Genomic DNA, 56,983 nt, shown 5'->3' with positions numbered 1-56,983 from the left:
GTTGAGGCCGCGTTCGACCTTTACATGTGCGGCGAGCAGGCGGGCGGCTGCGGCTGCGCCGGCATCCCCTTCGGGGGTGGCGATCGCGGCGCCGTCACCAAGCGTGAACGCACCGGTGCCATGGGTGACCGAGGCGGGCATGGGCGTCAGCGGCAGCGTGCCCTGCGCCAGCGCGGCGGGCGCCGATAGCAATGCCGCCCATCCGAGGTGCCGCACCCGTCCCGCCAATGCCCTGCCCATGGTATCGCTCCCGCTCCCTGCCGCTGTGCGGCTTGGCCCCGGTGTAACCAATATAAGTCCTGAGGCACAATAGCATCGTTCACCCGCTGGCGTGGCAACGACAGATCGTTACATTTTCCGCAGGCGACTTGCAGGATCGATGGGATACCAATGTGTATCCACGCATATCCCCGTTGTCGGGCGGACGCCGTTGCGATAGCCTCGCCAAAGAAGAACCGCGCAAGGGGCGGCGCAGGGGGAGTGTTGATGACGTTTTCGGATCAGGTCGGGCGGTTTCGCGAAGATAATCCATCCCCGCTTTACCTTCAGCTACAGCAACTCATTCGTGAGGGGATCGATTCCAAGGTACTGAACCAGGGCGACGCGATCCCGCCGGAGCGTGACCTGGCCATCGAATATGACGTGTCGCGCATCACCGTGCGCAAGGCGATTGGCGGGCTGGTCGAGGAAGGGTTGCTGACGCGCCGGCGAGGGGCGGGTACCTTTGTGGCAGGACGTGTCGAGAAGAGCTTTTCCAAACTTTCCTCCTTTACCGAAGACATGGCGGCGCGCGGCCGCAAGGCGAGCAGCAGCTGGATCTCGCGCGCGCCGGGGCAGGTAAACCCGGAAGAAGCGATGATGCTGGGCCTGTCGCCCGGCGCGCCGGTGCTGCGCTTCGCCCGCATCCGCTATGCCGATGAAGAGCCCATGGCGCTCGAATTCACCACCATCCCAAGCTACTGCCTGCCATCGGTCGATGCGGTCGAGGACTCGCTGTATGGCGCGCTGGAACAGGTGGGCAATCGCCCGGTGCGGGCGCTCCAGCGGCTGCGCGCGGTGCCGTTTGGGGGCGAGCATGCCCGCATGCTGGGTGTCGATCCGGGCCATGCCGGGCTGTTGATCGAGCGCCGCGCCTTTCTGCGCGATGGCCGGCCGGCCGAGGTCACCCGCTCTTATTATCGCGGCGATGCCTATGATTTCGTGGCGGAACTGAGCGACATCTAACCGCTCCATACCCTCTGTATCTCGTACCAGGCCGCGCATGTACGCGCGGCTATAGCCGGAGTTTTCGCCATGGATCGTCGTCAAGTCCTTCGCAGTAGCGCGGGCGTTGGGGCGTTGCTGGCGGTGCCGGTGGGCGAGGCCGCCGCTGCGCCGCGCGACGGCGACGGCTTTCCGATGCCCGCCCCGCTGCGGGAACTGGCGCCGCGCCTGCCCGATCTCGATCCGTCGCGGACGCTGCTGGAACTGGGCTGGCGCTTTCACGAAGGCGAAGTGCCGACGCCCGCGCCGCAGGGGCATCACGAGACCTATCTGAGCGTCAAGGCCGGCAATGCGCTGGGCGCGGCGGCGATGGGGTATGACGACAGCGACTGGGCGCAGGTGCGGCTGCCGCATGACTGGGCGGCGGCGCAGCCTTTCGTGGAGACGGCCAATGTGTCGCAGGGATACCGCCCGCGCGGGATCGGCTGGTACCGGCGCGCGCTGCGGCTTGATCCGGCGGATCGCGGCAAGACGCTGGAGCTGCACTTCGATGGCATCGCCACCAACGCGACGATCTGGGTCAACGGCAGCACCGTCGCGCATAACTGGTCGGGCTATAACAGCGTCCATGTCGACCTGACGCCGTTTGCGCGCTTTGGCGAGGAAGTGAACGAAATCGCCATCCGCGTCGACGCCGATGCCAAGGAGGGCTGGTGGTACGAAGGCGCGGGACTGTACCGTCATGTCTGGCTGGTGCGCCGGGCGCCGGTGGCGATCGTCAGCGACGGGGTGCATTGCGACCCGCGGCTGCGCGAGGGGCGCTGGCACGTGCCGGTGACCGCGACACTGGGCAATGTCTCGCGTGCTGCGGCGACGGTGACGGTGGAAGCGACGCTGCTGGATCCCGATGGCCGCGAAGTGGCGAGCGGGCGGGCCGATGTCGCGGTGCCGGTGCTTGGGCGGGCCGACGCGGTGCTCGACCTCGACGGCGGCACACCGCAGCTGTGGTCGGTGGAGCGGCCGACGCTCTATACCGTGCAGACGCGGGTGCTGGTGGACGGAAGGAGCGTCGACGAGCGCCGGGTCGCAATCGGCTTCCGCACCATCCGCTTCGATGCCGACCAGGGGCTGTTCGTCAATGACCGGCACGTCAAGCTCAAGGGCGTTTGCCTGCACCAGGACCATGCCGGCGTCGGCGTGGCGCTGCCCGACGCGCTGATCCGCTGGCGGCTGGAGCGGCTGAAGGCGATGGGCTGCAACGCGATCCGCATGTCGCACAATGCGCCCACTGCCGAGCTGCTCGACTGGTGTGACCGCATGGGCTTTCTCGTGATGAACGAGAACCGGCTGTTCAATCCGGCGCCCGACTATATGGCGCAGCTGGAATGGCTGGTGCGGCGCGATCGCAATCGGCCGAGCGTGATCCTGTGGTCGGTGTTCAACGAAGAACCGATGCAGGGCACGCAAGCGGGCGTTGAAATGGTGCGCCGCATGGCCGCCACCGTGCACCGGCTGGACGGCAGCCGCCCGGTTACCGGCGCGATGAATGGATCGTTCTACAACCCCATCAATGTGTCGAGCGAACTCGATGTGATGGGGTTCAACTATTATCAGGCCGATTACGACAAGTTCCACAAGCTGAACCCGACCAAGCCGATCACCAGTTCGGAAGACACCAGCGCCTATCAGACGCGCGGCGCGTTCGAGACCAACGCGGCGGGGCATGTCATCACGTCTTACGATACCGAGGCGACGAGCTGGGGCGCGACGCATCGCGACACCTGGAAGAACATCGTGGAGCGACCGTTCGTCGCCGGCGGATTCGTGTGGACCGGGTTCGACTATCATGGCGAACCGACGCCGCACGCCTGGCCGACGATCGCCAGCTTCTTCGGCGTCCTCGACCTGTGCGGCTTCCCCAAGACCGCGTTCGACATTCACCGCGCGCATTGGGTGGACGACGCGCCCGTCGTGGCGATCGCACCGCACTGGACCTGGCCGGGGCGTGAAGGCCAGCCGATCAAGGTCTTCGTCAGCAGCAATGCCGAAATCGTCGCGCTGCGGCTGAACGGGCGCGAACTGGGTGTGCAGAAGGTTGAGCGCATCATGGGCAACGAGTGGAGCGTGCCCTATGCCCCCGGCCGGATCGAAGCGGTGGCGATGCGCGGCGGCAAGGTGGTCGGGCGGGCGGTGCATGAAACCGCGGGCAAGCCGGTGGCGCTGCGGCTGACTGCGGCGCGCACCGCGATGGCGGGCGACGATGAAGACGCGCAGCCGATCACGATCAGCGCCGTCGACGCGCAGGGGCGGCACGTGCCGACGGCCAATCTGATGACGCGCTTCACCGTGAGCGGGGCGACGATCCTGGGCGTCGGCAATGGCGATCCCAACAGCCATGAGCCCGAGCAGGTCGAGCCCGGCGCGGGCTCGCGCTCGTTGTTCAACGGTCTGGCGCAGCTGATCGTGCGCGCAGGCACGGGTCGCGGCAGCATCACCGTGCGGGCTACGGCGCAGGGCCTGAAGTCGGCGGCGCTGACGATCGCCCGGGCGGACATCGCGCCGCGTACGCAGGTGGCGGTGGTGCCGCAATTGCAGGCGGTGACCGATTGGCGGCGCTCGGCGCGCTTTGCCGAGCAGCCCGCGGCGTCGCTTGCGCCTGCTGATGGCGACAATAACAGCTGGGACTTCGTGAAAAGCGGCACCGCGACGCCCGCCGATGCGCAGCCGGGCTGGCGGGTCTATCGCACCCGCGTCAGGCCGTGGAAGCGGGTGGCCGCGCAGGGCGGTACGATCGCGTTCGAGGTGGTTGGCGGGCGCGCGGAGCTTTGGGTCGACGGGCGCAAGCTGGCGACCAAGCGCGACGCGGCGCCGGGGCCATTGAAGGCGGCGCTGGCGGCGGGGCAGGGGGTGCGCACGGTCGTGCTGCTGGTGGATGCGTCGGTGGGGGCGCGCTCGGGGTTACTAGGGGCAGTTTCGATCGAGCCGTAGAGCTTGGGGGTTGAAGTGGTTCCCCGGCGAAGGCCGGGGCCCAGCTGCAAGCCGCTCGAGGAAGCGTCGAACGCCACCGAAGGGACGCCGAAGCTGAGCCCCGGCCTTCGCCGGGGAACTGGTGATTACCTGGGTCCTGCCGTTAGCGCGCCAGCAGCGTTTCGGCTGCGCCTGGGGCGAGCAGCAAGTGGACCAGTCCTTCGCCTGGGCGCGCGACCGAGCGTACGCCGAGCGCTGCGAGTGCGCTGTCCTGGGCGTTGCCGACCTCATTCAGCTCCACCCGCACCCGCGAACCGTGGACGGTTACGCCGCAGACATTGTCCGCCCCGCCCAGTGCCGCCAGCGCGGCAGGGGTGAGCACTGCGCCCGATGGCGAAGGCGGGGCCGGTGCCGCTGCCAGCTGCCCGCCACCCAGCGCCAGCGCGTCGCGGATCTCGACCGCCACGGAGTCGGCGATGGGGCCGAGCACCACTTGCAGCGCGTGGGCCGAGGGCTTGATGATCCCGCGCGCGCCAAGTGCCTTCAACGCGGCTTCATCGACCTGTGCCTGATCGGCGACCATCAGCCGCAACCGGGTGGTGCAGGCGTTGACGCTCGTCAGGTTCGCCGCGCCGCCCAGCGCACGGGCAAAGGCCGCGCCGCGCTCGCCGGCAGTGGCCGCCGTGGCGACCGGTGCGGCCTCGGGCTCACGGCCGGGCGTTTGCAGATTGAAGCGGCGGATCACGAAGCTGAAGATGCCGTAGTAGAGCGCGAAATACACCGCGCCGACGGGGAGCAGCAGCAGCGGACGCGTCGCCTTGCCGAAGTTCAGCACATAGTCGAACAGGCCGGCCGAGAAGCCGAAGCCGAGCTTCACGCCCAGCAGGTCCATCAGCACCAACGCCGCGCCGGTCAGCACCGCATGCACGGCATAGAGCGCGGGCGCGAGGAACATGAAGCTGAACTCAATCGGCTCAGTGACGCCAGTGAGCATCGAGGTGAGCGCCAGGCTGAACAGCAGGCCGCCGACCGCCTTGCGCCGATCGGGCAGTGCCGCGCGGTACATCGCCAGGCACGCAGCGGGCAGGCCGAACATCATCACGGGAAAGAAGCCGGCCATGAACGCGCCTGCTTCGGGGTCGCCCGCGAAGAAGCGGCGCAGATCGCCGTTCGCGCCGTTGAAGTCGCCCTGCACGAACCAGAACACGTTGTTGAGGATGTGGTGGAGACCGGTGACGAGCAGCAGCCGGTTGAGCAGTCCGAACAGGAACAGTCCGAAGCCGCCCGCGCGCGCAATGCCATGGCCCATGCCATCGATGCCCGCGCTCAGATGCGAGAAGCCGAGGCCGACCAGGAGCGCAAGCGCAAGGCCCGCCACGCCGCTCACGATCGGGACGAAGCGCCGTCCGCCGAAAAAGGCGAGATATTCCGGGAGCTTGATGGTCGAGAAGCGATTGTAGAAGGTGCCGCCGACAAGCCCGGAGAGGATGCCGATCGGCACGTCCAGACGGGAGATGGCCTTGGCCTTCCAGGCGGCGACGGTCACGTCGAGGGCGGGGCCAGTGAGACCCCCGCCGATATCGGCGGGCACGCTCATCAGCACCTTGGCGGACTCGGTCGCGACCAGGAAGCATACGATGCCGGCGAGCGGCGCCGCGCCATTGCCGTCTTTGGCATAGCCGGTGGCGACGCCGATCGCGAACAACAGGCCCAGATGCGAGAAAAGCGCGTCGCCCGCGGCGCTCAAGAAAGCGATGTCGAGCAGGTCGGGCTGGCCCAGGCGCAGCAACAGGCCGGCGACAGGCAGCACCGCGATCGGCAGCATCAGCGCACGGCCGAGCGGCTGAAGCAGTTCCAGGATCGACTTCATGCAGTGAACTCCCGGGCGAGCTTACGGACATCGGCGGCGGTGGCGCAGGCAAGCGCGGCAACGGCAAGCGCGCGTGTGTCCTCGAAGGTCAGGCTGGACACCAGTGCCTTGATCTCCGGCACGATGGCCGGGGTGGCGGAAAGCTCGGTTACGCCCAGCCCGATCAGGATCGGTACGGCCAGCGGATCGGAAGCAAGCCCGCCGCACACGCCGGTCCAGCGGCCATGACGGTTGGCGCCGCGCGCGGTTTCACCGATCATCCGCAGAACGGCGGGATGCAGCCCGTCTATGGCGCCGGCCACCGCCGCGTTGCCGCGATCCATGGCCAGGGCATATTGGGTGAGGTCGTTGGTGCCGATCGACAGGAAATCGGCCTCTGCTGCCAGCAAGTCGGCGGTCACCGCCGCTGCGGGCGTCTCCACCATGACGCCTAGTTCCACGATGTCGGTGATGCCCATTTCGGCACGGAGGCGGTCGAGCACTGTGCGCACCCGACGCAGTTCGTCCACGCACGCGACCATCGGCACCATGATGCGGCATTGCCCGATCGGCTGGACCTTCAGGATCGCGCGGATCTGGTCTTCGAGCAGTTGCGGATGGGCGAAGCCGACGCGGATGCCGCGAAGGCCCAGCGCCGGGTTTTCCTCGGTCGGGATCGGCAGATAGGGCGCAGGCTTGTCGCCGCCGATGTCGAGCAGCCGGACGATCAGCGGCCGCCCTGCGAGCACATCGGCAATCGCCTGGTAATCGGCCGCCTGTTCGTCGACGCTGGGCGCGGTGTCGCGATCGAGGAACAGGAACTCGGTGCGCAGCAGGCCCGAACCTTCGGCGCCGTTGGCGACCGCGAGCTCGGCATCGGCGCGCGAACCGAGATTGGCGAAGACTTCGATCCGCGTGCCATCGGCCATGTGGCAGGTCTTGTCGGCTGCGGCTTGGGCCGCCGCGCGGCGCGCCGCACGCTCGGCCACGGTTTGCTGCGCCGCGTCCAGCGCCTTGGCATCGGGCGCGACATGCAGCTGGGCAGCGCCGGCATCGAGAATGAGCGCGGTGCCTTCCTCGATCTGGCCGAGCACTGGGCCGAGCGCCACCAGCGTGGGTAGGCCCATGCTCGCGGCGAGGATTGCGACGTGCGAGGTCGGGCCGCCGCGCTCGACGCAGATGCCGACGACATTGGCTGGATCCAGCGCCATCAACTGCGAGGGAAGCAGGTCTTGGGCAAGGAGGATCGTCTGCGGTGGCAGGGCAAGCGGCGCCTCTTCGCGGCCTGCCAGGATCAACAGAATGCGACGCTCCAGGTCGAGCAGATCGTCAGCGCGCTCGGCCAGGCGTGCGTCACCCGAGGCTCGCAATGCCTCTGCCTGCGGGCGGATCGCTTCGCGCCAGCCATGGCCGGCACTCGCCCCGCCCCGGATCGCCGCTGCCGCCGCGCCGAGCAGGCCCGCATCGTCGAGCATCGCGCGGTGCGCCTCCACGATCGCGCGCTGCGGACCATGGGCGTGCTGCACTTCACGCTCCAGGCGCGCCGCGAGGGTGGAGCGTGCAGCGTCGAGGCGCGCCTGTTCCTCCTCCACGCTGGTGGCGGCGGGATCGACCTCGATCTCGGCGAGCTTGAAGCGGCGGGCATGGCCGACCGACAGGCCAGGCGCGGCGGTGACGCCGGGCAGCTTGCCGTCGGTGGGAAGCGCGGTGAGCGCCTGCTTTGCGGTGAGCGTCGTGACGGGGGCGGGCGCATGCCCCTTTTCGCCCATGCCGCTTTCGATCAGCGCGGCCAGCGTGGCGACCGCGTCCTCGGCCTGTTCTCCCTGCGCCGAGAGCGTGATCTCATCGCCGAAGCGGATGCCGAGCGCCAGCAACCCTACCGGGCTGCGCACGCTGGCGGTCTGGCTAGCCTTGGCGATGCTGACTTCCGCGCGGTAGCAGGTGACTGCGTCGCGGATGCGGGCGGCGGGGCGGGCGTGGATGCCGTGGACCAGCGGCACGACCACGCTGCGCTCCACGGTCTCGCCGGTACTCGGCTCGCGTGCCGTTTCCGCGACGGCGCGCGGTTCAAGGGTGAAGATCGCCTCGCCCGGCACGACCAGGCCGTCGTCACGGGTGCGCGCCAGCGTGTAGCCGGGCGTTTCGAGCAGCACGACCGGCGTCACGGCGGAAGGCGCGCCGCACACCACCGCGTCCAGGTCGAAGCGGATCAGCGGGTCGCCCTTGCGCACGCGGTCGCCCACCTGGACGCAGGGACCAAAGCCCTGGCCATTCATCGCCACGGTATCCAGCCCGATATGCATCAGGATCTCGGCGCCTTCGCCCGCGAGGATCGTGATCGCGTGGCCGCTCGGTTGGAGCACGGTCACTTCGCCGTCGCACGGCGCGTACAGGCAATCGCCGGTGGGGTCGATCGCCACGCCGTCGCCCAGCATGCGCTGCGCAAAGACGGGGTCGGACACTTCCTCCAGCCCCGAAAGCCAGCCGGCAAGCGGGGCGCCGATGGCGATGCTCGCCCCGGCAACGTCGTCGGAATGGGTCGGCGATGTCGTGCTCAGGGCGGGTCTCCCGGCGGGTGTCAGGCGGTACGGGTGCCGGCGATCCAGGTGCCGGCGGGCTGAAGGTCACGCGTTAACTGGACCCAGTCGGCGACAAGGCCAGGCGCAAGCGCACCGCGCTCGTTGCTCAGGCCCAGAAAGGCGGCGGGGCTGGCGGCGGCCATCGTCGCGGCGTCGGCGTGCGACAGACCGATGCGGGTCACCGCGTTGCGGAATGCACCCGCCATATCGAGCGAGGACCCGGCAAGCGTGCCGTCCTCGCCCACGCAGCGTCCGCCTTCGACACGGATCCGCCGGCCATGCAGGTCGAACTCTGTCATCTCGGCCCCGACACAGGGCATCGCGTCCGTCACCAGCAGGAAACGGTCGAGCGGCCGTGCGCGCACCGCGATCCGCACCGCCGCGTCATGGACATGGAAGCCGTCCAGGATCAGTCCGCAATAGACTTCCTGGTTTTCGATGGCCGCGCCCACCACGCCGGGCGCGCGGTGCAGCAGCGGCGACATGGCGTTGAACAGATGGGTGACCCCGGTCATGCCTGCGTCGATTGCGGCAGTGACGGTGTCGTACGCCGCGTCGCTGTGCCCGATGCTCAGGATCACGCCTGTCGCATGCAGGCGGCGAATGTCATCGACTGAAACCCGCTCAGGTGCCAGGGTCAGCATCACCTTGCCACGGCGGGGCTTGGTGAGCAGCGCCATCAGCGCGTCATCCAGGCCGCGGAACTTGGCGGGGTCGTGAATACCCTTGCGGCTGGTGTTGATGACCGGCCCCTCGATGTGCACGCCGATGCAACCGGGCACGCCGGCTTCGATCGCCGCGTCGGTCGCATCGAGCGCGCGTTCGATGGCCTCGGGAGTATCGCTGATCAGCGTGGGCAGGAAGCCGGTGGTGCCGAACGGCGCGTGCGCGCGGCCGATCGCGGCGATCCCCTCGACGCTCAGCGCATCGTTGAACAGCACGCCGCCGCCGCCATTGACTTGCGTGTCGATGAAGCCGGGGACCAGCCAGCCGCCGTCGAGGTCGATGGTCTCGGACGCGTGCGCATCGGCGACCAGCGCGACGATCAGCCCGCCCTCGACGTCGAGGGTCGCGCTGTCGAGGACACCGGCGGGCGTGACGATATGCCCGTTCAGGAAGCGGATCGCGCTCATCGCGTCTCGGTCACTTTCTTCAGGTACAGCGGCCGGTCGGGATCATGCCCGCGTGCGAGCGAAAGCGCATTGGCCATGTGGTAGAAGCTCTGGACCATCAGGATCGGCTCGATCGCGGGATGGGCGGCAAGGGCGGGCAGGGTACCGGCGCCTCGGGCATCCGCCAGGCACACCCGCGCATTGCGGTCCGTGAACTCGGCCGCAGCCTCGCGCACGCTGTCGCCGGCCGCGTCGGAGGTCGCGAAGCCCAGCACCGGAAAGCCGGAGCCGACGATCGCCATCGGCCCGTGACGCACTTCGGCCGCGCTGAATGCCTCGGCGTGGAGCCCGCAGGTCTCCTTGAACTTGAGCGCCGCTTCCTGGGCGATGCCGAAGCTGTAGCCGCGCCCGATCACGAACAGGTTGGTGGCGTCGCGCAGTGTCTCCACCGCCGGGGTCCAATCCAATTCGCAGGCGCGCTCCAATTGGTCGGGCAGGGTGGCGAGCGCGCTCGCCAGGCCATCGTCCTCCGCCCATTCGGCGACCAGGGCCACGAACGCGACCAGCGAAGCGATGTAGGACTTGGTGGCCGCGACCGAGCGTTCGGGACCAGCCTTGAGCCCGATGCAGGTGTCGGCCAGGGCGGCAAGGGGCGATTCCTCGTCGTTGACGAAAGCCACCACATGCGCGCCGGCGGCCTGATGCGCCTTTACCGTGGCCAGCAGGTCCGGGCTGCGGCCGCTCTGCGAAATGGCGATGCAGAGCGCGCTGCCGGGCGCCACGGGAGCTGCGAACACCGAGGCGGTGGAGGGCGCCGCGGACGCGACCGGGATGCCGATCAAGGTCTCGATCAGGTACTTGCCATAGCTGGCGGCGTGATCCGACGAGCCGCGCGCGCAGGTGACGATGCGTGCCGGCGGTTCGGCGCGCAGCCTGGCGCCAAGCGCCTTCAGCGCGGCGCCATTTGCCTGCACCAGCGCTCGCGTCACCCCTGCCGCTTGCGCCGCTTCGCTTTTCATCAGCGTCGCACCTTGTGCGATCACCTGCTGCTCAGCCCCCATTGCCCCGTTCTTTCGTTACGTCGAGTGCAGGGGTTAAGTTATATATTGGTACTGTTCAAGGTCCTACGCGCGCCTAACCATCGCCTTCAGCGCAGACACCTTTGCCGGGTCGGTCTGCAAGGCCGCGCCGTTTTGGAAGCCAAAGCGCTGTTCCGCCTCGCTCGCTTCGCCCAAGGGGCTGCGGCACGAGGCGTGCACTTCCTGGGCCCCGGTGCGCAGGATCGCCGCGACATTGGACGTGTCGATCCCGCTGCCCGGCAGGATGATGATGCGCCCGTCCGCCCGCGCCACCAGCGCGGCAAGCGTGTCGAGCGCATCGGCGGCGCGGGGCTGTCCGCCCGAGGTGAGAATCCGGTCGAAGCCAAGGTGCACCGCGGTTTCCAGCGCCTCGAACAGGTCGGGGCACAGGTCGAACGCGCGGTGCAGGGTCAGCGAAAGCGGCCGCCCGCGCGCCTGGCCCGCCGCACGTGCATGCGCCACCCAGCCGGCGAGCATGTCGGCATCCAGTCGTCCGGAGGCATCGCTGGCGCCGATCACCACTCCGGCAAGCCCGGCCTCGGCGGCAGTGGTGATGTCCTGCGCCACCAGCGCCGCGTCGCCGGCCCCGTAGCGGAAGTTCCCATCGCGCGGCCGCGCCAGCAGGTGCGTGGCGATCGGCGCGCTCGCCGCCTGCCGGATCAAGGAAAGGGGCGGGGTCAGCCCGCCCACCGCGAGCGCCGCGCACAATTCGATGCGGTCCGCACCCCCGGCCACCGCCGCGCCGATCCCGGCGACGCTTTCAACGCACACTTCGAGCATCCGCATTCCCGAACCAGCCCCGCGCCCAATCCGGCGCGCCGGCTATGTGCCATCCGCTGCCGCAAAAGGCGACTCGCGTGGCAGGGTCAGCCTCGCGCGGATCACGCCGCCAGCGCGTCGATCCGCTGGTCGATGATGCTGGAGATGCAGCGGTACAGCGGCTCGACCTTCATGTCGGGATCCACCCCGCGGCGCATCTTGATGCCCATGCCCATGGTCAGGATCAGGTCGATCAGCGACTCGCGATCCTCCGACCGGTCGGAGGATTGGGACGCGATGGCACGCAGGGCGGCAGACAGGTTTTTGCGGATGCGAAGGTTGATGGAAAGATTGAGCTCGGCGATGCGCGGGCTGCGGCCGGCTTCGGCGATGATCTCGCCCATCAGCCGGCATTCCCCGGCGGACTTGTCGCTCTGGAGAAAGCGCTCCATCCAGGTCCGCACCGCGGGAAGGTCGCCCGCGGCGACGGCGTCGGCCAGCATGTCCTCGTCCAGCCATTCGGCCACGTCACGCTCGCAGATCGCGGCGATGATGTCGTCCTTGCTGGCGAAATCGCGATAGATCTGGCCGACCTTGATGCCCGACGCACCGGCGATCTGGGCCATGCCGGTCTGGTGAAAACCGTGCTCGATGAACAATGCGCGTGCGGTTTCCAGAAGATGCGCGCGACGCAGTTCCGCTCGGTTAGGTTTCACCAATTCTATGTTCATGTTCGATCCAGACGCGGTTGCCAACACGGCAGCCTCTCAATATATGCCGCGCCTAATATGTGTGTGAACGCTCACACACAACTTCTATCTCTCGGTGATTGCATGAAAAAACTGACGGCGGCACTCGGCGTGGCACTGATTCTCGGCGGTTGCGGTGGCGGTGGCGATGCTGCGGAGCAGCAAAAAGCCGCCGCAGCGGCGGCAGGCCCGCCCCAGGTAGGCTTCGTCGCCGTGCGCGAGGAGCCGGTGACGCTCAGCACCGAACTGCCGGGCCGCACCGCCGCGTACGAGACCTCCGAGGTCCGTCCGCAGGTGAACGGCATCATCCTCGCCCGCCTGTTCGAGGAAGGCGACATGGTCCGCGCCGGCCAGCCGCTCTACCGCATCGATCCCGCCCCCTATCAGGCCCAGGTCGCCAGCGCCCAGGCGGCGCTTGCCCGCTCGCGTGCAGCGATCGCCTCCACTGCCGCGCTGTCGCGCCGCTATAATGAGCTGGTTCGCATCAACGCGATCTCGCGCCAGGAAGCCGAAAACGCCGTCACCGGGGCGCAGCAGGCCCGCGCCGATGTAGCCGCCCAGCAGGCGGCGCTCCGCACCGCGCAGATCGACCTAGCGCGCACCACCATCCGCGCACCCATTTCGGGGCGGATTGGACGCTCGACCTTCACCACCGGCGCGCTGGTCTCCGCTTCGCAGACCGAGCCGCTGACCACCATTCAGCGCCTCGACCCGATCTTTGTCGACATCCAGCAGTCCAGCGCCGAGGTGCTCAACCTGCGCCAGCAGCTGATGCAGGGCGAACTGAGCCGTGGCAGCGGCGCCGCCCGCGTGCGGCTGAAGCTGGAAAACGGCTCGGTATATCCGAGCGAAGGCACGCTGAAGTTCACCGACGTGACGGTTGACCCGACCACGGGCAGCCAGGTCATCCGCGCGGTGTTCTCCAACCCGCGCGGCCTGTTGCTGCCGGGCATGTTCGCACGCGCCGAGATGATCGAGGGCACCAAGGCCGGTGGCATCCTGGTGCCGCAGCGCGCCGTCACCCGCGATGAAAAGGGTGGGGCGGTCGTCATGATCATCGGCGCCGATGGCAAGCTGACGCCGCGCCCGATCACCACGGCGCGCACGGTTGGTCAGAACTGGCTGGTCACCGCTGGCCTGAAGACCGGCGACAAGGTCGTGGTCGAAGGCGCGCAGAACCTGCAGCCCGGCACCCCGGTCAAGGGCGTGCCCTATCAGCAAAATCAGCAGCAGGCGGCACCCGGGCAGCAGCCTGCGGCCGCAGGCCAGGCGCAGGCGAAGTAATCCGCAATGGCCCGTTATTTTATCGACAGACCCATCTTTGCATGGGTCATCGCCATCATCCTGATGCTGGCCGGCGTGCTTGCGATCCGTTCGCTGCCGATCGCCCAGTTTCCTGAAATCGCGCCGCCTGCCGTCACCGTCACTGCCACCTATCCGGGTGCCGATGCCGAGACGCTGGAACGCACCACCACCCAGATCATCGAGCAGCAGCTGCGCGGCATCGACAATCTGCGCTATTTCTCGTCCTCGTCCTCGTCGGCGGGCAACGTCACCATCACCTTGACCTTTGAACAGGGCACCGACCCCGACATCGCGCAGGTCCAGGTGCAGAACAAGCTGCAGGCGGCGACGTCGCTGCTGCCGCAAGAGGTTCAGCGTCAGGGCGTTCAGGTGGCCAAGTCCGCCGCCAGCTTCCTGCTGATCGTCGGCTTGTATTCCGAAAACGGCGCGCACTCGAATGTCGACTTGTCCGACATGGTCGTGTCGCGGCTCCAGGACCCGATCAGCCGCATCAACGGCGTGGGCGAGCTCCAGGTGTTCGGCGGCCAATATGCGATGCGTATCTGGATCGATCCGATCAAGATGCAGAGCTATGGCGTCGCCATTGCCGACGTGACCGCGGCTGTTCAGGCACAGAACGCGCAGGTCTCGGCGGGCCAGATCGGCGCGCTGCCGGCGTCCAAGGACCAGGAACTCAACGCCACCGTCTCGGTCCAGTCGCGTCTCCAGACGCCCGAGCAGTTCGGCAATATCCGCCTGAAGACCAACACCAACGGCGCGATCGTGCGGCTGCGCGACGTGGCCCGCGTGGAGCTTGGCGCGGAGTCCTATGGCTTCGGCGTGAAGTATAACGGCAAGCCGGCTTCCGGTTTCGGCGTCCGCCTGGCCGCCGGCCAGAACGCACTCACCACCGTCGAGGCGGTGAAGGCGCAGGTCGAGGCGATCTCCAAGAACTTCCCGTCCGACGTGAAGGTCATCTACCCCTACGACTCCACGCCGTTCGTGCGTCTGTCGGTGGAGCAGGTGATCCACACGCTGATCGAAGCTGTGGTGCTCGTCTTCCTCGTCATGTTCCTGTTCCTTCAGAACTGGCGCGCGACGCTGATCCCGACCATCGCCGTTCCGGTGGTGCTGCTTGGCACCTTCGCGGTGATGGCGGTCGCCGGCTATTCGATCAACACGCTCACCCTGTTCGGCATGGTGCTGGCGATCGGCTTGCTCGTCGATGACGCGATCGTCGTCGTGGAGAATGTCGAACGTCTGATCCAGACCGAGGGGCTGAGCCCCAAGGAAGCCGCGCGTCAGTCGATGGACGAGATCAGCGGCGCGCTGATCGGCATCGGCCTGGTGCTTTCGGCGGTGTTCCTGCCGATGGCGTTTTTCGGCGGGTCGACCGGCGTGATCTATCGCCAGTTCTCGATCACTATCGTCTCGGCCATGGTGCTCTCGGTGCTGGTCGCGTTGATCCTGACGCCGGCGCTTTGCGCCACCATCCTGAAGCCGCACGATCCGCACAAGCATGAGCGTACCGGCTTCTTCGCGCCCGTGTTGCGCCTGCTCGACCGGTTCTTCGCCTGGTTCAACGATCGCTTCGATCGCGGCACCGACAAGTATCAGGGCAGCGTGAAGCGCGTGTCGCGCAACTGGAAGCGTTCGGCGCTGGTCTATCTGCTGATCGTCGGGCTGATGGGCTTCCTGTTCATCCGCTCGCCGGGCGGCTTCCTGCCGGAAGAAGACCAGGGTACGGTCATTGCGCTGACCCAGGGGCCGTCGGGCGCCACCATTCCGCGCACCGAACGAGCGCTGGCCATGGTCCGCGACCACTTCCTCGCCGAAAAGGCCGTGCAGGGCGTCTTCACCGTCAGCGGCTTCTCGTTCGCGGGGCAGGGCCAGAATGCCGGTCTCGCCTTCGTCAACCTGAAGCCCTGGGAAGACCGCGAGGGCGCCGAGAACAAGGCGCAGGCAATCGCCGGACGCGCCATGGGCCCGTTCTCGCAGTACAAGGACGCGATGATTTTCGCGCTGGTGCCGCCGGCAGTGCAGGAACTCGGCAACGCCACGGGCTTCGACCTGTGGCTGGTCGACCAGACCGGCGCCGGGCATGACAAGCTGCTCCAGACCCGCAACATGATGCTGGGCATGGCGATGCAGGACAAGCGCGTGGCGCAGGTGCGTCCGCTCAGCCTGGACGACGCGCCGCAGCTCAAGGTGGACATCGACCAGGACAAGGCGAGCGCGCTCGGCCTGGATCTGGGCACGATCAACACTGCGATCTCGACCGCGTGGGGTAGTTCCTATGTGAACGACTTCATCGACCGTGGCCGTGTGAAGCGCGTCTTCCTCCAGGCCGACGAGCCCTATCGCGCGTCGCCTGAGGATCTCGCCAACTTCTACATCCGCGGCGCGAACGGGGCGATGGCACCGTTCAGCTCCTTTGCCACCATCAACTGGGTAAAGGCGCCGGTTCAGCTCACCCGCTACAACGGCCAGCCGGCCATGCAGCTTCAGGGTGCGCCTGCGCCAGGCGTTTCCACCGGCGACGCGATGGCGGCGATGGCGGAACTGCACAGCAAGCTTCCGCCCGGCACTGGCCTCGAATGGACTGGCCTGTCGTACGAAGAACAGCTTTCGGGTGGTCAGGCGCCTGCGCTCTACGCGCTGTCCTTGCTGATCGTGTTCCTCTGCCTTGCCGCGCTTTATGAAAGCTGGTCGGTGCCGATCGCGGTCATCCTGGTGGTGCCGCTCGGCGTGGTCGGTGCGCTGCTTGCGGCGCGCTTCACCGGGCTGAACAACGACATCTATCTGCAGGTCGGCCTGATCACCACGATCGGCGTGTCGGCCAAGAACGCGATCCTGATCGTCGAGTTCGCCGAGGAGCGGGTCCGCGACGGCATGAACGCGTTCGATGCGGCGGTGGAAGCAGCCAAGCTTCGCCTCCGCCCGATCCTGATGACGTCGCTGGCGTTCATCTTCGGCGTGCTGCCGCTGGCGGTCTCCACCGGCGCAGGTGCCGGCGGTCAGAACGCGATCGGCCGCGCCGTGGTGGGCGGCATGTTCTCCGCGACCGTGCTGGCGATCTTCTTTGTGCCGATGTTCTTCGTGGTGATCAGCCGCTTGTTCGGCCACGGCCAGGGCGACACCCAGCATCCCAGCGCCGCGACCGACGTGGCGCCCGACGCTGGCAACAAATCCTCCGATGGCGGCACCGCGCCGCAGGGAGCCTGAATACCATGACGAAACCGCTTCTCGCGCTCCTGGCGAGCGCGACCATCCTGTCGGGCTGCAACCTCGCGCCCAAATATGTCCGTCCCGAAGGGGCAGTGCCGACCGCGCTGCCTGAGGGCGGCATCTACCCCAGCGCCGCTACCGACGCGCCGGACGTGTCGGCCATCGGCTGGCGGGACTTCTTCCTGGATCCCCGGCTTCGCCAGGTGATCGAGACGGGCCTGGCCAACAACCGCGACCTGCGCATCGCCGCGGGCAACGTGCTCCAGGCGCGTGCCCAGCTGCGCACCCAGCGCTCGGAGCTGTTCCCGACAGCCACGGTCAGCGGCGGCGCCACCTACACCAACAACTTTGGCGCCGCAGCCGGGGGTGCAGGTGCCGGGGCAGGAGCGGGCGTGGGAACCGGCGTGGGCACGGGGGCAGGGGCCAACACCGCCTCCAGCAACCTCCAGATCTATTCGCTCAACGCGGGCTTCTCCAATTACGAGCTCGACCTGTTCGGCCGCGTTCAGAACCTGACCCGCGCCGCGCAGGAACAGGTGTTCGCCAGCGAAGAGGCGCAGCGGGCCACCCGCGTCAGCCTGATCGCGGAGACCGCCAATGCCTGGCTCCAGATGGCCGCCGACCAGGAACAGCTTCGCCTGTCGCGCGAAACGCTGAAGGCGTTCGAGGAAACATTGCGCCTCACCAGCGCCCAGTTCCGCATCGGCGTCGGGTCGGAACTGGAAGTCCGCCAGGCCGAGACCAACTTCCAGGCCGCGCGCAACGACATCGCCGCGCTGGAGGTCCGCATTGCGCAGGACCAGAACGCGCTGAACCTGCTCGCCGGCACCACCGTTCCCGCCACGCTGCTGCCCACCGGCTTCGGCGCGGAGCCGGTCACCCGTGACGCGCTGCCCGGTAACCTGTCGTCACAGGTGCTGCTGCGCCGTCCCGACGTGCTGCGCGCCGAGCATCAGCTGATCGCGGAGAGCGCCAATATCGGCGCGGCGCGTGCGGCCTTCTTCCCGACCATCTCGCTCACCGGGCTGGTCGGCACGATCAGCACTGCGCTGTCGGGCCTGTTCGGCGGTGGCAGCTTCACCTACCAGGCCGGCCCTTCGATCGGTTTGCCGATCTTCGACGGAGGTCGCCGCTCGGGCAATCTCGAATTCGCCCGCGCCTCGCAGCAGGTGGCCGTCTCCACCTATGAGCGCACCATTCAGGTCGCCTTCCGCGAAGTCGCCGACGCGCTCGCCCAGCGCGGCCGCATCGGCGAGCAGGTCAGCGCCCAGTCGCAGCGCGCCAGCGCGGCGCAAGTCGCGGCGCGCCTGTCCGACGCCCGCTTCCGCGCGGGCGTGGACTCGTTCCTCAACACGCTGGACGCGCAGCGCACGGCCTATGCCGCGCAACAGCAGCTGGTCACCACACGGCTAACCCAGGCCAGCAACCTGGTCGAGCTGTACCGGTCGCTGGGCGGCGGGTTGAACTAAGCGCTTAAACTCCCCTCCCTGCATGCAGGGAGGGGATAATGAAGTTACTGCGCCGCCACCGGCTCCCAGCCCAATCCCAGCGCCTTCTGCAACGCCACGTAATCCGCGGTCAGCGCCGCGGTCGCCTGCGCCAGGTTCTGCTCGGCCGACACCCGCTGCCGCTCGGCATCCAGCGCGTCGATCAGCCGCGCCGTGCCCGCGCGATAGCGCTGCTGGGTCAATTCCGCCGCGCGCACCGCTGAGGCCCGCACCCGCACCAGGCTCGCCACCGTCTGGCGCCGATGGCCGAAGCGCGACAGCGAATCCTCGGCGTCCTGCAACGCACGCAGCACCGCCCCGCGATACTGCGCCTCGGCTTCATCGCGCGCGCCCTGTGCCTGCTCGACGCGGCCACGCGCACGGCCGAAATCCAGAAAGCTCCATTGCAGCCGCGGCATCGCCAGCGCGGCGAGGTTGTCCAGATCGACCAACGCCTCGGGCGAGGTGCCACCCAGACCCAGCATCCCCATCAGGCTCAGCCGCGGAAAGCGAGACGCTTCCGCCACGCCGATCCGCGCCGTGTAGGCCGCAAGCTGGCGCTCCGCCGCGCGGATGTCGGGCCGGCGCTGGAGCAGGCTCGTGGGATCGCCGACCGCCACTTGCGCAGGCGGCAACAGCGCCGGGCCAGGCGTGGCAAGCGTCGCATCCAGCGCACCGGGCTCTACGCCCGTCAGCACCGCGAGCGCGTTCATATAGGCTTCGATCTCGGCTGCGAGCGGCACCTGTTCGGCCTCGGTCGACTCGACCTGCGTGCGCACCCGCTCGACTTCGAGTGCCGAGGCTGTGCCCTTCGCCGCGCGCTGCTGCGTCAGCTCGAGCATCTGCCGCTGGAGCGCGCCCGATTGCCGCGCCAGCACCAGCCGCTGCTGCCGGTCGCGAAGCGCGACATAGGCATTGGCGATGTCGGCGGTCAGCTGCACCTGCGCATCGGCGACATTGGCTTCCGCCGCCTGCACGTTCGCGCGGGTGGCTTCCACCGTGCGGCGCTGGCCGCCGAACAGGTCGATCTCCCAACTCGCGTCCAGGCCGGCGTTGAAGAAGTCGAGCGAGCCGAACTCGGGCGTTTCCGCCGCTGCACCGCCGGCACCCGCACCCGCACCCGCACCCGTGTCATCGCCACCACCGGTCAGGCTCCCCAGATCGACACCGGGCAGTTCGGCATGGACATACATGCCCGACGCGCCCGCCTGCGGAAGGCGGTTGGCCCGCTCCAGCCGCAACGCGCCGCGCGCCTGGCGCAACCGCGCCTGCGCCACTGCGACGCTCGGATTGGCGGCGAGTGCGCGCGTCTCCAGCATGTCCAGCGTCGAATCGTTCAGCGTCGTCCACCACCGCGCGGCCTGGGGGGCGGCAGTAAGTGCGGCATCGCCGCCGCGCACGAACTTGGTGGGCGTTTGCCCGGCGGAGCCCACCGCTGGCGGTCCCGCATAATCGGGGCCGACCGTGCAGGCGCCCAGCAGCACCAGCGAGAACAGGGGAAGGGAAGCAAGTCTACGCATCGCAATTGCCTCAATGCATGGCGACAGGGCCGCCGCTGGGAAGCGGGCGGAGGAACAGGACGAGCGGGGTGACGCACAATATGCCCACCGCCAGCAGCCAGAACATGTCGTTATACGTCATCACCAGCGCTTCTCGGGAGATCATGCCGCCGATGTTGCGCAGCGCGGCGGCCTGGCCACGCACGGACTGCGCCATGCCGGCGACATAGTCCTGCACCGCGATCGAATTGGCGGCCATCGACTCCTCGATCCGGCGCGCGTGGAAGTAACTGCGCTGCTCCTGCACGGTGGCGAGCAGCGCCAGCCCGACTGACCCGCCGATGTTACGCGCCGCGTTGAACAGCCCGGCCGCATCGCCGGCCTGCTCAGGCGGCACCGATCGGATCGCCGCCTGGTTGAGGAAGAGCATCACGAAGATCTGGCCGACGCCGCGCAATAGCTGGGAATCGGTAAAGGCGCTGCCGGTCGACTCCGCGGTCAGGGTGGTATCCAGATAGCAGCTGAGCGCCATCACCAGCAGGCCAAAGGCCACGGCAATGCGAATGTCGATGTACCGCATCAACAGCGGCGTGAACGCCATCAGCACCAGGCTGGGTATCCCCGCCAGCAGCACGACATAGCCGGCCTGCAGCGCGTTATAATCCGCGATGATCGCGACGAACTGCGGGATGACGTAGGAGGTGCCGTACAGCACCATGCCCAGCACCACCGCCATCACGGCGACGCTGCCGAACTGGCGGTCGAGCAGCAGCTTCAACCGGATCACCGGCCTGCGCGCCAGGAACTGCCCGGCAAACAGCAGCGCGAAGCCCAATATGGTCACGGCGCTAAGCTGAAGGATCAGCTCGCTTTCGAACCATTGCTCGCGCTGGCCTTCTTCCAGCACCACGGTCAGCCCGCCCAGGCCCAGCGCCAGACCGGCTATGCCCAGCCAGTCGGCTTGCCGGATCTCGGACAGCCGAGCCTTTTCATGGGGCAGCGCGACCAGCAGCAGCGTGATCAGCACCGCGCTGACCGGCACGTTGAGGAAAAAGGCATAATGCCAGCTGATATTTTCGGTCAGCCAGCCGCCGATCAGCGGCCCCAGCACCGGCCCCAGGATCGCGGTGACGCCGAACATCGCGGTCCCGATCGGCTGTTGGTGCGGGGGCAGGCGCGTGGCGATGATCGTCATCGCGGTGGGAATCAGCGCGCCGCCGCTAATGCCCTGGCCGACGCGGCCGATGATCATCATGGTCAGGTTGGTCGACAAACCGCACATGACCGAAAACGCCGTGAACAGCGTGGTGGCGATCAACAAAAAGGTACGCAGCCCCAGCATCCGCTCCAGCCAGGCCGACAGCGGAATGATGATGATCTCTGCGACCAGATAGCTAGTGGCGATCCAGGTGCCCTCGGTGCCGCTCGCGCCGATCTCGCCCTGGATCGTGGGCAGGGAGGAATTGACGATGGAAATGTCGAGCGTCGCCATCAGCGCGCCAAGGCTGCCCGCAGCCACGGCGAGCCAGGCGCCCAGATCGGCATTCTGTACCTGAGCCCGGCCAGCAGGCTTGCCGACCGCGGCGGGATCGGCCGAGGTCGTGCCTGCGCTCACTTTCCTCGTGCCTCGTTATGCGCCTTCTGCTCGCGTTCAATGGCCTCGCGCGCGCCCTTGGCGCTGATCGTGTCGACTTCGACTTCCACCGACATGCCCGGCAGCAACAGCTTGCGGGTTTCCGGACCCACATCCACGGCGATGCGCACCGGCACGCGCTGGACGATCTTGGTGAAATTGCCCGTCGCGTTCTGCGGCGGCAGGAGCGAGAATTGCGCACCGGTGCCCGGTGAGAAGCTCTCGACGCGGCCATGAATCTCCACGCCGTCCAGCGCGTCGACATGCACGATCACCGGCTGGCCGACTCGCATCAGGCCCAGCTGGGTCTCCTTGAAGTTGGCTTCGATATACAGCTGGTTCGGCACGATCGACATCAGCCGCACGCCTGGCTGCACCAACTGCCCCGGCTGTACCGTGCGGTCGCCGATCCGGCCATCGCTGCTCGCGCGCAGGATCGACGATCCGGCGTTGACGTTGGCCGCGGCAAGCTGTGCCTGGGCGGCACGGCCCTGCGACTGTGCCTGGGTGATCTGGGTACGCAGCGTGCCGACGCGCCGTTCCGCCGCTTCCAGACCCGCACGGGCAGTGGCGACCTGGGCCGCGGCCTGCCGCGCCTGGTCGCGCAGCTGCGCCAACCGCTCGCGGGTCTCGGCGCCGCTCGCCGCCAGGGGCGTGTAGCGGGCGACTTCGGAGCGGGCGAAGGCGAGCGTGCTCTGCGCGGCGGCAAGCTGCGCGCGCGCCTGGTCGATGGCGGCACCTTGTTCGTTGATCTGGGCGCGCACACCTTGTGCATTCGCGGCGGCGACGTCGATCTGTGCCTGGGCCTGCTGCGCCTGGGCGCGGTAATCGCGTGCGTCGATGCGCAGCAGCGGCTGACCGGCCTTCACTTGCTGGTTCTCGGCGACCAGCACCTGCTCGACATAGCCGGAGATGCGCGACGACACGATCACCGCGTCGGCCTGGATATAGGCGTCGTTGGTGCTTTGCAGATATTTGCCGCGCGTCTGGTACCGCGCGAACCACAGCCCGCCCAGCACCACAACCGCTGCAAGGATCAGCAACAGGATGATGCGTACCCGCGGGTTCTTCAGCGGCGACTTTTTCGGCGCTGCTGCATCTTCCTGGTTGCGCTGATCGTTAGGGGCTTCAGCCTCTGCGCTCGGGCGCTGATCCTGTTCGGACATCGGGCGGTGTGATCCTGGCCAAAATACGACAATGGGTCGGCTAATGCTCGCGCTTGCAGCATTGCGCAAGACCATTTATTGAGGCCCCTCATCAGCTATGACAGATCTCGACCAGCTCTCCACTGAATTCGGCAGCCTGTTCCTGCGCATGCACCGGCTGCTCGACCGGCGCATGAGTGCGTCCGGCGCTTCGCTCGCTCGCACCAAGCTGCTGATGTACGTCAATCGCCACGGTCCCGCGCGCGCTGCCGACATTGCCGAGTTGTTCACGCTTGCGCCGCGCACCGTCACCGAGGCGCTGGACGGAATGGAGCGCGACGGGCTGGTGGTGCGCGAACCCGATGCGCGCGACCGGCGGGTGAAGCGGATTTCCATCACGCCTGCGGGCAAGCGCGCGATCGAGACCACTGAGCCGATGCGCGCGAAGTTGGTGGACCTGATCTTCGGCACGCTCGACGCGCAGGAGCGCGCGCAACTCACGGGAATCGTGGAAAAGCTCTCCGAAGCGGTGGCCCGCGAAGAGGGCGGCGCGGGCGTCGGTTGCGCCGACGCGGAACGGCGCTGAGCGAATTTACTATGGATTTTCCGACATTTGCGCTTATGTACCAACAGTTATGAAACTCTCCTGCTGTCCTGGTGGCAAGGGTCGCCCGCGCGAATTCGATGTGGACGAAGCCCTTGCAGCGGCGCTCCGCGTATTCTGGAGCAAGGGCTATGAAGGCGCCTCGCTGACCGACCTGACCGAGGCGATGGGGATCACGCGACCCAGCCTGTATGCTGCCTTTGGCAACAAGGAGTCGTTGTTTCGCAAGGCGCTGGACCTCTACGAGCGTGAAAAGCTGGCCTATATGCAGCCCGCGCTTGATGCGCCCACCGCGCGCGGCGTGGCGGAACGGGTGCTGCGCGGCGCGCTCGAAATGCATGCCAGCGAAGGCGAGCCCAAGGGCTGCCTGCGCGTCATCAGCTCGGTTGCCTGCGGAGTCGAGGCGGAGTCGATCCGCGCCGAGGTAATCGCGCGGCGCCAGTCGTCCGGGCGCTTGCTTATCGAGCGTTTTCAACGCGCTAAGGACGCGGGTGAACTGCCCGAGGGCATGGATGCGGCGGGGCTCGCCTCGTACCTAATCGCGTTGGTGCAGGGCATGTCGCTTCAGGCGGGCGCGGGTGCCAGCTGCACGGAGCTTCAGGGTCTGGTGGAGACCAGCCTCGCGGTGTGGCCGACTCGCTAAACCGATCGGTACAAAAACCGATTGACGCGGTAATCGGCGGTTAATATACCGCCCGGTATGGAAGCGCGAACACCCGCTTCCGCACCACTTTCACCAACTTCCGCAGGCACCGCCAAAATGGCCTATCTCAACTTCAGCCCGCTCCAGGGCGACTCCGTCGCAGCCCCTGCGGACCTTCTCCCCAAGCCGCGCCCGAACACCGGCTTCTCCGCGCTGGAATGGCAGGTCGTCGCCATCGCTCAGAAAGACCGTCTCTCTTCGCTGCGCAACCCCAGCCGTCTCGGAACTGCGCTCGGCGTAGTGTTCGGCAGCCGCCGCGCAAACCCGCGCCTCGCCGATCCCGCACTCGAAGCACTGCGCCGTCTCGCCGTCCTCGCTTGGCATCGCGGCTACGCAATTCCCGATCGCGAAGTCCGCACCTTCCACGACGCTGGCTACACCCCCGACCAATATGACGCGCTGCTCGCCAGCATCAGCCGCGGGCGTGCCACGCAGAACCGCGCATAACGATCTAACCCCTCGCTTGCCGGCGCTGCTTTGGCTAGCAGGCCCGCATGCGTCGCCTGTTCGCCTCCGCCGTCCTGCTGCTCACCTTGACGGCATCAGTCTCCCCGCCAGCACCAGGGCTGGTGCGTGTACGAATCGTCACCTCGGAAGGACCGATCGTCGTCGCGTTGGAGGCAAGGCGCGCGCCCAAGACCACGGCGAATTTCCTGGCCTATGTCGATGACGGGCGGTTGGAAGGCACGACCATCTACCGCTCTGCCAGACGCAAGGCCGATCCCAAGTTCGGCTTCATCCAAGGCGGCATCGGCACCGATGCGCGTCGTATCCTGCCGTCGCCAGCGCTGGAGCCGACTAACAAGACGGGCGTACGCCATGTCAGCGGCGCGATTTCTATGGCGCACGGCAGCAACCCTGACTCTGCGACCGGCAATTTCTCGATCATGGTCGGCGACAATCCTGGTTTGGACGCGAAGCCGGGCTCGCGCGGCTTTGCTGCCTTTGGCCATGTTGTGGCGGGAATGGACGTCGTGAAGCGCATCCTCGCCAAGCCAACCTGTTGCGGTCGCGACGCGATGCGCGGTCAGATGATCCAGCCGCCCGTCAAGCTGATCCGCGTTGAGCGGCTGGATGGCACGGCGAAGCCGACCGGACTTCCCAAGCCCTGGGCGCTCGGCATCCGGCGACCCTAAGCAGTCGGCGGCACGCTGCGCCTGATGAAACAGAGCGGGAGCCTGCATCGCGCCACGATGGGCACGCAAAACCTGCGCAGACAATTGCGGGCTCGGCACGCCGCTTCTAGGCATCAACCATGACCCGCCTCTTTGCCGCGCTTGCGCTCGCCTGTGTCCTCACTCCAGTGCCGGCCACCGCCCAGAGTCTTCAACGCCGCGTCGAAGCGGCGCTAGCGCAGGCGCCGCAGGGCACGCGCTTCGGCATGGTGGTCGTGGACGAGAAGGGGCGCGAGATCGTCGCTCTCAATCCCGATGGGCGCTTTATACCCGCGTCGAACACCAAGCTGTTCACCACTGCGGCGGCTTATTGGACGCTGTCGGGCATGACCCAGCCCGATGCGGCCGGCGGCGCGGCGGTTCGGATGGAGGGCAAGGACGTGGTGCTGGTCGGCAATGGCGACGCGCGGCTGTCAAGCGCGCCGGATTGCGTCGCCGATTGCCTGAGCGTGCTGGCCGACGCCATCGCCCGGCGGACGCGAGCGGTACGCAACATCATCGGCGACGACACGGCCTTTCCGGACCAGCGCTGGAGCCCGGGAAGGAGCTGGAACAACATTCCAGGGTGGTCCGGCACGGCAGTATCGGCGCTGAGCATGGACGACAATGAAGTGCGGCTGAAGGTTTCGCCCGGGCCAGCGGGACGGCAGCCGTTGGTGGAAATGCTCCCCTATTATACGGTCGAGAACCCTGCGGTTACGGTAGCGTCGGGGCCGACCACGATCAGCTATGACCGCGACATCAACAGCAAGGTTCTGCGCATCACTGGCCAGATCGCCGCGGGTGCACCGTCCAAAAGCGTGCGGCTAAGCATCGACGATCCCGCGCATTATGCAGCGTGGCGATTGAACACCCTGCTGGAAGCGCGCGGCGTGCACGTGACCGGTCAACTGAGCACCCGGCACCGTGCGTCCACGCCGATGGACGACCCGAAGCTGCGAGGCGCCTCGCCGGCGGCCCGCGCTCCGGCCCTACCGGTGCTCGCTAGGCTGACCCCGCCGCCATTGGCGCAGGACGTGACGGTGGCCAACAAGCTGAGCCAGAACCTGTACGCCGAGTTGCTGCTGCGTCGCGTGGGATTGCAGGCGGGTTCGGGATCCATCGCCGACGGTCAGGCGCGGGTGGATGCGATGCTGGCAAGCGCGGGCGTGCGGCGCACGGCGTATGACTTCGCCGATGGGTCGGGCATGTCGACCTATAATCGCGTGGCGCCGCGCGGCACGGTGAGGTTGCTGCGCTGGGCGGCGACGCAGCCCTGGGGCGCGGCATGGCGCGCGTCGTTACCCGTCGCTGGCGTGGAGGGAACGTTGGCACGGCGGTTCAACGGCACTAGCCTGCAAGGGCGGCTGTTCGCCAAGACCGGGACGCTGAACGGGACCAGCGCGCTTTCGGGTTATCTGGTGGGGAAGAGCGGGCGGACGCTGACCTTTTCACTGATCGCCAATGATGTGCCGGCGGATGGAAGCGTGTCGCGGGTGATCGATGCGGCGCTGCTGGCGGTGGCGGAGGGGAGTTAGTTTGGGCCTAGGGGCGCTTTGGGCGTTAAGGCTGGAGCCTTGAGCTTCGGTGTGGCAGCTAGCCCGCGGCCTGCACCGGAAGTGGTGGTGGGGCGGCTTGGCGATCAGCTCGCTAATACGCCGCCTCTCTTCTCCATCAGTGCACGGTTGCGGCGGTTGCCACTCCCGTCGGTGGCGAGGATGATGGTTCTGGGTTGGGCGGAGCCGGAGCGGTGGTGAACGCTGGCGCCGGGGTGCCCGGCTTGGCGACTTGGAAGGCCAGCGGGTAGTCTTCGCCGTTCCAGCTTACGAGCAGGTCGACGCGGGCCGGGAGAGCCTTGTCGAACTTCACCTTGGACACGACGATGCGGCCGCCATAGCTGTCGCCGGGGTCGACTGTGGTCATCTGGACGATGTCGGTGCTGAGTTCGGAGAGGGTTTGTTCCAGCTGGTTCTGGACCGCGGCGATGCCCACGCCGGTGCCCGCGGCGAGCGCTACGGCTTGGGCCTGGCCGGCGCTGCTGGGGGCGGTGTAGACCGTGCGATAGGTGCCGCGGGGTGTGTAGGTAGTGGCGGTGTAGCGATCCTGCTGGCTGGCGGCGGCGGCGCTGGCGAGGCCGCCGATTGCGGCGATCCCGATCTGCTTCCACATGGCGCGGTTCTTCGCCTTTTTCTCCAGCGCGTCGCGGGAGAGCAGGGCGGTCTGCTGGCCGAGCACGGTCACGCGGATATTGGCGACGTCGAAATCGGCCGGCACCTGTCCATCATTGTAGACGGCGATGGCGAACGACAAGCTGCCGTGATCGAACGCCAGCGGCTGGACCTGGATGGAGCCATGCTCCTTGAACAAGGACACGCTGGCGTCGCCGCGGACATAGCGGACGGTTTCGGTGCCGATCTGGATCGGCTGCACGACATATTTGTCGCGCGCGAGCGCCGGCGATGCCGCTACGCAAAGAACCAGCGGCGCGAAGAACAAGCGCATTGAGACTCCCCAGTTGGACTTTGATCCAGCGACCCGAGGGGTGGCGGATGGATGCGGGACGCTGGGTCTGCTTGTCAATGGCACGGTGCGGCGGCGGTGTTCCATCGAGGTACGCCGTGGAACCGGGGCGTGAGCCGTGCATATTCCTGCGCAGCGCGCTACGGACGTGGCGCATTCACGACGTTTGGGGGTTCTGCATGGCAGGTGGTTTGGTCGCGTTGCTGGACGACATTGCGGCATTGGCGAAGCTGGCGGCGGCGTCGGTGGACGATGTGACCGCTGCGGCGGGTAAGGCCAGCGCCAAGGCGGCGGGCGTGGTGATCGACGATACCGCAGTGACGCCGCGCTATGTGGTCGGGCTATCACCGGACCGCGAGCTGCCGATTATCTGGAAGATCGCGCTGGGATCGCTGCGCAACAAGCTGTTGTTCATCCTGCCCGCCGCGCTGGCGCTGAGCGCGCTGGCGCCCTGGGCGATCACGCCGATCCTGATGGTGGGCGGCGCCTATCTGTGCTTCGAGGCGGCCGAGAAGATCGTCGAGGCACTGAGTGGGCACCAGCATGCCGAGGAAGTCGAGACGATCACCGACCCCAAGGAGCTGGAAGCGCGGCAGGTGAGCGGGGCGGTACGCACCGACTTCATTCTGTCTGCCGAAATCATGGCGATCGCGCTGTCGGACCTGCCCGACATGTCGCTGTGGACGCGCGCGATCGTGCTGGCGGTGGTCGCCGTCGCGATCACGATCGGCGTGTATGGGGTGGTCGCCCTGATCGTGAAGATGGACGATATCGGCCTCAATCTGAGCCGGCGGGCATCGGCGAGCATGCGGGCGCTGGGACGCGGGCTGGTGAAGGCGATGCCGGTGCTGCTCAAGGCACTGTCGCATATCGGCGTGGCGGCGATGGTGTGGGTCGGCGGTGGCATCCTGCTGCATGGGCTGGAGGTGTTCGGGCTGGGCGCGGTGGCGCACGGCGTGGAGCATTTCGCCGAGCAGGTGGCGCATGTCGTGCCGGTGGGCCAGGGGCTGGTCCGCTGGCTGGTGAACGCGGTTGCCGCCGCGATCCTAGGGCTGATCGTCGGCGGGGTGATCGTGGGCCTGTTGCACCTGGTGCCGCGCAAGAAGGCCCACGCCTGACGCCCGATCAGGGCGCGCGGCGGACGCGATGTATGTGGAGGCCGGGTTCGGGCGCTGGCGTAAGCGTCGCCAGGAGCTCCAGCGCGGCCTGGGCGTCGGCCGCGCCAGCCTGTTGGCGATCGCGCAGGGTGGCGGGGGAGAAGTCGTAGGTCTTTTCCTGGCCGGCTTCGTGCACGGGACCGCGATAGCTCAGGTGCAGCAGGGTGGTGGCTTCGGTGTTGCCCAGCCGTACCTCCAGCGCCCGTTCGCGGCGCAGGCCGGCGAGGCGGACCGTGGTTTGGGTGGCGTATTTGAGGTCGGTGGAGCGTTCCACCGCGGCCTCCAGGCCGTCGGGCAGCGGGCCGTCGGGCGCGAACAGGTCGAGTACCAGGCAGAGCGGCGGGGCGGGGCAGGGGCGCTCCGAACAGAGCAGCGGCTCCAGCGGGACGTTTGCCGAGAAGCCGCCATCGCCCAACCAGCGGCCATCGACCTGGACGGGCTCGAAGGCGGGTAGCAGTGCGCTGGCCGCGGCGAGGTGGTCGGGGGTGATGCAGTCGCCGAGCGCAGTGTCGAACGGGATGGTCTCGCCGGTCTCGACGTCGGTGGTGGCGATGGCGAAACGGATCGCGCCGGCGTTCAGGCGGTCGAAGTCGATGAACTCGAGGAGCGATGGGAACAACGGCGCGGAGTCGTAGAGGCTGGGCACCTTTGTGCGGCCCATGCCGGGCAGGCGCGGCTGGAACAGTCCCGGCGTGCCGGTCGTGCGTGTCGCCAGGATGTTCGACCAGTTGCGCAGGTGGCGCAGGGGGCCAGTGCGGGCGAGCGCGAGCGGGTCGGTCCATTCCTCGGGCGCGGCTTCGCGCTCGACGCGTTTCCAGAAGGCCTGCAATTTGGCCAGGCGCTGGTCGGGAGCGTTGCCGGCGAGGATGGCGCCATTGATGGCGCCGATCGACGAGCCGGAGACAGCCTGGAGATCGATGCCGCCACTGGCTTCGAGCGCGGCATAGGCGCCGAGCTGATACGCGCCGAGACCGACGCCGCCGCCGAGGAGAAGTGCGGTTCCTGTCGCCATCAGCTGGTTTTCTGGTCCAGCGGCTCGATGCGCAGGTTGACGATGTTGGCGCGCGGGCGGGTGAGCACCCAAACGATCGCGTCGGCGACTTCTTCGGAATGGAGCATCTGCTGCTTTTTCACCGCTTCGGCTTTTTCCTCGTCGGTGCATTCCTGCATGTCGGTCTCGACCGAACCCGGTTGGATTACCGAGACCTTGATGTTCTTCTGCGCCGAGATCTCCTTGCGCAGGGTCTCGGCAAAGGCCTGGATGCCGGCCTTGGTGGCGGAATAGACGCTTTCGCCCGCCGCCTTGATCTCGGTGCTGATCGAGCCGACGAACAGGAGGTGGCCGCCGCCGGATGCTTCCAGGCGCGTGATCGCGCGCTGGGCGCTGGCGAGATAGCCGACCAGATTGGTCTCGATCACATAGCGCCAGTCGTCCTCGGCCATTTCGGTGAGCGGGTCGGCGCCCAGAGCGGCACAGGCGACGAGCATGTCGAGGCCGGCCAGCATCTGGTCGACGCTGACAAAAACCTTGTCCAAACCGTCTTTCGTGCCGGCATCTGCCGTGATTCCAAAGATTTGGCCGGGGCCGGCACTGGCCTCCGCCAGCAATTCGTCGAGCGGCCCCTGGCTGCGGCCGAAGGTGAGGACATGGGCGCCCTGCGCCACCAATAGCTTCACCGTTTCGCGGCCGATGCCGGTGGTGCCGCCGGTCACCAAAATACGCTTGCCTGTCAGAGTTGTCATAGAGTTCCAGTCTCCGGTTCGACGCCCAAACGCGTGAGGCTGGTCTTTGCGCCGCTGATCGGGACAATCGATCAGCGGGCAGCAACAACCATGTAGATGAGGCCGAAACGAGCGGCGTCGCGCGGCGCATGCAGGAGACTTACTAACACAGATTTATATTGAATTTCCCGCTCTGCTGCCGAGCGCCGCAACCCCGCCCGTCCTGTCCGGTTGTTTGGGCAAGCCGATAAGGGAGTGCCTTTTCATGTTCATGCACAACAAGCGCCTGCAATATACCGTCCGGGTGTCGGAGCCCAATCCGCGGCTCGCCTGCCTGATGCTGGAGCAATTCGGCGGTGCGGACGGCGAACTCGCAGCGGCCATGCGCTACTTCACGCAAGGGCTGGGCGAAGAGGATCCGGGCCGCAAGGACCTGTTGCTCGACATCGCTACCGAGGAGCTGAGCCACCTGGAGGTGATCGGCACGATCGTCACCATGCTCAACAAGGGCGTGAAGGCGCAGCTATCCGAGGGTCAGCTGGCCGAGGCCGAGCTGTTCGCGATGGTGGGACAAACCGGCACGAGCGCCAAGGAGTCGATCCTGTTCGGCGGCGGCCCCGCGCTGGTGGACTCCGCGGGCGTGCCGTGGAACGCCGATTATATCGACACGCGCTCCGAGCCGACGGTCGACCTGCGCTCCAACATCGCCGCCGAAGCGCGCGCCAAGATCGTCTATGAACGGTTGATCAACATCACCGACGATCCCGGCATCAAGGATGCGCTCACCTTCCTGATGACGCGCGAAGTGGCGCACCAGAAGTCGTTCGAAAAGGCGCTGTATTCGATCGAGAACAACTTCCCGCCGGGCAAGCTGCCGGGCCGCGAGGAGTTCGCCAGCGTGTATGTGAACGCGTCGCAGGGCGAAGGTGACATGACCGGCCCGTGGAACTCGGGCGACCAGTGGGAGCGGATCGACGATCTGGAGCAGTCCATGCCGATCGACCAGCGCGACGGAAAGGCAAGCGTGGAGCTGAGCAGCAGCGACATGGCGGCGCTGAGCCAGATGGCAACGCGGCTGAAGTCCGACGTGACCAAGGACCCGACCACCGGCACCGATCTGGGTGCGGGCCCGGGCGCCGGCCGCACCAAGCAACTCGAAACCGCAGAATAAGGAGACCGTAGCCATGGCAACGACCATCGACAGCACGGCCGCACGCGAAGTGTTCGTGACCGGCCTGAAGAACGCACACGCGCTGGAGCATCAGGCGATGGCGCTGATGGACCGGCAGATCGAGCATCTGGCCAATTACGCCGAGGTGGAGACGCAGCTGCGTGCGCACCGCGGCGAAACCGAAGGCCAGATCCAGCGTCTGGAGACGATCCTGACCAGCCTGGGCGAGAGCCCGTCGGGGCTGAAGGACGCGGCGCTGTCGTTCAGCGGCAACATGGCGGCGCTGGCGCACACCTTCGCGCCAGACGAGATCATCAAGAACAGCTTCGCCAATTACGCGTTCGAGAGCTTCGAGCGGGCAAGCTATGAAGCGCTGATCACCATGGCCGAGGAAGCGGGATTCACCGACGCGGTTCCGCTGCTTCAGGAAACGCTGCGCGAGGAGATCGCCATGCAGCAATGGGTGATCGACACCCAGCCGCTGGTGATCCGCAAGTTCCTGGCCCTGCGCCAGTCGGGTGAGACGGCCAGCCACTGAGGCCGGTTTGTGAAATGTGAAAGGGCGGGGCCTAGCGGCCTCGCCCTTTTTTTGTGCGCTGTTGAGCGGGTGGAGGCTGGCGATGCTTCCCCTTGGCGGGGAGGATTGTGGCGGCCGTGTTCCCCGGCGGAGGCCGGGGCCCAGCTGCAAGGATGCCGCGATGGCGGGATACCGTTTCGGGTTTGGTGGAAACTGGGCCCCGGCCTTCGCCGGGGAACTGGTTGCCGGTTGGCCGGCACGTGGAGAGCTGCTGCGACGCCTCCCTTTGGAATGGGCGCGCCCCACAAAAGAAGGGGCGGGCGCTGGGGTAGCGCCCGCCCTTCAGGTGGACCTGGGAGCCAGGAGAGGGCTCAGGCCGGGGAGAGGGTCTTGAGCTGGTCGATATGCTGCTGGATGATCGGCACGGCGGTGGTCGCGACCTGGCGCAGCGGTTCCTTGTCGCCGCGGCGCGAATAGGTCTGGTGCAGGGCGAGCGCCATGCGGTGCGCCGTGCGCTGCTGGTCGAGATACATGCGGTCGAAGTCGCGGCCCTGGGCGCCCTGGAGCTTGTCGAGCAGCGCGCGGTGCGGAGGCAGGAGGGCGGGCGGCGGCGGGGTCATGCCCGAAGCCTGGGCGGCCTGCGCCACCTGCTGCGTGGTGGTCGTGTGATGATCGATCATCATCTGGGCGAACTGTTTGATCGCCGGGCTCTGCGAACGCTCCAGCGCCAGACGCGAGGATTCGATTTCGTACATGTCGCTCGACGCGGCCATCGGCACGAACTGTGCGGCCTTGGTCGGGGTGCGGCTTGCCTGGGCTTCAGCGGCGGGGGTGTTGCCGATCGCCGGAGCGGCGATGGCGGCTACGAGCAGGCTGGAAGAAAGAAGAAGATGCTTCATTGGGGGACTCCATGCTTTCCACCGCCGAACGGCAACTTGAGCCCATGGTTCCGCTTCCTGATCTATGTTGGCGGTGACTTATCCCTTTCAAGAACAGCTGTCTTTTGCCCGGAACCTTCGATTTCGGCGGGGCTTGTGACGAGCAACCTCAACGCGGTGCGGAACATGACCATGCGCAAGCTTTTCCTGCTGTTCCTCCTGCTGCTTACGCCGGGGCTCTCCGCCTGTGCGGTGAACACCCATCTGGGCAAGCGCGACCTGCAACGGATCGCGGGCAAGACCTATGTCGTGACCGGCGCGTCGAGCGGGTTCGGGCGCGGGGTTGCGGAGATGCTGGGGCGCGAGCGGGCCAATGTGGTGCTCGCCGCCCGGCGCGCGAGCGTGCTGGAAGAGGTTGCGGCGGTGATCCGCGCCTCGGGCGGGCAGGCGCTGGTGATGCCGACCGACGTATCCGATCCGGCGCAGGTCGAGCGGCTGGCGCGTGAGACGGTGGCCCGGTTCGGGCGGATCGACGTGTGGATCAACGATGCGGCGGTCGGCACGATCGGCCGTTTCGAGGAGATCCCGATCGCGGACCATGCGCGCGCCGTCGACGTCAATTTGAAGGGCGTGATCTATGGCAGCCACCATGCGGTGCGCCAGTTCAAGGCGCAGGGGCAGGGCGTGCTGATCAATCTGGGCTCGATCGAGAGCCAGGTGCCGCTGGCTTATCATGCCAGCTATTCGGCCACGAAGGCGGGCATCTGGGCGCTGGGCCGTGCGATGAACGAGGAATTGCGCAAGGCCGGGTACAAGAAGCGTATCCAGGTGGTGACGATCATGCCCTGGGCGGCGGACACGCCATTCTGGCAGCACGCGGCCAATTACAGCGGGCACAAGGGACGTATGGCGGCGATGGACCCGCCGGAGAAGGTGGTGCAGGCGATCGTCTGGGCATCGCTCCACCCGCGCGAGGAAGTGCCGGTCGGCTGGAAGGCACAGGCGATTTCGACCTTCCACACGATTACGCCGGACCTGGTGGAGGCGGTGTCGGGAAACATCGTCCATGCCGAGCAGATGCGGAAGGCTTCGCCACAAGCGCCGGGGCCTGGATCCATGCACGCGCCGATGGCGGAGGGGACCAGCGTGGAGGGCGGTGTTCGCGCGCGGATGAAGGCTGAGGATGCGGCGCGGGAAGCTGAGCCTAAGTGAGAGGATAGGGCTGCTGATCGAGGGGCGGCGCTGAACCTTCAACCCGAACACTGTCCCGTAAAAGGAGAGGGCGAGTGTAACGCGGAAGCGTCCCCTCCCTGCAGGGAGGGGTAGGGGTGGGTGTAGCGGTGGCTGGGGCTCGATGCCCCGGACGGCGCTTTTCCTAGAGAGTCTTCTGGCGCGCAGACGCGCACCCACCCCAGCCCCTCCCTTTCAGGGAGGGGAATTGTTGTTGTTGGGCCCGGGAGTTGGCGCGAACGGCATGGGTTCGCCGGGGGCCAATGCCAGGCGCTGGGGGACGGTGCCGATGTCGATGTCTTCGTCGCGGAACTGCTTGAGGAGCGTGACGAAGATGTTGCTGCGGGCGCCATAGGCGTCGCGGGGCGAGCCGACATGGGCGAAGCAGTTGAACAGGATGCGGCCGTCGAGGATCGCGTCGACGAACGCCACCGGGGCGGGATCGTCGAGAACGGCGGGTTCGGCGGCGAAGGCATCGAGGACGATGCGGAGCACCCGCTCGACATCGGTGCCGAGCAGGACCGAGAACTGGATCTGGATGCGCCCGAGCGGGCTGGACAGCGTCTTGTTGAGCACCGACTTGGTGATGAGCTCCGAGTTCGGGACGATCAGGGTGGAGTGATCGGGAAGCGTGATCTCGGTCGAGCGGACGCTGATCCGCTTCACATCGCCTTCGTCCAGGCCGACGCGGATCCAGTCGCCGATCTTGATCGGGCGCTCGGCAAGCAGGATGAGGCCCGAGACGAAGTTGGAGGTGATCGCCTGAAGGCCAAAGCCGATGCCGACCGACAGCGCCGAGAGAAGCAGGGCGATCCGCTCGACGCCGATGCCGAGCGAGGCGAGCGCCCAGATGATCGCCAGGGCGATGCCGACATAGCGCGCGACCAGGCTGACCGAGTTGCGGCCCGAGCCGTCGAGATCGGTGGCGGGGAGATAGCGGCCCTCCAGCCAGCTCATGAAGGCGCGAACCAGCGCCAGGCCGACGAACAGGACCACCACCGCGCGCAGGATGGCGCCGGGGGAAATGGCGACGCCGGCGATCTCGATACCCTGAACGAAGGTGCCGAGGCGACCGAACAGGCTGCCCAAGCCGCCGCCGCCGCCGAACGGGAACATCAGCAGGCTCAGGCCGACCAGCACCAGCGCAAGGCGCAGCACGCCGGATAGCAGCACGCCGAACTGGTCGACCACGCTGCCGCGCAGGCCGATGCCGCGGATCATGGCGTTGCCCAGGCGGCTGTCGCGCTTGAACAAGGTGGTGGCCATGTCGTCCGCGCCGCCCATCAGCAGGTAGAGGGCGGCGGCCAGGATCACCATCCAGATGACCAGCCGGGCGACAAACAGGCTGAGGCCGATATAACCCAGCAGCAGCGAGATGACCGCCACTGCGATCAACGCCCAGGCCACCAGCGTGACGATGCCGAGCCCGGCGCTGGTGGAAAGGCTGCTGGCGTCCTCGCGGCCGGCACGTTCGGCACGCAGGCGGCCGAGCAGGAACAGGAACGCGCCGATCAGCAGGATGTGGAGCGAGGCCTCGAGCGCCTGGGTAGCGGTGACCGCTGCGCGGCTGGCGCCGACGCTGGCGTTGAAGGACTCGATCAGGATGCTGGCGAAGGTAAGGCCGGCGAGCAGCCAGGAGAGCGGGCGAACGCGGTCGGCGGTTATGTCGGCGATCGGGGCGACGCGCCAGGAAGGCTGCTGGCGCATGAGTACTGCGCCGGCGAGCGCGGCGGTGAACGCGCTGAAGCCGGTGGCGTAGACCAGCCCGTCGAGCAGGCCGGCCCATCGCTCGGGAAACAATCCGGCCCAGCGGAAGCCCTGGACCAGGAATACGGCGCCCAGCAGCGGCATCACCGTGCCGACGAGCACCCGCCAGAGCGCATAGGCCGAGCGGCGCACGCGGTGGCCGGGGGCGCTGCCGATCAGGTAACGCTGGCCGAACTGGCGGCTGAGGACGCGCAAGGGGAAGAGGAACAGGACGGCGAGCAGACCGCCGAGCAGCGCCTGCCAGGGCAGCCCGCCATCGCGCTGGCTGCGTATCTGTGCCGCGCCCTGCGACAGGAACAGGTCGATACGGCGCAGGTCGCGCGGCACGGCCGCCAGCACTGCGCGCCAGAACGCCGGGGTGAGGGGCGAGGCGGCCTGGGCGGAGAGGCGCTCGTTGAGCTGCTCGGTCTCGCTGCGCTGCATTTCGTCGAGCAGTTGCTGCGCCTCGACATCGATCAGCCGGCCGCGCTTTACGGCGGCATCGAGTGCGCCGCGTTCCTGCGCCAGGCTGGCGCGCTCGCGCTGGATCTCGGGGGCTTCGGTGGTGCCCGCGGCCACCGGGCCAAGGCCCTCGACCCGAGCATCGACCAGTGCGAGCTGTTCCTCCAACTTACCCGCCGACGCGCGGGCAGCCTGTTGGGCGGCCACCGCTTTTGCGCGCAGGGCGGAACGCTCGTCATTCTCGACACGCTGGTCGAGCGCACGGTCGACGGCGCGCAGATCGGTCTCGGCCTGAGTAATCTGGTTGGAGAGTGCGGCGACCGGCGTGGTCTGGGCGCGGGTGCCGACCGGCGCGGTGAGCAGAAGCAGCGCGAGGGTCAGGCGGAACAAGCTGGTCATGCCGCCGAGGTTGCCGCTTCGGCGCAGGTCCGCAAGCCCCAAAGCGGCCAGGCCGTGGCGGATGTGCCGTTGTTTGCGCCTGTGCCAATTTGGGAAGCATGCGGAGCATCCTTGCGTGCGACGAAGCGTTTGGCGGGCAGAAACAGGGAGAGGATCGATCGCTAAGGATGCGCGCCCGCCGGCAACGGCGACCCAACCCGCTTTGCCTGTCGACGTGCTGATCACGCCACTCCCCGGAACGCTGGACGGGGCGGTCGACCGGCTTGCGCTGTGTGAACTGCATTCGGACGTGCCGTTCGACGATGACGGCACCGCCAGCATCACCTTGCACTGCGTGCTGTCGGGCAAGGTGCGGGCCGTGGTCGACGGCCTGCCGGCGCAGACGCTGCCCAAGGGGTGCGCGATGCTGCTGCCCACTGGCAAGGCCTTGCGGCTGGTTGCCGAGCGGAGCCGTGGCGCTCGCGCGCGAACGCCGGTGCGGGTGCTGATCGGCAATGTAAGCCTGACTGCGAGCGTGGCGCTGGGGCTTGGCGACGCACTGCGGCGGCCATTGCTGCACGACCTGCACGCCGCGCCGGGTGCCGAGGCGCTTCTGACGACGCTGGAAGCCGAGCTGGACCAGCCGGGAACGGGAACGGTGCTGATCGCGTCGGCGCTGATGAAGCTGTTCCTGGTGCAGGCGGCACGCAAGCTGGCGCAGGGCGAGGCGCATAGCGACCCGCGGGTGGCGCGCGTGATCGGCGCTGTGCTGACCGACCCGGGCGCGGCGCACAGCATAACGTCGCTCGCCGGGCTGGTCGGGATGAGCCGCGCAACCTTTATCCGCCATTTCATGCGCGCGACGGGGATGAACCCGATGCAGTTCGTCGCCAAGGCGCGGCTCGATCATGCGGCAGAGTTGCTGCGCTCCACCAGTCTGCCAGTAAAAAGCGTTGCCGCGCGGATCGGGTATCTGAACCGCAGCCATTTTTCGCGCGCGTTCCGGCGGGCGCATGGGATGGATCCCAGCCAGTTCCGCGCCGCGCAGGGCGGCGAGATCCCTGCGGGAACGATGGAAGAAGCTGATAAAGCGGCATTTCCCCGTGCCCGCTCTGATCAATAGGGTGCGCAAAAGTCTCAGACGCCACATGGGTTATGGTTGATGATGCGTGAAACTGCGGTGGAAATCCGCGGTTGTTGACGAACCGGAACAGAATGCCCGTGTGGTCGAATGCGACGCTGGCGGAAGATGCGGGAAAATACACTGGAACGTATGGCGCGGTTTGCTGGTTTTATCATCGCGTTCCAGAGAGCGCGGAAGTAAACCGCAGTATCATCTAGGAGAAGTTCAATGGGTCCCCTCAGCGATATCTTCAGCAGCGACGACAGCTCTTCGAGCGATACCTCGAGCAACAGCAGCGATTTCATGGGCGATCTGACCAGCACGATTGGTCTGGATGCTTCTTCTTCGACCGACAGCTATTCGGCTGACGAAGACGGCAATGTCGAAGCGAACTCGACCGACAACTCGTTTGGTCTCGACACCAGCACCGACGGTCTGCTCAGCAGCGTGACCGACAGCTTCTCGTCTTCCAACGACTCGACCTCGGATCAGTAATCCGGCGCGCAAGTCGACAAAAAGGGGCGGGTCGATCAACGGCCCGCCCTTTTCGTTCCGGCAAGGGAGGCGGTAGGTTCACGTGGCTGACAATCCGATCCTGTTCAATCCGGACAACCGTCTGCTTGGAAGCTCCACAGGCGATCTGAGCCTGTATGGCGGACAGAGCGACGATGGTTTCGTAGTGCGCGAGGCGCGCAGCGACGACGCGGTAGCCGGTGCGACACCTGCGAGCACTTCCGGCGGCGGCGCACCAGCCGCGACTGGTGCCGCGACAGCGGCGCCGTATGGGACGCCTGTTGATGCAGTATCGAGCGACACTGCGCTCTCCGACGCGGGTGCTCCTGCATCCTTCCTGATTTCTTCGCCGGCAACCGCATTCCAGGCCCCTGCGCCGGTCACCTCGCAGCAGAGTGACGCTCCCGCGCCGTTTACGCCGGCAGGCCTGTCGGGCGACGGCGTGCCGCAGCCCAGCGGCAGCGGGTCGACCGCGCCGCAGCCGCCGCTGGGAAGCGATGCGCCGGCTGCGCCCATGACGGGTGGTCCTGATGGGGCGGCGCAACTTGCCGGCGACATGGTCTCAAGCGTCATCGCCCCGACATTGGACGGGACGCAAACGTTGATCGAGGGGCTGGTGCAGGCACCGGCAGCAATCGTCGGCGGGGTCGTTGGAGCAGCGCCCGCGCTGGTCGATAGCGTGGCGCAGGCGGCGCCGGCGCTGGTCGACCAGGCACTGGTTCCGGCGCTGGATACCGCGACCAACCTGGTCGAAGGTGTGGCGCAGGTGCCGGCTGCCGTCACGGTGGCGGCAGTAACGCCAGCGCTGGATGGTGCCGCGGCGCTGGTCGACACGGTCGGACAGGCGCCCGGCGCCGTGACCGATGCCGTCGTCGATCCCGCGCTCGATACCGTCGGGGCAGTGGCGGACACGCTGGTGCCCGCGCCCGTTACAGATGCGCTGGTCGCGCCGGCGATCGATCTGGTCGGAGAGGTGGCGGGTGGCGTTGCCCAGGCGATCGACACCGTGGCCGGCGATGTCGTTGCCCCGGCGGTGAGCGCAACCGCTGAACCCTTAGAAGCGCTGGCAGGCGCACCGGCCGCGATCGCGCAGGGTGTGGTGTCGCCGATCGCCGATACCACAGGTGACGCTGTGTCCGCGACCGTCGGCGCAGTGAGCGATACGCTGGAGGGCCTTGCCGGGAGCGATCCTGAGGGCGGGGTGGCGACGCTGGTGAGCCTGGTCTCCGTCACCGACATGTTCGACCTCCATGCCGTCGAGGCTCCGGTGCCGGAACCGGCAAGCGATCCGGGATTTGGAACGCTGGACCTGCTCGCGGCGGACGATTCCGACAGCAGCCTGCTTGGCGGGCATCATGACGACACCAGCGGGTCCGATGGCGGATCCGACCATCATCCGTTCGGTCTGTGAGGCGCGTATGAAGTCAGAACCGACCACGCCGGCTGAAGCGCAGGAATACAAGGAGCGGCTGGATGATGCCGCCGCCGAAGTCATCGCACTCGATAGTGCGATGCGCTCGGCCGAGCTGAAGCAGGGCGACGAGTTCGCCTCTGCTCTGGGTCAGTGCAAGAAGCTGTTGATCGCCGCGGGTATCTTCTCGGGCGGCGTGAACCTGTTGTTCCTCGCTTCGCCCATCTACCTCATCCAGATCTATCAGCGGGTGATCCCGAGCGGCAGCGTGACCACGCTGATCGCGTTGAGCTTTGCCCTGTTGCTGGCGCTCGGCACCATGGCGGTGTTCGACGCAGTGCGTGCGCGCATCCTGATCCGTGCCGCGGCCCGGCTGGACCGCATCCTGGCGCACCGCGTGTTCCAGGCGACGATCGATGGCGCGCCCAAGGCCGGCGCGGCGATGCGCAATGCCCAGACGCTGCGCGATCTGGACGCGTTCCGATCTGCGCTGGCGGGGCAGGGCGCGCAGTTCTTCTTCGACGTGCCGTGGATGCCGCTGTTCCTGCTGGTGCTGTTCATCATCCATCCGCTGCTGGGCGGCGTGGCGATTGCCGGCGCGCTGATGCTGATGGCGATGGCGTTCTGGAACGACCGGGCGACGCGCGAGAGTTCCAAGATCGCCAGCGAAGCGGCCAACCGCAGCTACCTGTTCACCGACGCGGTGGCGCGCCATGCCGGACCCGTGCGCGGCATGGGCATGGCCGACCGGCTTGCGGTGCGCTGGCACGTCGACCGCGACACGATGATGCGGCGTCAGGCCGAGGGCAGCGACCGCAACGCCGACTTCGCATCTTCCATCCGCTTCCTTCGGCTGGTGCTGCAAAGCTCGATGATCGGAATCGGCGGCTATCTGGTGATCGAGGGATCGATGCTGCCCGCCAGCATCTTTGCCGCGAACATGCTGCTCGGGCGCGCGCTCGCTCCGCTCGAAGTGGCGGTGTCGGGCTGGCGGACCATTGCCAACGCCGTGCAGGCGGGCCGGCGCGTGCAGAAGGCGCTGCAACTCACGCCGCCGCCAGCGACGCGGATGAAGCTGCCGGACCGCGACGTGGATATTTCGATCCGCGACATGTTCTATGTGCCCCCAGGCTCCAAGCGGCCGTCGCTCAAGAACATCAATCTGGAGATCGTCGCAGGCGAGGCGATCGGCATCGTCGGCCCTTCGGGTGCAGGCAAGTCGTGCCTCGCGCACCTGATGGTCACCGCGACCGACCCGACGCAGGGCAAGGTGTTGCTTGGGGGCGTAGAAGGGCGGCATTGGACCGCCGAGAACCTGTCGCGCTATGTCGGCTACCTGTCGCAGACCGTGGGGCTGTTCCCCGGCACGATCCGTGAGAACATTGCCCGATTCACCGATGCGCCCGACGACGAAGTGATCAAGGCGGCGCAGCGCGCGAACGTCCACGACATGATCATGGCGCTTCCCGAAGGCTATGAGACCGAGCTGGGTGCCGGCGGCGGCGGCTTGTCGGGCGGGCAGCGCCAGCGGATCGGGCTGGCGCGGGCGATGTTCGGATCGCCGCGACTGCTGGTGCTCGACGAGCCCAACGCGCACCTGGACGCCGAGGGTGAGGAAGCGCTCGCCGCCGCGCTCCAGACGCTGAAGGACGAAGGCTCGACCATCGTGCTGATCGCGCACCGCCTGAACCCGATCGCGCATGTCGATCGCGTCATCGTGCTCAACAATGGCGAGCTGCAACTCGATGGGCCGCGGGCGCGGGTGTTCCGCAAGGTGCGTACCGAGATCGTCCGATCCGTCTCGCGCGAACCGGTGGTGGAGGTGACCGAACCATGAAGCTGGAATTCCCCCATTTCGGTGGACCGAGCGGCGCATCGCTGCCCTTGCCCCGCCGGCTGATCGAGCGCCGCATGCGGCGGCTGGACGTGCGGCCGCTCGACGATGCGGGGCGCGCGATCCGTTTTGGTCTGATCGGCGCGGCGGTGTTCCTGGGGCTGTTCCTGCTGTTTGCCGCCTTCGTGCCGATTTCGGGCGCGGCGGTGGCGAATGGCGAGGTGTCGGTCAGCGGGTCGAAGGTGCTGATCCAGCCTGCCTCTTCGGGCCTGGTCGGCGAGATGCTGGTTCATGAAGGGCAGATGGTGAAGGCGGGGCAACCGCTGGCCCGGCTGAACGGCGTCAAGTCGGGCGCGCAGCTGAAGCAGGCGCAGGCGCGGCGTGATGCGCTGCGCGCGACCGAGGCGCGGCTGCTGGCCGAGCGCGACGGCAGGGCAGTGCTGACGTTTCCGCCGGACCTGACGGCGCGGTGGAACGATCCGGCGGTGCGCGACGCGATGATCGCGCAGCGGGCGATCTTCGACAAGCACCGTTCGCTGTTGAGCGCGGACCAGGACATTTCCACCTCGCGAGTGGCCTCGGCACGGGCGCGAGCGGCGGCGTCGGCACAGCAGCTGGCGCTGATCCAGGACGAACTGGGCGATTATCGCATGCTGTTCGCCAAGGGCTTTGCGCGCAAGACCACGATCCGGTCGCTCGAGCGCAACGAGGCGCAGTTGAAGGCCGATGTGGCGGCAAGCGAGGCGGCGGTGCGTGAGGCTGAGCTGAGCCTGCGCAAGACCACCGACGGGCAGCAGATGAGCACCGTTTCGGAACTGAAGTCGGTGCAGGATCAGCTGGCCCAGGTGAGCCCGCAGCTGGACGTCACGCGTTATTATGCCGATCTCGACGTCATGCGCGCGCCAGTCGACGGGCGTGTCTCGGGCGTTGCCGATGTCGGGCCGGGCCAGGTGATCAGCGGCGGCAAGACGCTGATGGAGATCGTGCCGAACGGCCGGGCGATGATCGTCGACGTGCAGATCGCGCCCGACGATATCGACGATGTGCGGCTGGGCCAGGAAGCCACCGTGCGCTTTTCCACCGTCAATCCCCATGGGCAGAGCACGTTCAAGGGGCGGGTGGTCACGTTGTCCCCCGCGCGGGTCGACGGCGGGAGCGGCGGCGCGGGCTATTACAAGGCGCAGATCGCGCTCAACGACCCTTCGATCCTGCGTCAGGCGGGAGTGGAGTTGCAGCCCGGCATTCCGGCGAGCGTCAACATCAAGACGCATGACCGCACGCTGCTGGACTATCTCTTCTCCCCGTTCAGCGACGCGATGAGCAAGAGCTTCCGCGAGGAATGAGCCGCCAGGCGCCCCGTGGAGAGCATGTACAAGGAGCATGAGCAATGGCTGAATACGCTGAACCAACCGCCGCCGAGGCCCCGCAGCCGATGGGCGGGCCCGGGAACGCCGAAGGAACCATGAGCGCCAGCACGCTGGAGGGCAGCCCCCAGCCTGCCGCGCCAGAAGCGCCGGCCGCGGCGACGCCAGCTTCCGGAGCCCCGATCGCGCCGGTGGAGCCCGTGCCGCAATCGGCCGCGGAACCTGCCCAGCCTGCGTCGAACGACGTGACGAGCACGTCGTCGGATAGCAGCGCGCAGGATTTGAGCTTCGACACCGGCACAAGCTACAATCTGAGCGAGCAGGGAAGCTCGATCACGACGGGGGGTGAGCCGGGTGGGTACGAGCAGACCATCGGCAGCTCGGACAATGGCGTGATGGGCGACAGCTATGCCGATGGCACGCTGAACAGCCAGTCCAGTTCAAACGATACCGAGTTTGCCGATGGCAGCAGCGTGAGCACGGATTCCGCTTCGTTCACCGGCGGCCTGGATGTCGGCGCGATGTTCGGTGCGGCGATGAACAATGCCAACGCGACCACCGGCGACGAAGGCGGCAGCACCAGCAGCGACTCCGGCGCGCTGGTTGGCGCGTTTGAGGCGGCTGCGCTGGTGAACGGCGAGACCAGCTCGACCGACATCGAGAATGCCGATGGGAGCAGCAGCAGTTCGGACAGCGGCTCGCTGTCGACCGAGCTTGGCCTGAACGGGCTGCTGGGCGGCACCGGCAGTTCGATCGAGAGCAATGACGATGGCGACAGCAGCAGCGAGTCCGGATCGCTGCTCGGCACGCTGGACTCGGTCGCGGGGCTGACGATCGAGGGCACGCAGAACACGAGCGAGAGTGCGGATGGCGAGACGTCGAATTCGTCGGAGCTGACGATCGATCTGGACACCTTCCTGGAGGGTGACGCGCAGAGCGAATACCATGCTTCCGAGACTGGAAGCGACGGGTCGAGTTCGAGCTATGACCAGGTGAACAGTGCCGGGTTCGACGTGGAGAACGATCTAGGCGGGTCGCAGTCTGACAGCAGCTATGAAGACGAAGATGCGGCGCTGATCAACGTGGACCTGAGCGGTGATGGCGCGTTGCTGGGGCTGAACAGCGATGCGGATTCGCTGCTGAGCGTCGACACCGGATTGGACTCGTTCGACCATGGCGGCTTTGGTTGAGTGTCCGATAGAGGCCCGAGAAGAAGGTCCATATTGCCCCGGCCTAGTGCCGGGGCTTTTGTTAAGTCGTTGATCGAATTGAATTGGTGCAACTAGAAGGTCCCGTTTTGGATGCGGTTCGTCCGGAGCGTGATTTTGTACTGTTCTTGTAGGATTTCGCGTGAGACAGTTCGCTTGATCCGGTTGGTGGGGGCCAGCCGTCAGGGGGAACATCATGCGGCAGACGACGCTGTCCGTGGCGCTCGAGGTGAAGCCCGAGAGCTATGACCATTTATCGAGCCTGCTCGACGCACTGCGCGACCGGCGCAGCACCGATCCGTCGGGCGGGGTGGGGCCGTTCGCCGACTTCCTGACGCGGGTGCCGGCGCTGCACTTCCTGTCGTTGAGCGTGTTTCCGGGGTTCGATTACGATCCGTTGTTCGTGATCGAGGCCAATTTCGATGGCGAGCGAGGCCCGTTCTGGGCGCAGCTGGAAGCGGCGATCGGAGAGGATCTGCGGGTGATGCTGCGGTGCTGCAAGCAGCCGCTGACGCGCGACGGGGAGCTGTACCGGGCCGTCACCGAGCCCGGCTCGCGCGCGCCGATTGCACCCTATCTGGAAGCGCGGTCGCTGACGCCGAGCGTGTACCACCATGGCAATCGCGGCATGGCGCGCGACCGCATCCTGAGCGAAGCGGCGCTGTTCAAGGCGACGCGGGTGGAGCTTGCCGGCAAGCCAGGCGCTGGGCCGAACCCGTATCGGCGCATGACCCCGAGCGCGATCCACGCGCTGCTGCGCGCGGCGCTGTTGCCGCATTTCGGCTGGCTGGGCGACAAGGCGCCGCCGCGTATCACTACTGCGGAGAATGTCGGCGACTGGGCGCGGCTGACCGGGTTCGTGCTGGCGCTGGTGTTCGCGCTGTCGCTGCCCGGGCTGATCCTGATCTTCGAGATGCCCTGGCCCCGCTACCTGATCCTGATGGCGGTGCTGTTCGCAGGATTTGCGATGGCGCTGAAGCGGATCGGCGTTGCGCTGCCGGGCACGGCGACGCCGACGCGGTTCAGTTTCCTGACGCTGTTCTTCAAGCAATTGCTGCCGCTCGCGCTGTTCCTGCTGGTCTACCTGATCGTGGTGGGCGCGATCGGCACGCCGGTGTCGATGCTGCTGACCGGGCGCGCGGCGATGGACGCGTGGCGCGGGATGTTGGAGTGGCTGGCCTGGGGGCTGGTGAGCCTGCCGGTTACGGTGGCTGGACTGGTGTTCTGGCTGCGCGTGCTGGAGCGCAGCGATTCGTCGCAGGACGCGCCGCCGGTGGACGACAGGATGCTGCGTGAGATGGCGCGGCGCGAGGACTGGATCCCGCAGAATCACATGGGCTCCATCGTGCTGATCAAGCCGGGCATCCTGCGCGCGGTGCTGATCCGCGTCGGCCATCTGGGGCTGGGGCTGTTGCTGCGGATCATCGCGCGCAGCGGCTATCTGGGATCAATGCGCACCATCCATTTCGCGCACTGGGCCCGGGTCAACAATGGCAGCCGGCTGATGTTCTTTTCCAACTTCGACCAGACCTGGGAAAGCTATCTCGATGACTTCATCGAGAAGGCGCATGCTGGGCTGACGCTCGCCTGGAGCTGTGGCGTCGGCTTTCCGCCCACGCGCTTCCTGGTCAAGGACGGGGCGAGCCATGGCAGCCAGTTCAAGCAATGGGCGCGGCATTCGATGACGGTCAGCCGCTTCTGGTATTCGGCGTACAAGGATCTGACCGCCGACCAGATCGAGCGCAATTACCGCATCGCGCTGGGGCTGCGGAAACCGACCCTGACCGACAAGGAGGCCGCGCTATGGATCGAGGACCTGTGAGCAGCGCGCCGGGCGCGAAGGGGCCGCCGAGCTGGAAGCTGGCGCCGCCGTATGACGCGGATACGCAAGGCATGGTGGTGAGCGGCTTTGCCACGCTGCCCACGGGCCGCGCGCTGTTCCTCGCGTTCGGATGGGACGGTGCGCTGCGCGACAAGGGTGGAGCGTGGCTGGCGGCACTGCAGGGCGTGGCGCCGATCACCGATGCCGATGGCAAGGACCCGCGATCGGCGGCGATCGGCCTTACCTGGGAAGGGCTCCGGAAAATGGGGCTGGGCGCGAATACGCTCGCCTCGTTCGACCGGCCGTTCAAGGAAGGCATGTTCCAGGAGGACCGGCTGCGCCGGCTGGGCGATCGGCGCGAAGGCAAGTGGCTGGAGACGGTGATCCCGGGTGGTCCCAAGTGGAGCGGCAACACGCCGCTGGATGCCGCGACGATCGGCGATGACGCGCACGCGTTCGACGAGGATGGTCCCGCGCCCGCTGAGCAGCGGGTCACGACGCCGGTGACCGTCCACGCGCTGTTGTTGCTGTACGAGGCGGACGAGGCGAGCGCCGACGCGTGGTGCGCGGCGGTGAGCGAGACGTTGGCGCCGCACGGCGTGCGCGTGGTGCACCGACTGCCGCTGGAGCTGCGGCTGGATGAACGCGGGATCGCGCGCGAGCATTTCGGCTTTGCCGATGGTGTGTCGCAGCCCCAGCCCTTTGAGGCCGGTGTGGTCACGATGGGCGGGGCGGATGCGCCCAACGATCCGTGGAACGGCGTGCCATTGGGCGAGATCCTGATGGGCCACAAGAACGGCCATAACGAAGTCGCCGCGGGGCCGGTGGTGCCCGATGGCGATGCTGCGCGCAGCGCTGGGCTGAAGCCGCATCCGCGCGGCGAAGGGTTTTTCGACCTTGGGCTGAACGGCAGCTACATGGTGGTGCGCGAGCTGAAGCAGGATGTCGCCGCCTTTTGGCAATCGATGCGCGCCAATGCCGCGCGGATCACGCAGGATGACCCCGAACATAGTGCGCAGATTGATCAGGACTGGATCGCATCGCGGGTGGTGGGGCGCGACCGCGACGGCAATCTGCTGTGCCCCGCGGGCACGCTGCCGCCCAACCGTTACGACCAGCCCGACAACGAATTCGGCTTCTGGGACCGCGACCGATTGGGGCAGGGGTGCCCGCTGGGCAGCCATGTGCGGCGGGGCAATCCGCGCGACGGGCTGGCGCCGACGCCTGCCGACAAGCAGACGCTGCTCGACGCGTCCAAGAACCACCGCATCCTGCGCCGGGCGCGCAAGTTCGGGCCGACCATTGCCGACCCGACCGTGGACGATGGCGTCGACCGCGGGCTGCTGTTCATCTGCCTCAACACCGACATCACGCGCCAGTTCGAGTTCGTGCAGCAGACCTGGGTGCTCAATCCCAATTTTGCGACGCTGTACGACGAAGTCGATCCGCTGATCGGGCCCAAGGGCCAGCTGACCATTCCCGAGACGCCGTTGCGGCGGATCGTGGAGGTCGAAACCTTTGTGCAGATGGCGGGCGGGGAATATTTCTTTCTGCCGAGCATGCCGGCGCTGCGATATCTGGAGGCGCTGTGAATCCGCTGACCTCGACCGACGTGCTGCGGCCTGGGCCCAGGGGGATCAAGCGGTGGCTGGGGCAGATGGTGTTTTCGGCCATGCCTTATGCGTTCGCGTTCCTGCGGCGGTGGAAGCCGGTGGCGAGGGTCGGGGGCATGGTGCTGACGTCGCGCCATGACGATGTGCGCGAGGTGTTCCTGAATGATGCGCTGTTTGGGGTGACCTATGGCCCCAAGCTGGACGTGATCATGGGCGGCGAGCCGTTCTTCCTGGGGATGGGGAACACGCCGCAATACCGGCATGATGTCGCGGCGCTCCGGAAAGTGGTGTTGCCGGGTGACCTGCCGGCGCTTGCCGCGCGGGTGGAGCGGCGGGCGGGCGAGGTCGTGCAGGCAAGTGGCGGGCGGATCGACGTGGTCGACACGCTGGTGCGGCAAGTCACGTTCGAGGTGCTGAGCGATTATCTGGGTGTGCCATGGCCGGCGGGTGGCGACCTGCGCGTGTGGGCGACGCGGCTGTTCGAGTTCCAGTTCGCCGACCAGGGGAATGATCCTGCGCTCCGCGCGGAGGTGGAGGTGATCGCCCCGGCGCTGCGCGCGCATATCGATGCGCAGATCGCGCTGCGGAAGGTGGCGCCGGGCAAGGACGATGTGCTGTCGCGCGCGCTGGCGATGCAGGCGGCGGGAGAGAGCGGCTTTGGCGATGTCGAGATCCGCACCGCGCTGATGGGGATGATCGTTGGCGGGCCGCCGCAGCCGCCGATGGTGGTGCCCCAGGCGATGGAGCAGCTGTTGCGACGCCCGCAAGCGCTTGCGGGGGCGCAGGCGGCGGCGCTGGCCGGTGATGACGCGCTGCTGCGGGCCTATGTGCTGGAGGGGATGCGGTTCGATCCGCTGGCGCCGGGGCTGCCGCGCGTGGCGCTGGCCGATGGGGTGATCGCGCGGGGGACGGCGCATGAAGCGCGCGTGAAGGCGGGGGAGACGGTGCTTGCCGCCTTCGCCTCGGCGATGATGGACCCGCGGCGGGTGGCTGATCCGAGGCAGTTCGATGTGCGGCGGCCGCCGAGTGACTACATCCATTTCGGCTATGGGCTGCACCAGTGCTTCGGGCTGCACATCAACCTGGCGACGCTGCACCTGATGCTGAAGCCGCTGCTGTGCCAGCCGGGGCTGCGACGGGCGGCGGGGCGTGCGGGGCGGTTGCGCAAGAACGGCGCGTTCGCGGAGCGGCTGGTGGTGGCGTTCGATCGGAGCTGAGGGTCTTGATCCTCCCCCGGAGGGGGAGGGGGACCAGCGCAGCTGGTGGAGGGGTACTAGCCGCGAGCAATGTCTCATGAGGAGAATACCCCACCGTCACGCTGCGCGTGCCACCTCCCCCTCCGGGGGAGGATCTTGAAGCCGGTGCGTGCTCCTTCGAAGCTACGGTAGCGCAACCAGTGGCGTTTGGCGGAAGCTTGGGCTAGCCGGGCGCCATGACGACTGCTCCGCTGATCGCCGGCCTGGAACTGGGTGGCACCAAATGCATCGCGCTTCTGGCCACCGGGCCCGAGGATGTTCGCAAAACCCGCACGATCCCGACCGGATCGGACCCCGCGACGACGCTGGCGGCGATCGAGGCGGTGCTGGACGGCTGGCAGTTCGACGCGATCGGGATTGGCAGCTTCGGGCCGGTGCAGCTGGATCCGGCGGCGCTCGATTTCGGATCGATCACCGCGACGACCAAGCCGGGCTGGACGGGCACCGACCTGGTGCAGCGGCTGCGCGCGCGTTACGCCAAGCCGCTGGCGATCCAGACCGATGTGAACGGCGCGGCGATCGCCGAAGCGCGCTGGGGCGCGTCGCAGGGGCTGCATACCCACGCCTATATCACCATCGGCACCGGCGTGGGCGTCGGGCTGGTGGTGGACGGCAAGCCGGTGCAGGGGGTGACCCATGCCGAGGCCGGGCATATGCGCGTGCCGCGCGCGGCGGGCGACAGCTTTGCGGGCTGGTGCCGCTTCCATGGCGATTGCGTCGAGGGGCTGATTTCGGGGCCGGCGCTGGCCGAGCGGTTCGGCTGTCCCGGGCAGGAATTGCCGCAGGACGGGCCGCAATGGGATCTGTTCGTGCACGACCTGACCGGGCTGCTCCACAATCTGGTGATGGGCTATGCGCCTGAGCGGATCGCGATCGGCGGCGGGGTAATCGCGGCGCGCGAGCACCTGTTTGAGCGGCTGCGAACGCGGCTTGCCGAGAGCCTGGGCGGCTATGGCTCGATCGCGAGCTATGCCGGCGAGCTCGACCGGCGGCTGGGCGCGCCGGGGCTGGGGACGATGGCCGGGCCGCTGGGCGCGATCGCGATGGGGCTGGAGGCGCTGGGCGCCTAGATCACGTCCATGTCGGTCTTGTAATGGTGCCAGGCGAAGATCGCCGCGGCGCCGCGATGGGGGCGCCAGGGTTCGGCCCAGCTGCGCAGGAGCTTTTCCGAGGGGCGCTCGGGATAGCCGAGGATGCGGGCGATCTCGATTTGGACGGCGAGGTCGCCGGCCGGCCAGACGTCCGGGCGTCCCTCGGCGAAGAGCAGGTAGATTTCCGCCGACCAGCGGCCGATGCCCTTGATGTGGGTGAGCGCGGCGATGGCTTCTTCATCGTCTTCGGGCAGGTTGTGGAGGTCGAGACGGCCGGTGGTGACTTCCTCGGCCAGGCTGCGGGCGTAGCTGGCCTTTTGCCGCGAGAGGCCCGCGGCGCGCAGGGTTTCGTCCGAAGCGTTTGCGACGGTGGCGGGATCGGTGAGGTCGCCTAGAGCGGCGGCAAGCTTGTTCCAGATCGAGGCTGCGGCGGCGACGCTGACCTGCTGGCCGACGATGGTGCGCAACAGGGTTTCGTAGCCGCGATCACGGATGCGCGGGGCGGGGTAGCCGGCGCGCTTGAGCGCGGCGGCGAAGCCGGGCTCGATCTGCGCCAATGCATCGATCGACGCCTTCAGCTGTTCGGCACTCAAACCCATCCGAGCGATCCTTGCAGTGCGCGTGGTTCGGCGGCATGGACGCGGCCGACAAAGGAGATTGCCATGCCGAAGCTTACCGTCGTGACCAGGAATGGGGAAGAACGCACGGTCACGGGCGATGCGGGCCTCAGCGTGATGGAAGTGATTCGCGACAATGGCTTTGACGAGTTGCTGGCGATTTGTGGCGGCTGCTGCAGCTGCGCCACTTGCCACGTCCATGTCGACCCGGAATTTGAGGCCAAACTGCCGCCGATCAGCGAGGACGAGAACGACCTGCTGGATAGCGCACTGACGCGGGACGAATATTCCCGGCTGTCGTGCCAGATCCCGTTCGGCGATGCGCTGGACGGGCTGCGCGTGCGGATCGCCGAAGAGGATTGATCCGCGGGTTTGATGGCCGCGGCGGCATCACGCCGCCGCGAACATCGCGAAACTGGGCCCCGGCCTGCGCCGGGGAACTGTTAGTGCTTTTAGTTACCCTCGCGCGGTGACGGCGTAGAGGGCGACCGCGGCGGCGTTGGAGACGTTCAGGCTTTCGACCTTGGACGAGATCGGCAGCTTTGCGAGCTGGTCGCAATGCGCCTCGGTGTTCTGGCGCATGCCTTCACCCTCGGCCCCTAACACCAGCGCGATCTTGGCCGCGTTGCCGATCACTTGCGCGAGCGTGCCATCGGCATGGCCGGTCAGGCCGATGCGCCAATAGCCGGCCTCGCTGATTTCATCGAGCGCGCGGGCCAAGTTGACCACGCGCACCCAGGGCACGGTTTCCAGCGTGCCCGAGGCCGAACGCGCGAGCGAGCCCGATTCAGGCGGCGCATGCCGGTCCTGGGTGATGATGCCGAGCGCGTCGAACGCCGCGGCCGAACGCAGGATCGCGCCGACATTGTGCGGATCGGTGACCTGATCGAGCACGATCAGCGGACGGTTGTCGTCCTTGCCCTGTTCCAGCAGGTCGCCCAGCCAGATCTCCTCCAGCGGATCGACTTCGGCGACGAGCCCCTGATGCGGGGCATCGTTGGGCACCAGCCTGCCAAGATCGGCGGCATCGGCATAGGTGACCGGGATTTCGGGCGGCAGCACGATCTCGCCCAGCGCCTCGTGCGTGCCCCAGAGCTTTCGCACCTTGCGTTCGGGATTGTCGAGCGCGGCATAGACCGCGTGACGCCCGTAGAAACGCGGGCGTGACGGGGCGGCCTTGCTCGGGCGGTGTCCTTTGCGTGCCATCAGTCGAGATCATCCGGATCGGGGTAAGCGAACGGGTTGGTAACGCCCGGTTGGCTGGGGAAGGGAACGCGCGCCAGCGGCTTTTCGGCATTGGCGGCCTGGAGCAGGAACGCGGCCAGGATCACCGAGGCCTGACGCATGTCGGCAGGCTTCAGATGGTCGAACGTGTCGGCGCTGGTGTGGTGCAGGCGGCTGCCATAATCCAGCGGGTCCTGGATGAACTGGAAGGCCGGGATGCCGACGCCGGAGAAGAACATGTGGTCGGTGCCGCCGGTGTTGCGCATCGCCACGGTGGTCGCGCCCATCGAGGCGAAAGGCGCCAGCCAGTCGCGCAGCGTCGGCACGGCCGCGACATTGTTCTCCGAATAGATGCCGCGGATCTTGCCCGAGCCATTGTCGAGATTGAAGTAGGCGGCCAGCTTGGCGTGGCCAGGCTTGGGGACGATTGGCCAGCGATCGGCCCAGCCATAGAAGCGGGCGAGGCCGGTGGTCGGTGCGCCCGGCTTTGGCTGACGCGTGGCGATATGCTGTTCGACATAGGCCATCGAGCCGAGCAGGCCCTGCTCCTCGCCCGACCAGAGCGCGAAGCGGATCGTGCGGCGCGGCTTCACGCCCATGCTCTGGAGGATGCGTGCAGCCTCCATTACCATTGCGCTGCCCGCGACATTGTCGACCGCGCCGTCGCCGGCCGTCCAGCTGTCGAGATGCGCGCCGGCCATGACATAGGCGCCGCTGGGATCGGTGCCGGGGATGTCGGCGATGATGTTGTACGCTTTGGTATCGGCATCCTCGAAATGAACGACGCTTTCGAGTTCGACCACCGGGGCGGGGCCGCTCTTGGCGAGGCGGGCGAGGCGGCGGTAATCCTCAGCGGCGAATTCGAAGCCGGGGACCTGCTGAGTCTCACCCACGCCGAACAGATAGCCGCTGCCATGCAGCAGCTTTCCGTCGCGCGGGCTCATGGTGACATAGGCCACGGCGCCCTCGGCCTTGAGGAAGCTGTCGAGCTTTTTGGAATAATCGAGGCGCTTGAGGCGGCGGTCGGCGGCTTCCGGATCGTAATTGGGCTGCTGATACACGTCGAGCTTGGCGAGATCGTCGCCGCTCAGCCGCCGGAAGGGCGCTTCGCCCGGCTCGGAGCCGTCATTGGGCAAAGTCACCAGCACGATCTTGCCGGCGAGCTGGCCGCGGTAGCGTGCGAAATGATCCTCATCGCTCATTGGGGCGACCACGATCGGCGCGCTGATCTTGCCGGGCGTGCCCGGGGTCCAGGTGATCGCCATGCCGGTAAGATCGATCGGGCGCGGGCTGATCATGCGCGCGCTCTGGCGCTCGGCCCACCAGCCGCGGCCGAACTCGAACCCTTCCTTGTGCGCGTTCTTCAGGCCCCAGGCGCGGAACCGCGACAGGGTATAGTCCTCGGCGGCGCGCATGCCCGGCGAGTTGGTGAGGCGCGATCCGATGCGGTCGGTCATGTGCTGGGACGTCACCATGACTTCCGAGCGGTTCATGCCTTCATCGATGATGCGGGCGATTTCGGCCCGGTCGACCTGCTGGGCGGCAAGCGGCGTGGCGATAAGGGCGACGGCGGCGAGAGCGAGTGCTTTGCGCATTGATGGCCTTGGACGGAGAAAAGGATGCCCGCGACGCTATGCGGCAAGGAAGCATGACGCAAGGCGTTGACAGGGGCGGTTCGCTTCGGCATTGGGCCCCCTCGCTCGACGCGGCGCCTGTTTGGACAGGTGGCCGAGTGGTTAAAGGCAGCAGACTGTAAATCTGCCCGGGTTTCCCGTACGCTGGTTCGAATCCAGCCCTGTCCACCACCGCCGCGTCGAGCGGAAATCTCCTTCCTCCAGGTTGCTGATGCTGCGGTGCAGCGGGTTGCGTGGCCGGCCGCGTCGCGTTATCGGGGCTGCGCATCAAGAGTCGGGCCGACGCCTGGCACCAACCTGCTCCCGAGCAAGGTGGTGCCTCTGCTGACAAGCGGGGGGATGTGGCCGGACCGGCAACCATCGGGTTCCAAGCCACGCGTCGTTCCGTCTCCTGGTGCCTGAACCAGTGAAGAGGCAGTGCGCGTGACCGATCAAGCTCAACAATTCGCCAGCGACAATTATGCCGGGATCTGCCCCGAAGCGTGGGATGCGATGGCGCAGGCGAATGCGGGTTCGGCGACGGCTTATGGCGAGGATGGGTGGACGCAGCGGGCGTCGGACGCATTCCGGACGCTGTTCGAGACGCGGTGCGAGGTGTTCTTCGCGTTCAACGGGACTGCTGCCAACTCGCTGGCGCTGGCGTCGCTGGGGCAGTCCTATCACAGCGTGATCTGTTCCTCCTCGGCGCATGTCGAGACCGACGAGTGCGGCGCGCCCGAGTTCTTTTCCAACGGGTCCAAGCTGCTGGTGGCGCAGACCGCCGGCGGCAAGCTGACGCCCGAGGCGGTGCGCGGACTGGCGACGAGCCGGTCGGACATCCATTTTCCCAAGCCGCGGGTAGTGACGATCACCCAACCTACCGAGACCGGGCAGGTCTACAGCGTCGCCGAGGTGCGCGCGCTGTCGGCGACGTGCCGCGAACTGGGGCTGCGGCTGCACATGGATGGCGCACGGTTCGCGCATGCCTGCGCGACCTTGGGTTGTTCGCCGGCCGAAATCACCTGGAAGGCCGGGGTCGACGTGCTGTGTTTCGGCGGCACCAAGAACGGCATGGCGGTGGGCGAGGCGGTGCTGTTCTTCGACGCCGCGCTGGCCGAAGATTTCGATTATCGCTGCAAGCAGGCCGGGCAGCTGGCGTCCAAGATGCGATTCCTGTCGGCGCCCTGGGTCGGGCTGCTCGAGAGCGGCGCGTGGCTGCGCAATGCCGAGCATGGTAATGACTGCGCACAGCGGGTCGCGAAGGCGGTGGCCGGGCTGCCGGGGATCGAACTGATGTTCCCGGTGGAGGCCAATGCGGTGTTCCTGCGCGCGCCTGAGCCGGTGCTGGAGGCGCTGCGGGCGCGGGGGTGGCGATTCTACACCTTCATCGGCGGGGGCGCGCGGTTCATGTTCGCTTGGGACGCGGATGTGGCGCGGGTGGACGCCTTGGCTCGTGATGTGCGGGAGGCGGCGCTGGCGGAGTTGGTGGGGGCTTGAGTTTCCTTCCGTCACCCGGCTCAAGGCCGGGATGACAAAGGGAGTATATTGATCGCCTGGCTTGGCTCAGAATACCGCGGCGACGAGTTGGCGGAACGCGTCGGCGCGGTGGCTCATGGCGTGCTTGGTCTCCGGGTCCATTTCGCCGAAGGTTTCGTCCTTGCCGTTGGCGACGAACATCGGGTCGTAGCCGAAGCCCTTGTCCCCACGCGGGGGCCAGACGAGCGTGCCGTCGACGCGGCCTTCGAACCACTCGACATGGCCATCGGGCCAGGCGAGCGCGAGGGCGCAGATGAAGTGGGCTGCGCGGCTAGTTTCGGGTGGGAGTGCCGCCAGGCGATCCTCGACCTTTCGCATGGCGAGGCCGAAGTCCTTGCCCTCGCCGCCCCAGCGGGCGGAGAAGATGCCGGGTTCATTGTTCAGCGCCTCGACGCACAAGCCGCTGTCGTCGGAGAGCGCGGGCAGGCCCGACAGGTCGGCGGCCTGGAGCGCCTTCAGCTCGGCATTGGCGACGAAGGTGGTGCCGGTTTCCTCGGGCTCCGGCAGGTCGAGCTCGGCCGCGGAGACCGGCTCGATGCCATAGGGGCCGAGCAGCGCGCGGATTTCACGCACCTTGCCGGGATTGTGGCTGGCGATCACCAGCTTTCCCGGCTGGAGCTTGCGGATGGCCTGGGGGGCGTCGCCGCCCACCCCTTCGTTCGGTCCGGTCATTGTACCGCCTTCAACTGCGCGGCGAAGATCTGGTTGCAGCCGATGCGGGCCAGGCGGAGCAGGCGGAGCAGGCCTTCCTCGTCGTACGTCGCGCCCTCGGCGGTGGCCTGCGCCTCGGCGATCTTGCCGTCGGAGAGCAGGACGAAGTTGGCGTCGGCGTCGGCGTTCGAATCCTCGTCATAGTCGAGGTCGAGGACGGGATTGCCCTGGAAGATGCCGCAGCTGACGGCGGCGACCTGTTGCGTGATCGGGTCCGCGGTCAGCTTGCCCTCGGCCATCAGCTTGTTGACGGCGAGGCGCAGCGCGACCCAGGCGCCCGAGATCGCCGCGGTGCGGGTGCCGCCATCGGCCTGGAGTACGTCGCAATCCAGCGTGATCTGGCGCTCGCCGAGCAGCTTGAGGTCGGTGACGGCGCGCAAGGAGCGGCCGATCAGGCGCTGGATCTCCTGGGTGCGGCCCGACTGCTTGCCCTTGGCCGCTTCGCGCGCGCCGCGGGTGTGGGTGGCGCGGGGGAGCATGCCATATTCGGCGGTGACCCAGCCTTCGCCCTTGCCGCGCAGCCAAGGCGGAATGCGTTCCTCGATGCTGGCGGTGACCAGCACGCGGGTGTCGCCGAAGCCGATCAGCACCGACCCTTCGGCATGGCGCGTGAAGCTGGGTTCGAGCGTGATCGCACGCATTTCGTCGGGGGCGCGGCCGGATGGGCGCATCGGTTCATTCTCCTGCAAACTTGGTCGCGCCAAGTAGACCGTGCGGGGGGAACGCGCCAGTGGCGGCGCGTGATCCGGACAAGGGAGCCGTTATGGGCAGGCAGTGGATGGCAATGGGCGCAGCGGCGCTGGTGCTGGCAGGGTGCGCGGGCGAGGGTGCGCGGCCGGGCGGGACGCCGGTGGCGATCGAAGCCGATTCGATCCGGCTGGAGACTTCGCCCTGTTTCGGCGCGTGCCCGGTCTATGCGGTGACGGTGAGGCCGGACGGGACCGGGGTGTTCGAGGGCAAGCGCTTCACTGCCGTTACGGGTGAGCGGCGGTTCACGCTGAGCCGCGCCCAATATGATGCGTTCGCGGGTGCGCTGGCGGCGTATCGGCCTGAGAACGGAGAGGTGCGCTATGCGCCGGGCGAGGCGAATTGCGTGCATGCGCCTACGGATATGCCGAGTACGCAGGTGACGTGGACGCGGGCGATCGGGGATAGCCAGGGGATATCCTTCTATCATGGCTGCCGGAACGACAATCCGGGGCTGGCGCAGGCGCTGCGGGACGCGCCGGGGA

General features: G+C 67.4%; 47 protein-coding genes, 1 tRNA gene and 1 riboswitch (1 of these 49 running past the window's edge). Of the genes, 28 read left to right on the top strand and 20 right to left on the bottom strand.

The features are described 5' to 3' along the window. On the bottom strand, nt 1–240 hold the beginning of the coding sequence (locus LQ953_RS02055) for a beta-N-acetylhexosaminidase (RefSeq protein WP_231028779.1). The gene continues 2,088 nt to the left of window position 1, outside the view; only the first 240 of its 2,328 coding nucleotides appear in the window; its start codon is at nt 238–240; its stop codon lies beyond the left edge, outside the window. 246 nt (nt 241–486) lie between these two features. Here LQ953_RS02055 and LQ953_RS02050 point away from each other — a divergent pair, with 246 nt between their 5' ends. Next, nucleotides 487–1,224: a GntR family transcriptional regulator gene (locus tag LQ953_RS02050; RefSeq protein WP_231028776.1), complete on the top strand. Its 738-nt coding sequence runs from the start codon at nt 487–489 to the stop codon at nt 1,222–1,224. Nucleotides 1,225–1,293: 69 nt separating this feature from the next. Further along, complete coding sequence (gene galA / locus LQ953_RS02045) at nt 1,294–4,191, top strand: beta-galactosidase GalA (RefSeq protein ID WP_231028774.1); 2,898 nt, start codon at nt 1,294–1,296, stop codon at nt 4,189–4,191. A 142-nt stretch (nt 4,192–4,333) separates the two neighbouring features. On the opposite strand, the gene nagE is transcribed toward galA, so the two are convergent. The 6 genes from nagE to LQ953_RS02015 all read right to left on the bottom strand — a co-directional run bounded on the left by nagE (nt 4,334) and on the right by LQ953_RS02015 (nt 12,279). Next, nucleotides 4,334–6,040, bottom strand: a complete 1,707-nt coding sequence (gene nagE, locus LQ953_RS02040; protein WP_231028773.1) for an N-acetylglucosamine-specific PTS transporter subunit IIBC — start codon at nt 6,038–6,040, stop codon at nt 4,334–4,336. Then, nucleotides 6,037–8,529, bottom strand: a complete 2,493-nt coding sequence (gene ptsP, locus LQ953_RS02035) for a phosphoenolpyruvate--protein phosphotransferase (protein WP_443026535.1) — start codon at nt 8,527–8,529, stop codon at nt 6,037–6,039. Before ptsP ends, nagE begins: the two co-directional genes overlap by 4 nt. 68 nt (nt 8,530–8,597) lie before the next feature. Beyond that, nucleotides 8,598–9,731, bottom strand: a complete 1,134-nt coding sequence (nagA, locus tag LQ953_RS02030) for an N-acetylglucosamine-6-phosphate deacetylase (RefSeq protein WP_231028771.1) — start codon at nt 9,729–9,731, stop codon at nt 8,598–8,600. After that, a complete protein-coding gene (locus LQ953_RS02025) occupies nt 9,728–10,771 on the bottom strand; it encodes an SIS domain-containing protein (RefSeq protein WP_231028770.1) in 1,044 nt (347 codons plus the stop codon). Before LQ953_RS02025 ends, nagA begins: the two co-directional genes overlap by 4 nt. Nucleotides 10,772–10,834: 63 nt before the next feature. After that, on the bottom strand, nt 10,835–11,569 hold the full coding sequence (locus tag LQ953_RS02020) for a copper homeostasis protein CutC (RefSeq protein WP_231028769.1): 735 nt from the start codon (nt 11,567–11,569) through the stop codon (nt 10,835–10,837). A 101-nt stretch (nt 11,570–11,670) separates the two neighbouring features. Beyond that, nucleotides 11,671–12,279 (bottom strand): TetR/AcrR family transcriptional regulator, encoded by a 609-nt coding sequence (locus LQ953_RS02015; RefSeq protein WP_231028768.1) that lies wholly within the window; start codon nt 12,277–12,279, stop codon nt 11,671–11,673. 102 nt (nt 12,280–12,381) lie between these two features. On the opposite strand from LQ953_RS02015, the gene LQ953_RS02010 reads away from it, so the two are divergent. From LQ953_RS02010 to LQ953_RS02000, 3 genes are read left to right on the top strand one after another with little or no spacing between them, the layout of a single operon-like run. Then, on the top strand, nt 12,382–13,581 hold the full coding sequence (locus LQ953_RS02010; protein ID WP_231028767.1) for an efflux RND transporter periplasmic adaptor subunit: 1,200 nt from the start codon (nt 12,382–12,384) through the stop codon (nt 13,579–13,581). A 6-nt stretch (nt 13,582–13,587) separates the two neighbouring features. Beyond that, entirely contained in the window at nt 13,588–16,806 is a 3,219-nt protein-coding gene (locus LQ953_RS02005; RefSeq protein WP_231028766.1) for an efflux RND transporter permease subunit, read from the top strand. A 5-nt stretch (nt 16,807–16,811) separates the two neighbouring features. After that, nucleotides 16,812–18,278, top strand: coding sequence for an efflux transporter outer membrane subunit (locus LQ953_RS02000; protein ID WP_231028765.1), 1,467 nt, complete (start codon nt 16,812–16,814; stop codon nt 18,276–18,278). Nucleotides 18,279–18,322: 44 nt separating this feature from the next. On the opposite strand, the gene LQ953_RS01995 is transcribed toward LQ953_RS02000, so the two are convergent. From LQ953_RS01995 to LQ953_RS01985, 3 genes are read right to left on the bottom strand one after another with little or no spacing between them, the layout of a single operon-like run. Beyond that, nucleotides 18,323–19,816 carry an efflux transporter outer membrane subunit gene (locus LQ953_RS01995; protein WP_231028764.1) on the bottom strand — a complete coding sequence of 498 codons (1,494 nt, stop codon included), beginning with the start codon at nt 19,814–19,816 and terminating at the stop codon, nt 18,323–18,325. A gap of 10 nt (nt 19,817–19,826) precedes the next feature. Beyond that, the gene (locus tag LQ953_RS01990) at nt 19,827–21,410 is read right to left on the bottom strand and encodes an MDR family MFS transporter (RefSeq protein WP_443026526.1); all 1,584 of its coding nucleotides are present in this window, start codon (nt 21,408–21,410) and stop codon (nt 19,827–19,829) included. Next, the gene (locus tag LQ953_RS01985; protein ID WP_231028763.1) at nt 21,407–22,594 is read right to left on the bottom strand and encodes an HlyD family secretion protein; all 1,188 of its coding nucleotides are present in this window, start codon (nt 22,592–22,594) and stop codon (nt 21,407–21,409) included. The genes LQ953_RS01990 and LQ953_RS01985 overlap by 4 nt, the downstream gene beginning before the upstream one ends. Nucleotides 22,595–22,691: 97 nt before the next feature. On the opposite strand from LQ953_RS01985, the gene LQ953_RS01980 reads away from it, so the two are divergent. From LQ953_RS01980 to dacB, 5 genes are all read left to right on the top strand, one after another. Next, nucleotides 22,692–23,159, top strand: coding sequence for a MarR family winged helix-turn-helix transcriptional regulator (locus LQ953_RS01980; protein ID WP_231028762.1), 468 nt, complete (start codon nt 22,692–22,694; stop codon nt 23,157–23,159). A 49-nt stretch (nt 23,160–23,208) separates the two neighbouring features. Next, nucleotides 23,209–23,820, top strand: coding sequence for a TetR/AcrR family transcriptional regulator (locus LQ953_RS01975; protein WP_231028761.1), 612 nt, complete (start codon nt 23,209–23,211; stop codon nt 23,818–23,820). A 117-nt stretch (nt 23,821–23,937) separates the two neighbouring features. After that, nucleotides 23,938–24,327, top strand: coding sequence for a hypothetical protein (locus LQ953_RS01970; RefSeq protein ID WP_231028760.1), 390 nt, complete (start codon nt 23,938–23,940; stop codon nt 24,325–24,327). 47 nt (nt 24,328–24,374) lie between these two features. Continuing rightward, nucleotides 24,375–25,016 carry a peptidylprolyl isomerase gene (locus LQ953_RS01965; RefSeq protein WP_231028759.1) on the top strand — a complete coding sequence of 214 codons (642 nt, stop codon included), beginning with the start codon at nt 24,375–24,377 and terminating at the stop codon, nt 25,014–25,016. 119 nt (nt 25,017–25,135) lie between these two features. Then, nucleotides 25,136–26,572, top strand: coding sequence for a D-alanyl-D-alanine carboxypeptidase/D-alanyl-D-alanine endopeptidase (gene dacB / locus LQ953_RS01960; RefSeq protein ID WP_231028758.1), 1,437 nt, complete (start codon nt 25,136–25,138; stop codon nt 26,570–26,572). Nucleotides 26,573–26,708: 136 nt separating this feature from the next. On the opposite strand, the gene LQ953_RS01955 is transcribed toward dacB, so the two are convergent. Further along, nucleotides 26,709–27,536, bottom strand: coding sequence for a hypothetical protein (locus LQ953_RS01955; RefSeq protein ID WP_231028757.1), 828 nt, complete (start codon nt 27,534–27,536; stop codon nt 26,709–26,711). 197 nt (nt 27,537–27,733) lie between these two features. On the opposite strand from LQ953_RS01955, the gene LQ953_RS01950 reads away from it, so the two are divergent. Further along, the gene (locus LQ953_RS01950; protein ID WP_231028756.1) at nt 27,734–28,672 is read left to right on the top strand and encodes a DUF808 domain-containing protein; all 939 of its coding nucleotides are present in this window, start codon (nt 27,734–27,736) and stop codon (nt 28,670–28,672) included. A gap of 7 nt (nt 28,673–28,679) precedes the next feature. Here LQ953_RS01950 and LQ953_RS01945 read toward each other — a convergent pair whose 3' ends face one another. Both LQ953_RS01945 and LQ953_RS01940 read right to left on the bottom strand, forming a co-directional pair. Next, nucleotides 28,680–29,723: a patatin-like phospholipase family protein gene (locus tag LQ953_RS01945; RefSeq protein WP_231028755.1), complete on the bottom strand. Its 1,044-nt coding sequence runs from the start codon at nt 29,721–29,723 to the stop codon at nt 28,680–28,682. Continuing rightward, nucleotides 29,723–30,454 (bottom strand): SDR family oxidoreductase, encoded by a 732-nt coding sequence (locus LQ953_RS01940; RefSeq protein WP_231028754.1) that lies wholly within the window; start codon nt 30,452–30,454, stop codon nt 29,723–29,725. The genes LQ953_RS01945 and LQ953_RS01940 overlap by 1 nt, the downstream gene beginning before the upstream one ends. Before the next feature lie 244 nt (nt 30,455–30,698). On the opposite strand from LQ953_RS01940, the gene LQ953_RS01935 reads away from it, so the two are divergent. Both LQ953_RS01935 and LQ953_RS01930 read left to right on the top strand, forming a co-directional pair. Continuing rightward, nucleotides 30,699–31,604: a manganese catalase family protein gene (locus tag LQ953_RS01935; RefSeq protein WP_231028753.1), complete on the top strand. Its 906-nt coding sequence runs from the start codon at nt 30,699–30,701 to the stop codon at nt 31,602–31,604. Nucleotides 31,605–31,617: 13 nt separating this feature from the next. Continuing rightward, the gene (locus tag LQ953_RS01930) at nt 31,618–32,142 is read left to right on the top strand and encodes a ferritin-like domain-containing protein (RefSeq protein WP_231028752.1); all 525 of its coding nucleotides are present in this window, start codon (nt 31,618–31,620) and stop codon (nt 32,140–32,142) included. Nucleotides 32,143–32,492: 350 nt separating this feature from the next. Here the strand turns inward: LQ953_RS01930 and LQ953_RS01925 are convergent, their stop codons facing one another. Further along, nucleotides 32,493–33,020 carry a DUF4142 domain-containing protein gene (locus LQ953_RS01925; RefSeq protein ID WP_231028751.1) on the bottom strand — a complete coding sequence of 176 codons (528 nt, stop codon included), beginning with the start codon at nt 33,018–33,020 and terminating at the stop codon, nt 32,493–32,495. Between the two features lie 171 nt (nt 33,021–33,191). Between LQ953_RS01925 and LQ953_RS01920 the strand changes: the two genes are divergently transcribed. Further along, the gene (locus tag LQ953_RS01920) at nt 33,192–34,211 is read left to right on the top strand and encodes an SDR family NAD(P)-dependent oxidoreductase (RefSeq protein ID WP_231028750.1); all 1,020 of its coding nucleotides are present in this window, start codon (nt 33,192–33,194) and stop codon (nt 34,209–34,211) included. Between the two features lie 213 nt (nt 34,212–34,424). Here the strand turns inward: LQ953_RS01920 and LQ953_RS01915 are convergent, their stop codons facing one another. Beyond that, complete coding sequence (locus LQ953_RS01915; protein WP_231028749.1) at nt 34,425–36,836, bottom strand: DUF3772 domain-containing protein; 2,412 nt, start codon at nt 36,834–36,836, stop codon at nt 34,425–34,427. Nucleotides 36,837–37,038: 202 nt separating this feature from the next. Between LQ953_RS01915 and LQ953_RS01910 the strand changes: the two genes are divergently transcribed. From LQ953_RS01910 to LQ953_RS01865, 10 genes are all read left to right on the top strand, one after another. After that, nucleotides 37,039–37,938 (top strand): helix-turn-helix domain-containing protein, encoded by a 900-nt coding sequence (locus LQ953_RS01910; protein WP_231028748.1) that lies wholly within the window; start codon nt 37,039–37,041, stop codon nt 37,936–37,938. Between the two features lie 228 nt (nt 37,939–38,166). Continuing rightward, a complete protein-coding gene (locus tag LQ953_RS01905; RefSeq protein WP_231028747.1) occupies nt 38,167–38,433 on the top strand; it encodes a hypothetical protein in 267 nt (88 codons plus the stop codon). Between the two features lie 82 nt (nt 38,434–38,515). Beyond that, nucleotides 38,516–39,862, top strand: coding sequence for a hypothetical protein (locus LQ953_RS01900; protein ID WP_231028746.1), 1,347 nt, complete (start codon nt 38,516–38,518; stop codon nt 39,860–39,862). A 7-nt stretch (nt 39,863–39,869) separates the two neighbouring features. Further along, a complete protein-coding gene (locus tag LQ953_RS01895; protein ID WP_231028745.1) occupies nt 39,870–41,699 on the top strand; it encodes a type I secretion system permease/ATPase in 1,830 nt (609 codons plus the stop codon). After that, a complete protein-coding gene (locus LQ953_RS01890) occupies nt 41,696–43,039 on the top strand; it encodes an HlyD family type I secretion periplasmic adaptor subunit (protein WP_231028744.1) in 1,344 nt (447 codons plus the stop codon). The genes LQ953_RS01895 and LQ953_RS01890 overlap by 4 nt, the downstream gene beginning before the upstream one ends. Before the next feature lie 44 nt (nt 43,040–43,083). Then, entirely contained in the window at nt 43,084–44,250 is a 1,167-nt protein-coding gene (locus LQ953_RS01885; RefSeq protein WP_231028743.1) for a hypothetical protein, read from the top strand. A 214-nt stretch (nt 44,251–44,464) separates the two neighbouring features. Then, nucleotides 44,465–46,090 carry a hypothetical protein gene (locus LQ953_RS01880; protein WP_231028742.1) on the top strand — a complete coding sequence of 542 codons (1,626 nt, stop codon included), beginning with the start codon at nt 44,465–44,467 and terminating at the stop codon, nt 46,088–46,090. Further along, nucleotides 46,072–47,682: a Dyp-type peroxidase gene (locus LQ953_RS01875; protein WP_231028741.1), complete on the top strand. Its 1,611-nt coding sequence runs from the start codon at nt 46,072–46,074 to the stop codon at nt 47,680–47,682. The genes LQ953_RS01880 and LQ953_RS01875 overlap by 19 nt, the downstream gene beginning before the upstream one ends. Beyond that, on the top strand, nt 47,679–48,920 hold the full coding sequence (locus tag LQ953_RS01870; protein ID WP_231028740.1) for a cytochrome P450: 1,242 nt from the start codon (nt 47,679–47,681) through the stop codon (nt 48,918–48,920). The genes LQ953_RS01875 and LQ953_RS01870 overlap by 4 nt, the downstream gene beginning before the upstream one ends. Before the next feature lie 215 nt (nt 48,921–49,135). Continuing rightward, on the top strand, nt 49,136–50,029 hold the full coding sequence (locus tag LQ953_RS01865; protein WP_231028739.1) for an ROK family protein: 894 nt from the start codon (nt 49,136–49,138) through the stop codon (nt 50,027–50,029). Here the strand turns inward: LQ953_RS01865 and LQ953_RS01860 are convergent. After that, a complete protein-coding gene (locus tag LQ953_RS01860; protein WP_231028738.1) occupies nt 50,026–50,649 on the bottom strand; it encodes a DNA-3-methyladenine glycosylase family protein in 624 nt (207 codons plus the stop codon). The genes LQ953_RS01865 and LQ953_RS01860 overlap by 4 nt on opposite strands. Before the next feature lie 63 nt (nt 50,650–50,712). On the opposite strand from LQ953_RS01860, the gene LQ953_RS01855 reads away from it, so the two are divergent. Next, nucleotides 50,713–51,030, top strand: coding sequence for a 2Fe-2S iron-sulfur cluster-binding protein (locus LQ953_RS01855; RefSeq protein WP_231028737.1), 318 nt, complete (start codon nt 50,713–50,715; stop codon nt 51,028–51,030). Between the two features lie 93 nt (nt 51,031–51,123). On the opposite strand, the gene rlmB is transcribed toward LQ953_RS01855, so the two are convergent. Continuing rightward, complete coding sequence (gene rlmB / locus LQ953_RS01850; protein WP_231028736.1) at nt 51,124–51,873, bottom strand: 23S rRNA (guanosine(2251)-2'-O)-methyltransferase RlmB; 750 nt, start codon at nt 51,871–51,873, stop codon at nt 51,124–51,126. Continuing rightward, nucleotides 51,873–53,486, bottom strand: coding sequence for a M20/M25/M40 family metallo-hydrolase (locus LQ953_RS01845; protein ID WP_231028735.1), 1,614 nt, complete (start codon nt 53,484–53,486; stop codon nt 51,873–51,875). Before LQ953_RS01845 ends, rlmB begins: the two co-directional genes overlap by 1 nt. Before the next feature lie 123 nt (nt 53,487–53,609). On the opposite strand from LQ953_RS01845, the gene LQ953_RS01840 reads away from it, so the two are divergent. After that, a tRNA-Tyr gene (locus tag LQ953_RS01840) sits at nt 53,610–53,696 on the top strand. Nucleotides 53,697–53,784: 88 nt separating this feature from the next. Then, a riboswitch (SAM-I-IV-variant riboswitch) is annotated at nt 53,785–53,896 on the top strand. Nucleotides 53,897–53,948: 52 nt separating this feature from the next. Beyond that, nucleotides 53,949–55,001 (top strand): threonine aldolase family protein, encoded by a 1,053-nt coding sequence (locus tag LQ953_RS01835; RefSeq protein WP_231028734.1) that lies wholly within the window; start codon nt 53,949–53,951, stop codon nt 54,999–55,001. A 66-nt stretch (nt 55,002–55,067) separates the two neighbouring features. Here the strand turns inward: LQ953_RS01835 and rdgB are convergent, their stop codons facing one another. Together rdgB and rph are read right to left on the bottom strand one after the other, a co-directional pair. After that, nucleotides 55,068–55,712: an RdgB/HAM1 family non-canonical purine NTP pyrophosphatase gene (gene rdgB, locus LQ953_RS01830; RefSeq protein ID WP_231028733.1), complete on the bottom strand. Its 645-nt coding sequence runs from the start codon at nt 55,710–55,712 to the stop codon at nt 55,068–55,070. Continuing rightward, complete coding sequence (gene rph / locus LQ953_RS01825) at nt 55,709–56,422, bottom strand: ribonuclease PH (RefSeq protein WP_231028732.1); 714 nt, start codon at nt 56,420–56,422, stop codon at nt 55,709–55,711. The genes rdgB and rph overlap by 4 nt, the downstream gene beginning before the upstream one ends. Before the next feature lie 92 nt (nt 56,423–56,514). Here rph and LQ953_RS01820 point away from each other — a divergent pair. Then, on the top strand, nt 56,515–56,983 hold a 469-nt coding region (locus tag LQ953_RS01820), incomplete at its 3' end, for a DUF6438 domain-containing protein (RefSeq protein WP_231028731.1).

Origin of the sequence: Sphingomonas sp. IC-56 (assembly GCF_021043375.1) — a bacterium.
In the GTDB taxonomy this organism is placed as follows: Bacteria; Pseudomonadota; Alphaproteobacteria; order Sphingomonadales; family Sphingomonadaceae; genus Sphingomonas.
This window is presented reverse-complemented; position numbering and strand designations above follow the sequence as displayed.

What these genes read in the sequence shown, in the direction of transcription:
- LQ953_RS01895 (WP_231028745.1), top strand. Translation starts at nt 39,870, where the DNA reads ATGAAGTCAGAACCGACCACGCCGGCTGAAGCGCAGGAATACAAGGAG.
- LQ953_RS02000 (WP_231028765.1), top strand. Translation starts at nt 16,812, where the DNA reads ATGACGAAACCGCTTCTCGCGCTCCTGGCGAGCGCGACCATCCTGTCG.
- LQ953_RS01980 (WP_231028762.1), top strand. Translation starts at nt 22,692, where the DNA reads ATGACAGATCTCGACCAGCTCTCCACTGAATTCGGCAGCCTGTTCCTG.
- nagA (WP_231028771.1), bottom strand. Translation starts at nt 9,731, where the DNA reads ATGAGCGCGATCCGCTTCCTGAACGGGCATATCGTCACGCCCGCCGGT.
- LQ953_RS01865 (WP_231028739.1), top strand. Translation starts at nt 49,136, where the DNA reads ATGACGACTGCTCCGCTGATCGCCGGCCTGGAACTGGGTGGCACCAAA.
- LQ953_RS01935 (WP_231028753.1), top strand. Translation starts at nt 30,699, where the DNA reads ATGTTCATGCACAACAAGCGCCTGCAATATACCGTCCGGGTGTCGGAG.
- LQ953_RS01845 (WP_231028735.1), bottom strand. Translation starts at nt 53,486, where the DNA reads ATGCGCAAAGCACTCGCTCTCGCCGCCGTCGCCCTTATCGCCACGCCG.
- dacB (WP_231028758.1), top strand. Translation starts at nt 25,136, where the DNA reads ATGACCCGCCTCTTTGCCGCGCTTGCGCTCGCCTGTGTCCTCACTCCA.
- LQ953_RS01955 (WP_231028757.1), bottom strand. Translation starts at nt 27,536, where the DNA reads ATGCGCTTGTTCTTCGCGCCGCTGGTTCTTTGCGTAGCGGCATCGCCG.
- LQ953_RS01930 (WP_231028752.1), top strand. Translation starts at nt 31,618, where the DNA reads ATGGCAACGACCATCGACAGCACGGCCGCACGCGAAGTGTTCGTGACC.
- rdgB (WP_231028733.1), bottom strand. Translation starts at nt 55,712, where the DNA reads ATGACCGGACCGAACGAAGGGGTGGGCGGCGACGCCCCCCAGGCCATC.
- LQ953_RS01985 (WP_231028763.1), bottom strand. Translation starts at nt 22,594, where the DNA reads ATGTCCGAACAGGATCAGCGCCCGAGCGCAGAGGCTGAAGCCCCTAAC.
- LQ953_RS01875 (WP_231028741.1), top strand. Translation starts at nt 46,072, where the DNA reads ATGGATCGAGGACCTGTGAGCAGCGCGCCGGGCGCGAAGGGGCCGCCG.
- LQ953_RS01905 (WP_231028747.1), top strand. Translation starts at nt 38,167, where the DNA reads ATGGGTCCCCTCAGCGATATCTTCAGCAGCGACGACAGCTCTTCGAGC.
- LQ953_RS01950 (WP_231028756.1), top strand. Translation starts at nt 27,734, where the DNA reads ATGGCAGGTGGTTTGGTCGCGTTGCTGGACGACATTGCGGCATTGGCG.
- rph (WP_231028732.1), bottom strand. Translation starts at nt 56,422, where the DNA reads ATGCGCCCATCCGGCCGCGCCCCCGACGAAATGCGTGCGATCACGCTC.
- LQ953_RS01920 (WP_231028750.1), top strand. Translation starts at nt 33,192, where the DNA reads ATGCGCAAGCTTTTCCTGCTGTTCCTCCTGCTGCTTACGCCGGGGCTC.
- LQ953_RS02010 (WP_231028767.1), top strand. Translation starts at nt 12,382, where the DNA reads ATGAAAAAACTGACGGCGGCACTCGGCGTGGCACTGATTCTCGGCGGT.
- LQ953_RS01945 (WP_231028755.1), bottom strand. Translation starts at nt 29,723, where the DNA reads ATGGCGACAGGAACCGCACTTCTCCTCGGCGGCGGCGTCGGTCTCGGC.
- LQ953_RS02015 (WP_231028768.1), bottom strand. Translation starts at nt 12,279, where the DNA reads ATGAACATAGAATTGGTGAAACCTAACCGAGCGGAACTGCGTCGCGCG.
- LQ953_RS01890 (WP_231028744.1), top strand. Translation starts at nt 41,696, where the DNA reads ATGAAGCTGGAATTCCCCCATTTCGGTGGACCGAGCGGCGCATCGCTG.
- LQ953_RS01925 (WP_231028751.1), bottom strand. Translation starts at nt 33,020, where the DNA reads ATGAAGCATCTTCTTCTTTCTTCCAGCCTGCTCGTAGCCGCCATCGCC.
- rlmB (WP_231028736.1), bottom strand. Translation starts at nt 51,873, where the DNA reads ATGGCACGCAAAGGACACCGCCCGAGCAAGGCCGCCCCGTCACGCCCG.
- LQ953_RS01860 (WP_231028738.1), bottom strand. Translation starts at nt 50,649, where the DNA reads ATGGGTTTGAGTGCCGAACAGCTGAAGGCGTCGATCGATGCATTGGCG.
- LQ953_RS01995 (WP_231028764.1), bottom strand. Translation starts at nt 19,816, where the DNA reads ATGCGTAGACTTGCTTCCCTTCCCCTGTTCTCGCTGGTGCTGCTGGGC.
- nagE (WP_231028773.1), bottom strand. Translation starts at nt 6,040, where the DNA reads ATGAAGTCGATCCTGGAACTGCTTCAGCCGCTCGGCCGTGCGCTGATG.
- LQ953_RS01880 (WP_231028742.1), top strand. Translation starts at nt 44,465, where the DNA reads ATGCGGCAGACGACGCTGTCCGTGGCGCTCGAGGTGAAGCCCGAGAGC.
- LQ953_RS01965 (WP_231028759.1), top strand. Translation starts at nt 24,375, where the DNA reads ATGCGTCGCCTGTTCGCCTCCGCCGTCCTGCTGCTCACCTTGACGGCA.
- LQ953_RS01855 (WP_231028737.1), top strand. Translation starts at nt 50,713, where the DNA reads ATGCCGAAGCTTACCGTCGTGACCAGGAATGGGGAAGAACGCACGGTC.
- galA (WP_231028774.1), top strand. Translation starts at nt 1,294, where the DNA reads ATGGATCGTCGTCAAGTCCTTCGCAGTAGCGCGGGCGTTGGGGCGTTG.
- LQ953_RS02005 (WP_231028766.1), top strand. Translation starts at nt 13,588, where the DNA reads ATGGCCCGTTATTTTATCGACAGACCCATCTTTGCATGGGTCATCGCC.
- LQ953_RS01970 (WP_231028760.1), top strand. Translation starts at nt 23,938, where the DNA reads ATGGCCTATCTCAACTTCAGCCCGCTCCAGGGCGACTCCGTCGCAGCC.
- LQ953_RS02025 (WP_231028770.1), bottom strand. Translation starts at nt 10,771, where the DNA reads ATGGGGGCTGAGCAGCAGGTGATCGCACAAGGTGCGACGCTGATGAAA.
- LQ953_RS02020 (WP_231028769.1), bottom strand. Translation starts at nt 11,569, where the DNA reads ATGCTCGAAGTGTGCGTTGAAAGCGTCGCCGGGATCGGCGCGGCGGTG.
- LQ953_RS01940 (WP_231028754.1), bottom strand. Translation starts at nt 30,454, where the DNA reads ATGACAACTCTGACAGGCAAGCGTATTTTGGTGACCGGCGGCACCACC.
- LQ953_RS02050 (WP_231028776.1), top strand. Translation starts at nt 487, where the DNA reads ATGACGTTTTCGGATCAGGTCGGGCGGTTTCGCGAAGATAATCCATCC.
- LQ953_RS01975 (WP_231028761.1), top strand. Translation starts at nt 23,209, where the DNA reads ATGAAACTCTCCTGCTGTCCTGGTGGCAAGGGTCGCCCGCGCGAATTC.
- LQ953_RS01915 (WP_231028749.1), bottom strand. Translation starts at nt 36,836, where the DNA reads ATGACCAGCTTGTTCCGCCTGACCCTCGCGCTGCTTCTGCTCACCGCG.
- LQ953_RS01885 (WP_231028743.1), top strand. Translation starts at nt 43,084, where the DNA reads ATGGCTGAATACGCTGAACCAACCGCCGCCGAGGCCCCGCAGCCGATG.